This window comes from Pelomonas sp. CA6, assembly GCF_022549225.1.
In the GTDB taxonomy this organism is placed as follows: Bacteria; Pseudomonadota; Gammaproteobacteria; order Burkholderiales; family Burkholderiaceae_C; genus Roseateles.
Window position 1 is genome coordinate 1 of the sequence record NZ_JAKZFD010000011.1, and the last position, 56709, is coordinate 56709.

A 56709-nucleotide genomic window follows, 5' to 3' on the forward strand; every position below is an offset into this window, starting at 1 on the left:
CCCCCCCTTGCGATGCGATCAATCCCTGGCCGCCGTTGACCAGTCCCCCATCGACCTGCGCGCTCAGCGCCTGCGCACCCGAGCCCTGCGCAATCACCTGACCTTCGCTGTTGTCCAGCGATCCCGCATGCAGGGTGAGCGTTGTGCCGGCGGACATTGCGCCGCCGGCGTTGTCTAGAACTTGCGCAGCCTTGACAAGTACGTCTTGAGTAGCCAGCAGCTTCCCGCCTCGGTGACTCAATTGCGCTGCCTGCAGCGTCACGCGCTGGCCCTGAGTCGTTGCGCCGTCCAGCACCAAAGTACCCGACGACGCGAGCGTCAGCTCACCATTGCTGACCACGGTACCCAACTTCGCATTGACACGGTCTGCGCTGATTCGGGCTTGACCGGACCCTACGTGCTCCAGAACCCCTCCTTCATGCAGCCATTGCCCCGCTTGGAGCGTCAAATCTGTGGCCTGTACGGCGAAACGCCCGGCGCGGCTGTCCAGGTTCTGCTTCACCTCCGCGACCCATCTGCCCTTGACATCCGTCTGCTGCAGCGTCGTGCTGGCGAGGTTCCAGTTGTCGGCATGCACTGCCAAGGACCCCACCTGCAAGGTACTGCCCACGGTCGACAGATCGCCCGGGGTGTTCATCGTTAGGCTGGATGGAGTAACGAGTACGGCCCGATCCAAGATCAGCGGCCCCATTCCTGCGTCAAATGCAATCGACTGTGCCTGGGATTGGCTGCCACTCAGATTCAGGCTGGAAGCCTGCAGCTTGGCTTCAGTGGCAACCCGAATCAATCCACTGTGCTGCAGGTCTTGAGAAACATTCATCAGCAGACGGCCACTGGCAGCCAGTCCACCATCCGGCCGGAGTCCCGCCGCCCAGTTTCCGTGGCTCGCCACCTGGCCAGCCTGCACCGAAAGATCGCGCTGAGCGGCGATCACACCTTGATGAGAGAGCTCCCCGCCCACTTGCAGCAGGCCGCTGCCTTGCGCATAGACGCTTCCCGAGTTGTGCAGGTCGAACAGGGTTCGAAGTTGCACGTCACCGCCCGACTGGATGGCACCTGTATTGCGCAGGCTACCTGCGTCTATGTGCAGCGCATCTTGGGCTGCCAATACTCCGGCTCCGCCGTTGATGAATTCATCTGTGACACGCGCCACAAGCCGTTGGCCGGTGATTTGGCCGTCGGAGTTGTCCAGTCTGGCTGCGCTCACGAACGCCGGGCCTGGGCTGCTGAGAACACCTGAGAGATTGTTCAACGAGCCGACGACCTGGAGGCTCAGCGCGTCCTGGCTGAGAAGCCGTCCGCCTTGATGACTTAGCGAGTTCGCCTGAACTTGGACCGTCCGCGCCTGCGTACTCGCACCGTCGAGATCTACGTCGCCCGACGCGGCAAGTTGCAAGAACCCGTTACTCAGAATGCTCCCGCTGCGCCCCTGCAACGCGTTCACGTTGAGATTCAGACGGTCAGAGCCCGCATGGAGCAACTGTCCCCGATTGTTGACGAGGTTCGCGACCTCCAGCACCAGCGTTCGTGCATTGGCGTTGACCATGCCCTCGGAGTTGTCCAGGGTTCCTTGGACCGTCAACTGCGCCAGCCCCTCACCGCGAGTTTGCAGAAGACGCCCCGCCTTGTGGCTCCAGTCCTTGGCCTGCAGGTCCACGGATCCGGCGATCAGCGCCGCGCCGTCTGTCGTCAGCTGCGACGGACTCTCAAGTTTGAGCCCTTGGGATACCGCCAGTTGAGTGTCTTTCAGTCGCAGTTCACCCGAGCGGGCTTGCAGGCGGGCACTTAGGCCTTGCGTCGTGCTACCCGCGAGGTCCACGGCTTCGCCAGACAGTTCGACAGCGCCCGTCGCAACGCTGGTGCCGCTATGCTGCAAGGTCTGAGCCGTTCGCACGGTCAGTGAGCTGGCGGGAGAGGCCTCTCCCGCTACTGATGTGCTCATCGCACCGGCCGCCAGTTGCCCGGTACTGATCAAACGATCAGCCTTGACGCTCAGATTGCCCTGAGCAGCCAGGGCGCCGCTCAGATTCAGTGTTCCACCGACGCTGACGTCAGCACGCCCCTGGGCCAGCAGCGTCCCGCGAAGGTTTGCATTGGCGGCAATAGCTATGCTCACATTCCCGCGCGCTTGCAGTGTCCCCTCGGTGTCCAAGGACCCAGCCTGCAATTGCAGGTTCGACCGTGAAGCGACCAAGCCCTGCCCGCCATTGATCAGACCCTGTGCAATGCGCACAGCCACGTCAGCCCCACTCAGCTGCCCTTCGCTGTTGTCCAGACGACCGGCCCGGACCTTCAGTGCACCTTCGCCAGCGACCGTCCCTAAGCGGTTGCTCAGCGAATCGACATTGAGTTCCAGCCCTCCGCCCCCGGCGCCGACAACGCCTCGGTCATTGAGAAATTTCTGAGCCTGGAGGGAGAAGGTCGCGGCGTTAGAGAGAAGGCGTCCCGCGGTGTTGTCCAAGACACCGGGCAGCGCAACCGACAGCGCCTCGCCACCAGCGACCTGGACCAGTCCGGAGGTATTGCGCCAGTTCTGCGCGCTCACTCGAAGGGTCTGCGTCTGCAGTTGCGCGCCCGAGGTGTTCAGGTCCTGCTCAGCAGCGAGGTGGCTATGGCCGGCCACATTCCATTGGGTACCGCTGAGGTCCAGTCGGCGCCCCTGGGCATCGGCGCTGAGCGCCTGCAGCCGGGCGCCCGCCACACTCAGTTCATGTGCTGCACGCAGCGTGACCGCTTGTGCAGATAGCAGGGTACCTTGCGCCTGTAGAGTCTCACCTGCGTCCAGGCTCAATTGCCCCCGTGCGGACGACGGCGAAACAAGGCGCCCGTCCGCGTTCATTCCGGCCACGACCGAGGCTTCGTCCGTGATGCGAAGCTCCCGCTGACTCGTAAGGCTTACATCACCCAGGCCGGACACCAGTCCTTGCACCGAAAGGTCCCGCCCGGACAGCACCTCCAGGCGCATGGCGGAGTAGGCGGTGCCACCCAGCATCGCATCGCCTTGGCTGAAGAATGAGGCATGCCCGCTCGCATGCAACGCACCCTCCGAACGAAGTGTGCCGGAGCGCACGATCAGCCCTCCAGAGGCTTGAACGCTGGAACGGGACGAGGCCTCCCCCGCATCCTGCGACCAGAGGCCGGTCGTCCGGAACTCGACATCGCGGCCAGAAACTCCCGCGCCTCTAGCCTGATTGAAGGTTCCGGCCTGAACGCTCAGCGATTCCTTCGCGGAAAGCCATCCCGACGAGTTGTCAATAGCGGCACCACTGGCGAGAGCCGCGGCGTCACTGCTGAGGAACAGGGAGCCCTGGGCGGACTGAACGGTACCGCCCATGTTGCTGAACATTGGCGCAGTGCCATAGCGAGTCCCTCGGAAGGCCAGCGTCACACCGGAGTCAGCCTCAAGAAGCCCCGCCTGGTTGTCGAACTCACCCAACTCCAGCCGGGCTGCGCCAGTGGTGCGCATCACGCCAGCTCGATGACTCAGCCGATCCGCCGCGATGTTGATCGCGCTTCCTTGTGTGTTCGCCTGATCGAGCCTCAGCGTTCCAGCACGCAGATCCACGCCTCCTCGGCTCAGCAACTGAGCCTGCCCCAAGTCCACGGCTTGGGCCTGCACGCTCAAGCTGCCGCCACCCAGTTGCCGGATCGCCATGCCCTGCCCACTGAACTCACGAGCCGACAAGCTCAGGCTCTCCCCGTTGGAGCCGATTTCGGCACCGTCCAGGTTGAACCGCCCGGGCACCGTGATGCTCAACGACCTACCGCCCCATTGCGTCCACTGGCTGCGATACGCATCGATATCACCCGCCCTAATCGACATTTGCTGCGCACTGAGATGGGCAGATCTACCCTCGAGCAGCCCCTGGACTTGAACCGACAAAGTGGCTTGAGCCGATAAATTTGCGTTAGCCAGGGCCGCGGACTGCGCACTCAGCAAAGCCTCATTCGCGACCAGGGTTACGCCCTGCAAATCGATGTGAGGCGCCATCGCTCCCGCGCCCCCTGCCAACGGAACGGCCTGGGCATCACCTTGCAGCACCACTCGGTCACTCGCCAGCAGTTGTCCCGCCAACTGCATCGTCTGCGTAGCGCCGATTCGCAGGTCCGCCTCGCCGCCCGCCGCAGCCAACGTGGCGTCACGCTGCAGTCCGGCCGCCATCACGCCATCCGGCGTCTGGCGCACCTGGAGCGCTTGGAGTCGAGCACCGCCGCGAGAGACCATCCAACCCTGGTTGGCGATGCCCTGGCTCATCTGCACATCCAATGCCGGCGCACTACCTACACCGGATGGATCCTGTGCATACAAGGTACCGCTGTTATCCAGCCAGCCCTCGCTGTTCAAGTGCAGCTGCTGGGCCGACCAAGTCCCGGCGTTGCGAACCCCCAAGCCAGCTTCGGTGCCCACTAACGTGATGCGCTGCGCATAAATGCCACCCAGCACGCTGCTGTCCAACGCATACCGCACGGGCGTGGCAGCGCTGGCGTCAGGGCTGAGCATCACCGACCGGGTGAGATCCGCCTGGAAGGTCTGCGTCCCCAGGCCCATGCGCAGGTCCTGGGCCCAGATGCCAGCGTTGATCTCCACGGCCCTCGCCAGGATCGTCGTGTAATCGGTCTGGCGTGCGTCCAGGCCTTGCCCCTCCACGCGGACTCGTCCTCCCTGGACCGCAAAGCCGGTGATCGCACCGTCGGAGCCGAATTGCGTTGTCCCGGTGGTCAAGACAGCGCTACTGGCGTTGATAAATCCAGCGCCATCGACCTGGATGCCCGATGGGTTGGCGATGATCAGCTCCGCTCTCTTCCCAGCCACCTCGACCATGCCCTTGAGTTGACTCGGCTGGCTGCTGTTGACTTCGTTCAAAATGACGCGGGCGCCACCCTTGGCCAGCCACGGGTTGGCCTGCACCCAACCGCCTAACTGGGTACTCGTGTCCGTGCGAGAGTTGTTGAGGATGGCACCTTGTGCGTTGACGTCGAACTGGCTGTAGGTATTGCGGGACACGCCCGCAGCGCTGGGCGTCTGGATGTTGATCAGCGGCGTTCCATTGGCCGAATTCAGAACCGTGGCCTGCTGGTTCTTCGGCGCGTTGGGATCTGCCTTGACCTGTGCATGGACCCAAGGCATGAACGATGGCATATGTGCCAGACCCAAAGCCACGGCCAGTGTCAGAAGTGCGGGCCATCGGCTCGCACGAGAGACTGAGCAAGAGGCTGCGTGCCCACCCAGCGACCCCGGGCACTCGCCAGCGCTCTTGCCTTGGCTACGCGCCGTTTCGGCCACCGCCATGAGCTGCCCACGCTGCTCATTGAAGACGATTCGGTATTGCAGTCGATTCATTGCAGGCTCAATGAGAGTAGCTCAGGGTAAAGCCGGCCGTAGGGCGGGCTTCCGGAAAGAGCGAAGGTTGTCGCAGCGGCATCCCACCAAAGACGTCTAGATAGGCTCCGTGGAAGCGCCAGCGCGTGCCGATCACGACGCCAGCCAGGTGGGTTCCCGCTAGCCGCTCGACACCACTGCCCGAGACCCAGCCGGCATCGACCCCCAAGTACAAGGCCGCGATGGTGTTAAGAGGCAGCTCAGCTTCGTTACGGACGAGCAGGCCGTTGTCAGCGGATAGCGTGCGTCCCCCGTCAAAGCCGCGAACGGTATAGCGTCCGCCAATGGCAAATCGGTCCTGAGGTGTTAGCGGTCTCAAGGCGACCTGCCCCCGCCATTGGGTGCTTATTTGGAGCGGACGGTCGCCCAATGGAAAGGTTCCGGAAATGCTCAAGGCTCCCTGAACGAGAGCCAGGCGCGAGCGCCCCTCCCCAAAAGCCTCTTCAGGGGCCTCCAACGCATGAAACGCGCCGGTTCCACGCTTCAGATTGAGTTCGGCTTCCGCGTTGACGGCACTGGCTATGCGCTTAAGTTGGAGACCAAGTTCCCATCCACCCACGCGACGACGCTGCACTTCGACTTCGGTATCGTCGATGTAATTGCGCGAACTGCGTCCAAACAGCTTAGCCCATCCCGTGAACTTGAACTGTCCATCGCGCCAGAGCACTTGACTCAGTTTGAGTTCGCCGTTGCTGCTAATGCCGCGATAAACATAGTTCTGGGTCGTTCCGACAACCAATTGCTGGTAGCCGTTTCGGCTGAAAGTAACACTGAGCAGCGAATGACCCCAAGGCAACGAGTAGTGCAATGAATGGCCATGGCTGGCGGAGTGGGGAATTGAGCGATCGCGCCACTGCCCGGCAAGCCAGGAGGTATCTCTGTTCAACGTAACGTAGAACAAGTCATTCAATGTGAGCGGGTGGTCGAGCGACAGCGTGGCGGAAAAGGGATAGCGCCCAGTGGCGTCGCTGCCGCTGTCGTCCAGTTGCCACTGCATGCGCCAGGCCCTACCACCTTGATAGCTCACAACCAAGTCGCTTAAACCCGGCTCCATGGCTTCGCGCGAAGGTTGAACCTGGATGTCCGCCTTGGCGCCCGGGACCCGTTGCAGGTTCTCCAGGGCCTGCTCCATGTCACGCAGATCGAGCAGATCTCCAGGGCGCAATGGCAGCGCATTGACCAGCCGCAACTGAGCCGAACTCTCCTCGTGCGCCCGGATCTCCTGCACCAGTCCTGGCACCACCGTGAGCACCAGCGCCCCGGTAGAAAGGTCCTGTGGGCGCACAAGCACTCGCGTGGTGATGTAGCCCTTTTCGATGATCGCATCCTGCAAACGCGTTGCAAGTAGACCTATGCTCACTGCGCCCAAGCAGCGTCCGCGGGGCGAATCATTGCCAGCAGGGCCATCGAGCGCGGAGACCAGACGCTTCAGCCGGGGCCAGCGGTCCAGCCCATCGATGCGAACCTCACCAACGGGGAAGCAGGGCACTTCGTCATCGCGCAAAGGCAGTCGATTCGCCGAGGGAAGCGTTTGCAGTCGAACATCCGGCTCCTGTTCGAGGATTTGACGGCGCTGGACCTCTCGTTGTAGTTCCAAACGCCGCTGCGCGTCCGGGTCCACGGCCCCAGGGGGGAGAACTTGTGCCCATGCCGGGAAAGTGAGCAACAGCAACACCGTCAAAGCAAATCGAGCGATGAGAAAGATGTTGGCGTGGAGAAACCCAGGAAGCAGGCAAGGCTTGAACCGACCGTATCCAGCGTTTGACCAGTTGAGAAGGCTGGTCATGCCTGCCCCCCTTCTCGGCGCCCTCGCCTAGGGTTCCCGGCACACCGAAGGCCGGAAGCATCGAAGCCAAACAAGCCGATCTTGTGAAAGGAAGGGAGAGAGATCCGGCAGGCAATCGGCATCAAGCCCAATAGCCAAGGCGAATGCGCCCTAATCCCATCACCATCAAGTGCGGTCGGCACCAGCGCCCGCACCTGCGTTTCGCATGCGTACTGCAGCATCGTCTTATTCCCGAAGTCTTGGAACTTCAGGTCGAGCGCGTGCAGCGCACAAGCTAGCGTCCCGGCAGTACCGGTCCGACGAGCTCTCGATCTCTGAACATTCCTCCCTTTGTTCGGAACCGCCCTGCCTACGAAGCAACTGCCCCGCGCTACCCGCTCATACCGGCGTTTGTGTAGAAGGCTCTCGGCCTGCCGGCGATATCCAAACGAGGCGGAATGCTAGCTAGCCCATTCCGTCAACCAATGATCAGAGTTATGAAGTTGACCAAAAAAACCACAAATTGCACACAATGCCGACTTAAGTGGGTACAAGTGAGTCACCTTTTTTCAAGATCAACGGACATCTTTGATGTTCATGCTCGAAAGAAAGACTGCTCGCGTCTTCGAGACTTACTTGGCAGTTGCACGGCTCGCCGCCAGCAAGCCCATCAACCTCACCTCCGCCTGACTGAGCCCCCGCCCCCTCGGCCGCTGGGCCCACCAGGGCGAGTGGCGCAGCCGGGCGCGGGCGTCCGGATCGGCCAGGGCCACGGCTAGGTCCAGCACGGCCGGATGCAGGTAGGAGGCGCGGCACACCGCGGGCGTGTTGCCCAGGCGGGCGGCCACTTCGCGGACGATGGCAGGCAGGTCGGGCGGCTGGTCCCGCAGCGCGGCGTCCAGCACCCGGTCCAGCGCGAACACGCTGCCATGCCAGGTGCGAAAGACCTTGGCCGTCATGCCGGGCCCGGCCCGGGCGGTCAGCCAGGCGTTGACGTCGCTGGAATCGACGCGGTGCGGCAAACCGTCGTCGTCCAGGTACTGGAACAGCGGCTGGCCGGGCAGTTCGCGGCAACGGCGCACGATGGCGGCCAGGCGCGGGTCGCTCAATGCCAGGCGGTGCTCCACGCCGGTCTTGCCGATGAACCGCAGCCGCAGCGCATCGCCCTGCAGACGCAGATGCCGGCACAACAGCGTGCTGAGGCCATAGCTGCCGTTCTCGCGCGCATAGCTGCTGTTGCCGATGCGCATCCAGGTGCAGTCCAGCAGCTGCACCAGCGCCGCCAGCACCCGTTCACGCGTGGGCTGGGGATCACCCGCCAGGCAGCGGCGCAGCGTGGAGCGCAAACGCGGCAGCGCGCGGCCGAAGGCCGGCAGTTGAGCGAACTTGTGCTCGCTGCGCTGCTGCCGCCATTGCGGGTGATAGAGGTATTGCTTGCGCCCCGCCGCGTCGCGTCCGGTGGCCTGGAGATGGCCTTGTGCGTCGGCGCAGATCCAGACCTCGCGCCAGCCCGGCGGAATGGCCAGCGCGCGGATGCGCCGCAAGGTCGCGATGTCGCGGGTCGGACGGCCGTCCGCCTGCCGGTAACGGAACCGGCCCGCCGGACCCTCGCGGCGCAGGCCGGGCTCACGGTCGCTGACCCAGCGCAGCGCTTGGCCCGATGGCTTGGACTTTGAAGATGGCGGGTCGGTCCTGTGGGGCAAGCGAGCCATGCGCGCCTGGGGCAGGCTGCATGCCGGGCATCGACCTTGCCGCCACAGGGGCATGAACACCGCGACGGTTCCGCCCCTTGTCCCGCCGCCGGTTGAGCCGCACGGCCCAGCCGCGGTGCCCCCACCTCCCCATCTGCTCGACGCCGCGATGTTTTGGGGCGCGCAGCCCACCGGCGGCGTGCGCCGCGTGCTCATGACCAAGCGCGCCCACCTGCTCGCCGCCGGTTGGCGTCACACGCTGCTGGTGCCCGCGTCGCAAGGCGAGGCTCAGCTTCACTGCGGCGGGGTCCCGCTGCCGGGCAGCGGGGGCTATCGCTTCGCGCTGAACAGGCGCCGCGCCGCCGCGCTGATGGTGCAGGCCGCGCCCGACCTGATCGAAGCGGCCGACCCCTATGTGCTGGGCTGGTCCGCGCTGGATGCGGCGCGCCGGCTGGGCGTGCCCGCCATCGCGTTCTGCCACAGTCATCTGCCGGCACTGGCGGCACGGCTGCTGGGGGGAACACCGCGGGGTCGGCGCGCCGGCCTGGCCTGGCGCGTGGCGCAGCGCTATCTGCTGCGGCTTTACGCGCATTACGACCTGGTGCTGGCCCCCAGCCGCCTGCTGGCCGAACAGTTGCGCGGCTGGGGCCTGGCGCAAGCCCAGGTGCAGCCGCTGGGCGTGGACTGCCAGGTCTTCCGCCCCGAGGCGCGCGATCCGGCCTGGGCCGGGCAGTTGAAGAAGGTGCTGGCGCTGGCGCCCGACACGCGCCTGCTGCTGTACTGCGGCCGCTTTGCCACGGAGAAGCGCCTGCCGCTGCTGGCCCGCGCGCTCGACCTGCTGGGGCCGGGCCATGCCTTGCTGTGCGTGGGTGGCGGCCCCTGCCCGCCGCCACCCGGCCCGCGGCTGCGCCTGCTGCCGCCCGAGCCCGATGCGCGCCGGCTGGCGCGCCTGATGGCCAGTTGCGACGCCTTCGTGCATGCCGGCGACCAGGAGAGCTTCGGCCTGTCCGCGCTCGAAGCCATGGCCTGCGGCACCCCGGTCGTGTTGGCCGCGCAAGGTGGCCTTGGAGAGTTGGGCAGCGGCGTCGCGGGGTTGGTCGCCAGCACCCAGCCGGCCTTCTGGGCCGAAGCCATGCATCGGGCGCTGCACCCGGACGACGCGGACGAGGTCCAGCGCGCGCTGCGGCGCGCCCGGGCGCTGGACTGGACGGCGGTGATGGCGCAGATGATGCGGCGCTACCGCCGCTTGCTCGGGGTGGGCGACGGCGGGGCGACGCCGCGGGATCAGCCCCTGTCGTCCGGCCGATCCGCGTCGGCCGCCGCGTATTCCTTCAGGCGGTTGTAAAGCGTCTTCAGGCTGATCCCCAGCACCGCCGCCGTGCGCTCCTTGTGGTGCTTGTAGTGGTTCAGCGTGGCGAGGATGAAGCTGCGTTCGACGTCGGCCATGGAGCTGCCCAGCGGCAGCACGACCACGTCGCCCGCCTCATCGTTGGCACCGTTGGCGCCATTGGCACCGGTCACACCGTTGGCGACGCCACCCCCGTGGATCGCGGCCGTTGGCGAGGCGGCGGCCGCTGTCGCGCCATCCGGCAGACCCGGCAGCGGTGATGGCGCCCCCGCAGGCCAGGCGGTCACCGCCGTCGCGGGCAGCGCGCCGTCGCCGCCCGCGGCGGCCGGCAGGGGCACGGCGTCGACACGTGGCAGCCATTGAACGTCGATCGTGTCGCCCGCCGCCATCACATAGGCGCGCTGCACCGCATTGCGCAGCTCGCGCACATTGCCCGGCCAGTGGTAGCGGCACAGCCGCTCCAGCGCCTGGGCGTTGAAGCGCTTGGGCTGGCCCTCCTTCGCGGCGATGGCGCGCAGGAAATGGTCGGCCAGCAGCGGCACGTCGCTGAGCCGGTCGCGCAACGGCGGCAGCTCGATAGGAAAGACGTTCAGTCGGTAGAGCAAGTCCTCGCGCAGCTTGCCCGACTCGACCGCCTGGTCCAGCGGCCGGTTGGACGCCGCGATCACGCGCACGTCGGATTCCAGTGTCTGCGTTGAGCCCACGCGCATGAAGCGCCCGGTCTCCAGCACGCGCAGCAGCTTCACCTGCAGCTCCAGCGGCATCTCCGTCAGCTCGTCGAGGAACAGCGTGCCGCCGGTGGCGCGCTCGAAGAAGCCCTGGTGCTGGTGGTCGGCACCGGTGAAGGCTCCCTTCTCGTGGCCGAAGATTTCGCTCTCGATCAGGTTGGGCGAGATCGCACCGCAGTTCACCGCCAGGAAGGGCTTCTTGCGCCGCCGGCTGAGGTCGTGCACGGTCTGCGCCACCAGTTCCTTGCCCGTGCCGCTCTCGCCCTGGATGAAGACCGAGACGCCGGTGCCGGCCACGCGCGAGATCTGCTCGTAGACGCGCAGCATGGTGGGCGCACGCCCCCACAGATGGCCGAAGTGGCCGTCCTGCGCCAGATGCGCCTGCATGTCCGCCACCTCCGCCTGCAGCGCTGCGGGGCGCATCACGCGGGAGAGCACGCCCTGCAGATGGCGCAGGTTGATGGGCTTGACCAGGTAGTCGGCCGCGCCCATGCGCAAGGCCTGGATGGATGTCTCCAGCGTGGCATGGCCGGTGATCAGCACCACCTCCGAGTTCGCCACCAGCTGCGGATCGGCAAAAAGCTCCATGCCGTTGCCATCCGGCAGCTGCAAATCCAGCAGCACCACATCGGGTTGCTGCAACGCGATGTGCCGGCGGGCATCGCGCAGTGTGTGGGCCACCGAGACGGTGAACTTCTCGGCCGCGATCAGGTCCTGTAATGAACCCACTGAATCCATGTCGTCATCGACGATCAGCGCATGAGTCACCAATGCTCCTCGTCCTGTTGCCGCCTCGTGGCCTTGTAAGCCCGAGGCGTATTGGGGTTTGTCAGGGGGGCCATCTTGCCGCCGCTGCGGCTGAAAGCGCCCGTGGCGGTGCATACAGTTGCATCAGCTTGTGACCGCATGTCCGCCGGCTCGGGCACCGTGCTTGCCAGATGAAGGGCATTTCATTGCTGCGGAGAATCGCCATGCACACCTCCTCCTTGCGGTCCCATTCGCAATCCCTCGATTCCGGACCAGGGCGCTGTGGCCTCTGGCTGGGTCTGGCCAGCCTTCTGGGCGCCAGCTGGCTCTGTGTCCGGCGCACGCACAGGCACCGGCGCGAAGCCCGACCGCAGCCCAAGAGCCCGCGCGAACAGGTCTGGGAAGGCGAAGGTGGGCAGAACCAGCAGCCCACCGGCACGCTGCCCGAATGAGCCGTCCGCTGGTCTTCTCCTTTCTTCCATGCGACGGTTCCGGGGCGCCTGCCTAGGGCAAGCGGCGTACCTGTCTCGCGCCTGCGCGCAGGAACGCCCCCTGCCCTTAGGGGCATTCTTACGAGAGAGTGTCAAGCGGTGCTTCAATGCCCCCTTCCAAGCCAAGGGGTAACGCAGGGGACGGGGACGGATGCCCACTGAAAAAAACCTGAACCGATGGCAACGTTACGCAATCGCACTGGCGCTGGCCGCCGTGAGCGTCCTGGTACAGCAGGGGCTGGGCATGCAGGCGCTCGGCCCGCGCGCGCCGCTGTTGTTGGTGTTGCCGGCGGCCGTGCTCGCGGCCGTGTACCTGGGGCGCGGCCCCGGATTGGTCGTCCTGGGTGCGGGCATGGCCGTCGCGCTCAGCGGCCTGGCCCCCGCGCAGGGCCTGCAGCTCGAGCGCCGCGAAGACCAGTGGCTGGCTGCGATCTATGCGCTGGTCGGCGTGGGCATGGTGCAGATCGGCGCCCATGTGCGCCGCGCGATGCGCATGGCGCTGGCCTCCGAGCAGCGCCGTGGCCGCGTGGTCGAGGGGGCGGGGATCGGTTTGTTCGAGGTCGATCTTCGTCATGCGACCGTGCTCTTGTCCGCCACCCTGGCCCGGCTGCTGCAGATGGATGGCTCGCCCGAACCCATGGGGCTGGGCGACTGGCTCGCGCAGCTGCCCCCGGACACCGCGCACCGGCTGCAGGAGATCCTGACGCGGATACGCAGCGACGGCCATCGCAGCTTCCAGCATGAGCTGCGGTTGTGCGGCGCGGACGGCGCGGCGCGCTGGGTGCTGCTCAGCGGCCATGCGGCGACCGATGACCGCGGCCAGGTCTGCCGTGTCTACGGCGCGGGCATCGACATCAGCCCCCGCAAGAGAGCCGAGGACGAGCTGCAGCGCGCCCAGGCGGCCCTGGGCGAGCAGCTGGACGATTTGCGCCGCCTGCACGAGCTGAGCAGCCGCCTGCTCGAACCCGGCCCGCTCGACGAGCAGATGCGCAAGGTGCTGCGCACCGCGCTGGACATCCACCGCAGCGCGCACGGCCTGATCACGCTCAGCGAACAGGGCCGCATCTGGGTCGTTGCACAGGAGGGCTTCTCCGATCTGCCCATGGAGCGCCTGGAAAGCCTGGCGCGTACCGGCGGCATCTGCGAGATCGCGATGCGCGAGCGCACGCGCACCATGATCACCGACCTGGCGGCCGATGCCCGCTGCCGGCCGTTGTTGAGCGTCGCGTCCGCCAAGCGCCTGCGCGCGGCCCATGCGCTGCCCTTGATCAACGAGGCCGGCGAGCTGCTCGGCGCGATGAGCGTCTTTCTCGACGAAGCGCGATCGGCCAGCAGCCGCGAGAAGGCGGCGATGGACATGTGCGCCAACAAGGCCGTGGTCTTCATGGAGCGCGCCCGCTCGCGCGCCGCGCTGGAGGAGTCTCAGCACCGCTTCGAGGCCGTGCTGGAGGCCTCGGCCGTGCCCTTCTTCGTGCTGCGGCCGATACGCCATGCGCAGGGCAAGCTGGAGGACTTCCGGCTGGACTACCTGAACACCGCCGCCGCGCGCGTGCTCGGCCGGCCACGGCTGCAGCTGCAGGGCATGGCGCTGCTGGAGGTCATCCCCGGCTGCTGGCACCTGATCCCGGAGGTTTTCGCGCACTACCAGGCCGCGCTGGACCACGACGAGACGCGCGAGTTCGAAGTCACGATGACCATGCTGCCCGGGCGGCAGAGCTTTCATTGCGTCGCGTCGCCGATGGGGCAGGCGCTGGCGGTCTGGGCCGCCGACGTCACCGAGCGCAAGCGCCACGAGCAGCTGCTGCAGGAGGCCGACCGGCGCAAGGACGAGTTCCTCGCCACGCTGGCCCACGAACTGCGCAACCCGCTGGCGCCGATACGCCAGGCCGCCAACCTCTCCAAGTCGCCCACCGCCAGCGAGGCGCAGAAGCGCTGGAGCCATGAGGTGATCGAGCGTCAGGTCCAGCACATGGCCTTGCTGCTGGACGATCTGCTGGACATCTCGCGCATCACCCGCGGCGCGCTGTCGCTGCGCCTGGACCGCGCCGAGTTGTCCGCCATCGTCGACGCGGCCGTCGAGGCGGCACGGCCGCTGATGGACGCCAAGCGCCACACCCTGGTCGTGGACCTGCCGCCGCAGCCCATACGCTTCGACGCCGATATGCTGCGCATGTCCCAGGTGGTGGCCAACCTGCTCACCAATGCGGCGCGCTACACCGACCCGCAGGGGCGCATACGCCTGCGCGCCTGGGCCGCCGAGGGTCAGGTTTGCATTGAGGTCAGCGACAACGGCATCGGCATCCCGCCCGATTCGCTGGACGCGGTGTTCAACATGTTCACGCAGCTGCGCCAAGGGGGCGAAAGCCGGCTCGGCGGCGGACTGGGCATCGGCCTGGCGCTGACGCGCGGCCTGGTGGAACTGCACGGCGGCAGCATCAGCGCGCACAGCCAGGGCCTGGGCCACGGCAGCACCTTCCGCGTGCGCATCCCCATGGCCCACATCAGCCTGCCGGCGCAGCGCAAGACGCCGGCACCGGCGCCCGAGCCCGCCCAGGTCGTGCCGCGCCACATCCTGGTCGCCGACGACAACCGTGATGCCGCGGAGAGCCTGGCGGTGCTGTTGCAGCTGCAGGGCCACCGCGTGACCTGCGCCTTCGACGGCCTGCAGGCCGTGGCCGCCTTCGAGAAGAGTCCGGCCGAGATCTGCCTGCTGGACATCGGCATGCCGCGCCTGGATGGCAACGAGGTGGCGCGCGCCATCCGCGCCCTGCCCGGCGGCGACAAGCCGGTGCTGGTGGCCATCACGGGCTGGGGCCAGGAGGCCGACCGCCACCAGGCGCTGGCCGCGGGCTTCGACCATCACCTGACCAAGCCGGTCGACCCGGACCGGCTGATGCAGCTGATTGCGGAGGCGGGCGGCCACGCGGAGGCGGCTCATAGATAGGCCGAGCCCAGCCAGGCGATTGCGACGGCCGCGATCAGCCACAGCAGCTCGGCGGACTCGCCGCCACCGCGCGGCGAGCGCACGGCACGCCAGCGGCCCGTACGGCGACGGCGACACCAGCTCTGCCACATCAGCATGCAAATCCACATCGGGGGCCCCATCCGGATCGATGTCCGGCGCACCGCAGATCCAGGCAATCGGCGCACCGGGGTGGGCGCAGAGATTGCCGGTGTGAGTCCTGTAGCCAGGGGACAGTCCCGATGAACACCGACGACGCCTTCACCGACCTGCGCCCGCCCTGGGCCGAGCTGCGCCAGAACGGCCGTGCCGGCGTGCTGACCGGCCTGGCCGTGCTCGCACTGGTGCTGCCCCCGCGCCGGCCCGAAGCCCCCACGCCACCACGCCCCTTGGCGACGGCACAGGCCCATCCTGCCGTCACCGACCGCGCTGCCCGGCTCCGGGCCGCCGATGCGGCCTTGGAAGCCCTGCCCGCGTCGGCACAGGCACGACAGCTGGCGCGCTGGGTGCTGGAGAGCGGCGACCACGGCGGGCGACCCTTCGTGATCCTGGACAAGCGCGAGGCCATGCTGCTGGTGCTGCAGACCGATGGCCGCCTGGCGGGCGCCACGCCGGTGCTGCTGGGGGTCGCGCGCGGCGATGACAACGTGGAGGACATCGGCCTGCGCCCCATGCACGCCATCCGCGATCATGAGAAGACCACGCCGGCCGGGCGCTTCGAGTTGCGCGCCGGCCGCAATGCCACGGGCGAGGACGTGCTGTGGGTGGACTACGACGCGGCCGTTTCCATTCATCGCGTGCGCGAGGTCGAGAAGCGCGAGCGCCGCCTGCAGCGCCTGGCCTCGCCGCGCCCGCAGGACCGGCGCATCTCCTACGGCTGCATCAACGTGCCGCCGCGCTTCTACGAGGAAGTGCTGCTGCCCGTCTACGGCGCCGGCCGCCCGGGCGGGCTGGCCTATGTGCTGCCGGAACAGAAATCCTTGCGGCAGGTCTTTCGCGGCGATCTCCCCGAAACGCCGGCCTGAACACGGCGCCGGCCGCGCCGGCGGGCATGCCGCCTGCCAGTGCGCACCACCGCCATCCAAGGGAACCCGGCATCGTGCAGGACAAATGGGACAGCTCGACGAAATGCGTGGCGCCGGCCGCGCTGCTGGAGATCGCCGCCCGGCTCGCGCGGCCGCTGGTGTTCACCAACGGCGTGTTCGACCTGCTGCATGTGGGCCACGTGAGCTATCTGGAATGGGCCAGCCGCCAGGGCGCCAGCCTGGTGGTCGCGCTGAACGGCGACGCATCGGCCGCGCGCCTGGGCAAGGGCGATGAGCGGCCCCTGACGTCGCTGCGCGAGCGCATGCGCCTGGTCGCGGCCCTGGGCTGCGTGGCCTGGGTCAGCTGGTTCGACGAGGACCGTCCCGAGCGCTTGCTGCAAGGCCTGCGGCCGGACGTCTACGTCAAGGGCGGCGACTACGAACTGCAGCGGCTGCCGGAAGCGGCGCTGGTGGCGAGCTGGGGGGGGCGCACAGAGATCGCGCCCTATCTGCCCGGCCATTCCAGCACCGCGCTGATGCGCCGCATCCAGGCCGGCGCGGACCGGCGCGCCGTGGAGGTGCAGCGATGAGCGCGCCCGAGGTGCTGGTCGTCGGGGACTGCATGCTGGACGTCTACCTCGAAGGCGAGGTGCATCGCATTTCGCCGGAGGCGCCGGTGCCGGTGCTGCGCATGCAGCGGCGCTCGCCGCGTGCCGGTGGGGCGTCCAACGTGGCGCTCAACCTGGCCAGCCTGGGCTGCCCCTGCACGCTGGCCAGCCTGGTCGGCGCCGACGCGGCAGGCCAGTGCCTGGAGCAGCTGCTGGCGCATCCGCAGATCGAGCGCCACTGGGTGCGCTGCCCCCTGCTGCCGACGACCCAGAAGATCCGCATGGTCAGCCAGCGCCAGCAGCTGCTGCGCATCGACATCGAGGAGCGCGCGCCCGCGCCCGCCGTGGAGGCGCTGATGTCGCTGGTGCGCGATCTGCTGCCCACCCACCGCACGCTGCTGCTGTCGGACTACGGCAAGGGCGCGCTGAGCGACAGCGCGGCGCTGCTGGCGGACGCGCGGCGCGCCGGCTGCCGCACGCTGGTGGATCCCAAGAATCCCGACCTCGGCGCCTACCGCGGCGCCTGGCTGCTCAAGCCCAATCTGGCGGAGCTGCGCGCCGCGGTCGGCGACTGGGTCGACGAGGCCCAGCTGTGCCGCAAGCTGCAGACCCTGCAGGCGGCGCTGGACCTGGAGCATCTGCTGGTCACCCGCGGCCCGCAGGGCATGTCGCTCTACTCGCGCGGCGGCCCCTGCCTGCACGTGCCGGCGCAGGCGCGCGAGGTCTACGACGTCAGCGGCGCCGGCGACACGGTGCTGGCCGCCCTCGCCTTCTTCCTGTCGCGCGGCGACAGCCTGGAGGATGCGGTGCGCGCGGCCAACCGCGCGGCCGGCATCGTTGTCGGCAAGTTCGGCACGGCGACGCTGACGCTGGCCGAGCTGGGTGTGATGGAAGGAGCGGTGAAATGAGCTCGCTGGCAAGGCCGGCCGAAGAGGGCCGGGTCGGGGAGTTGGCCCAATTGTTCTCACAGCAGTTGCAAGGCCACCAGGACCTGTTCAAGGGTCTGTATCGGCTGCAGATCGAGGCCAGCCTGGTGGCGCTGCAGCTGATCGCCGCGCTGCGCGCCGGGCGCAAGCTGCTGTTCTTCGGCAATGGCGGTTCGGCGGCGGACTGTCAGCACCTCGCGGCCGAGCTGAGCGGACGCTTCCGCGGCGACCGCCAGCCACTGGCGGCGCTGGCGCTGACCACCGACACCTCGGTGCTGACCTGCGTCGCCAACGACTACGGCTACGACGAGGTCTTCGCGCGCCAGGTCGCCGCCGTCGGCCACGCGGGTGACTGCGCCATCGGGCTGTCGACCTCGGGCAAGTCGCGCAGCGTGCTGCGCGCGCTCGCGGTGGCGCGCGCGGCCGGGCTGTACACCATCGGCCTGACCGGACGCGATGGCGGCCATATGCCCAGCTTCTGCGAACAGTGCATCATCGTGGCGCACGAGGACACGGCGCGCATTCAGGAGGCCCATCTGTTCATCGGCCACACCTGGTGCGCGCAGATCGAGCTGGGCCTGGGGCTGGCGCCATGACGCGCAGGCGCGCATGACGCCGCCGCCCCACGCCCCGCCGCTGCGCTCGTTCTGGATGGGCGGTTACGAAGGCGCGGACCACGTCAACAGCGCCGGCGAGGCGCTGGACATGGTCCGGGCCACCGGCCACCTGGACCGCCTGGACGAGGACTACCGCCGCGCGCGCCGCCTGGGCTTGCTGACGGTGCGCGAAAGCATCGGCTGGCGGCTCTGCGAGGGCGCCGGTGGGGCCCAGGACCTGGGGCGCGTGCGACGCATCGCGCAGGCCGCACGCGCGGCCGGCATGCAGCCGCTGTGGACGCTGATGCACTACGGCCTGCCGCCCGACCTGACGCTGCTGGACGATGCGCTGATCCCGCGCTTCGCGCGCTTCGCCGCGCAGGTGGCGCGCACGCTGCGGCGCCTGTGCCCCGAGCCGCGCGTCTACACGCCCATCAACGAGATCAGCTTCCTCGCCTGGGCCGCGTCGGCCAGCGAACTGATGGGGCCGGCCGGGCGTCGGCCGCCCGCCCACCCCGGCGACTCGGCCGAGGACAGCCGCATCAGCGGCTATCTGATCAAGCGCCGCCTGGTGCGCGCCGCGCTGGCCGGCATCGCGGCGATCCGCGAGGTCGACCCCGGCGCGCGCTTCCTGCATGTGGAGCCGGTGGTGCATGTGGCGGCGCCGCCGGGACGGCCCGAGCTGGAGGCGCTCGCGCGCCAGATCCGCGACTACCAGTGGCAGACCCTGGACCTGCTGGGAGGCCGCCTCGAACCCGAGCTGGGCGGCCATCCCGCGGCGCTGGACTGGCTGGGGCTGAACCACTATCACAGCAGCCAGTGGGAAGCGGGCACGGAGCAGCGGCTCAGCTGGCACCGCCGCGACGCGCGCCGCCAGCCGCTGTCCGGCCTGCTGCAGGAGGTCTGGCTGCGCTACCGCCGCCCGCTGCTGCTGGCCGAGACCAGCCATGTGGGCATGGGCCGCGACGCCTGGCTGCATGAGGTGGCCGGCGAGGCGCTGCGCGCCCTCGCGCTGGGCGTGCCGCTGCAGGGCGTCTGCCTCTACCCGCTGCTGGACCGCCCGGACTGGCAGCCGCCCGGACGCTGGCACCGCAGCGGGCTGTGGCATGTGCCCGGCGGGCCGTCCGCCACCGACCGGCCCGCCCCCCAGGCAAGGTCGCGTCTGCTGGTCGCGCCGTATGCGGCGGCGCTGCGCGAATGGCGCCACCTGCCCCAAGCGCCCGCGCCGCGCCCCAGCCGCGCGCTGGTGCTGCTGCCCACGCGCTGGGAGGCGCTGGACGCCAGCCTGCAGCAGCTGCTGCGCGCGCTGTCGCGCCATGTGGCACTGCAGCTGCTGCAGGCCCCCGTCGACGCGAGCGGCTCCAACGACGCCGCGCCACCCGCGCTGACCCGCCACACGCTGGGCGCGGCAATGGAGCTGCTGCAGCTGCACGGCCCGGCACCGAGCGGACCGCCCTGGTCCGCCCCGCCCTGCGCGGACACACTGAGGCTGCTGCGACAGGCCCTGGCGCCGCCAACGGGCGGTGGACGGCTGCTGTGGCTGATGCGCTGGTCGCTTCACGACGGCGCGCCCGGCTGGTGGCGGGGCCTGGCGGCGGAGGCGCTGGTGCTGCAGCCGGGACCGCGGCGTTGCGATTTCAGCGGCGCCTCCGGCAGCACACCCGGCCACACCCAGGCCGCCGCGCTGGCCGATGCGGCCGACCTGGTGCTGTGCGAGGCACCGCGCCAGCAGGCCGACTGGGCCGCGCGGCACCCTGGCGCGCGCCGGCTGTGCGCGGGCCTAGCCGCCCCCTGGCGTCGCGCCCCGGTGCGCGGCAGCTACGAGTGCGACGAGGTGGCGGCCCTGCTGGGGCCGCGGCTGGGGCCGCGCCTGCTGGTGCTGGCGCGCCCCGACGCGCCACCGGACCTGACGCTGATCGACGGCCTGCTGGCGCTGCGCCCGCACTGGCGCTTCGTGATCGTGGGCCAGGCCGCACCGGCCGAGCGCAGCGCGGCCCTCGCCGGGCGCTGCCTGTGGCTGGAAGAACTGGCGCCGTCGCTGCTGCCCGCCCTGCTGGCGGCCTGCGACGCCGGGCTGGTGGCGCAACGCGCCTGCGCCGCGACCGAGCATCTGTGGCCCGAATTGCTGCCATTGGCGGAAGCCACCGGGCTGCCGGTGCTGGCGACGCCGCTGGCCGAATTGCGGGCCCTGCCCGCGCGCGGCGGGCTCTACCTCGCCGACCAGGCCGTGGCGCTGGCCCTGGGCGGCGATGCGCTGCTGGAGCGGCCCCGCGCCGCCCACCCATGCCCGTCCGACCTCGCCCCGACCGAGACGCAGGCCGCCGCCCTGGCCGAGGAACTCGCGCGCCTGCTGCAGCGGAGGCAGCGAGCGCCGGTGCCGCCCTAGGTCGGCCCCGAGGGCGAACGCAGCGCCCCGGCCCGCGCGCGGAATTCCGCCACCGTGCGCGCCAGGCCCTCGTCCAGACCGATCTCGGGACGCCAGCCCAGCCATTGCGCGGCGCGCGCGATGTCAGGCCGGCGCCGGCGCGGGTCGTCCTGCGGCAGCGGCCGGTGGACCAGGCGCGAGCGGCTGCCGGTGATCGCCAGCACGCGCTCGGCCAGTTCGCGCATGCTGCATTCGACCGGGTTGCCCAGGTTCACCGGCCCTTCATGGCCGGACTCCATCAGCAGCCACAGCCCGCGCACCGTGTCGTCCACATAGCAGAAGCTGCGCGTCTGATGGCCATCGCCATAGAGCGTCAGGTCCTCGCCCTGCAGTGCCTGGCGGATGAAGTTGCTCACCACCCGGCCGTCGCCGGGCTGCAGCCGCGGGCCATAGGTGTTGAAGAGGCGCGCGATGCGCACCGTCGTGCCGTATTGGCGCGCATAGGCCAGCAGCATGGCCTCGGCGCAGCGCTTGCCTTCGTCGTAGCAGGCGCGCGGCCCCAGCGGGTTGACATGGCCCCAGTCCTCTTCGCGCTGCGGATGCTGCAGCGCGTCGCCATAGACCTCGCTGGTGGAGGCCTGCAGCAGGCGTGCGCCGCTGCGCTGCGCCAGCTCCAGCATCTGCCAGACACCCAGGGCGCTGGTCAGCACCGTCTGCACCGGCATGCGCTGGTACTGCGCCGGGCTCGCCGGGCAGGCCAGGTTGAAGATGCGCTGCACGCCCTCGGCCTGCGGCGGTGGCGACGCGCAGACGTCGGCCCGCATGAAGCGGAAGCGCGGATGGCTCAGCAGAGGGGCCAGGTTTTGCGTGTGGCCGCTGCTCAGGTTGTCCAGCGCCAGCACCTCGCAGCCCTGCGCCAGCAGGCATTCACACAGATGGCTGCCGATGAAGCCGGCCCCGCCGGTGACGAGCACCCGCTCGCCGGCGGCGATCGGGGATCGCCCCGCGGCCGTGCCGATCGGGCTCATGTCGTCGCCTCCCGGAACACCGCCATCCAATCGGCGACAAAGCGCTCAATCGCGAAGCGCTCGCGCGCGAGCACCTGGCCCGCCCCGCCCCACTGCGCGGCCAGCCCGGGGTCCGCCAGCAAGGCGGACATGGCCTCGGCCAGGCGCTCCGGGCGGGTGTCGATGAAGCCGTTCTCGCCGCTGCGGATCACCGTCGCCAGTTCGGTGGTCGCGAGACCGACGACGGGCAGGCCCAGCAGCATGGCCTCGATCAGTGCCAGCCCCAGGCTGGTGTAGCGCACCGGATGGAAGAAGAAGCGATGCGCCGCCATGCGCTCGGGCAGCTGCAGCTGCCCGATCTCGCCGCAGCCGCCAGGCAGCGACTCGCTGTCCATGCCCACCAGGCTCAACGGCAGGCGCTGCTGCATCTGCAGGTACAGGTCGGCGCCCAGGCGCCGGCCACGCCGCGCCAGGTGGTTGACCACCACCAGCCCGCTGGCCAGCTCGCCCCGCCAGCGCGGCTCGGCCAGCAGCTTCACGCCATGCTCGACCACGCGCACCGGGCAGCGGCCCGGGTTCCACATCAGCGCATTGAAGGGCGTGACGTGGACCAGCAGCGTGGCCGGGTCGTCGGCCCAGTGCAGCGTGTCGGTGGGATGCTGCTGCGGCGGATCGTGTTCCAGCACGATGCTGGGCAGGCGCTGCTGTTCCGCGCTCAGCAGCACCGGCCGGTCCTGCAGCCAGGCCTCGCGCGACTGGTAGAGCACCAGGTCGAAGCGCTGCGACTGCAGGGTCTCGATGGGGGCCTCGTGGACGTTGTCGCCCCAGGGCAGGCTGCCGCAGCGACCGCTGCGCTGCGGGCTGCGCTGCGCGTCGCGGACCAGGTGGAACTCATGCGGAACCTGGGTCAGGTTGTAGAGATAGTTGCCGTGGACGTGCCAGGTCAGGATGCGCAGGCGTCGGGCCATGAAGAATGTCCTCGCGAACAGGGGGATGGGGAGCGGTGATGGACGGCAGGTCCAGCAAGTCCTGCAGGGTCTGCAGCACCTCGACCACGCTGAGCGCATGGGCGCAGCCATGGCCGGTGGGGCAGTCGTCGTGCGCGCAGGGGCGACATGGCGCGGGCTTGCTCAGCACGCGGTGCAGCTGTCGATTGGCGGGCGCCCAGCGCTGCGCGTCGCCGCCGCTGGACACGATCAGGCTGGGCACCGCCAGCGCCGCGGCGATGTGCGATACGCCGGTGTCGTTGCTGATCAGGCAGCGAGCACCGGCGATCAACGCCCCCAGCGGCCACAGCCCCGTCAGGCCGACCAGGTTCACGCAGCGCGTCTGCATGGCCGACGCGATCAGCGCGCCCAGCGCCTGCTCCTGCGGACTGCCGGTCAGCACCACGGTGTAGCCGGCGTCGGCCAGCGCGTCCGCCACCGCCGCGAAGCGCAGCGCCGGCCAGCGCCGCGACGCCAGCTGCGCGCCCGCATGCAGGCAGACATAGGGCTGGCCGCGCTCGCGGTCCGGCCAGATCTCCAGCAAGGCCTCGTGGTCCTGCGGCCGCAGCGGGAATTCCAGCCGCTCGTCCGCCGTGGGCAGGCCCAGGTGGCGGCACAGCGACAGCAGCCGCTCGCTCTCGTGGCCCTGCTCGGGCCAGGGGCGGAAACGGGCCTCCTGCCCCGGCGGCACCCAGCCGCCCGGGGCATGGAAGCCGGCGCAGCGCTGCGCCCCCAGCAGCGCCACGAGGCCGTTGCTGGTCGATCCATTGCCATGCAGCTGGACCGCCAGGTCGACATGGCGAGCCTGCATCTCGGCCAGGAAACCCGGCACGCGCGCCACATCCAGCGCCTGCTCGGGCATGCCGGGCCAGCCCGGAAAGCCCAGCCATTCGTCCACCGCCGCGCAGCGGCTCAGGAACTCGCGCGCACGCGGCAGCCCCAGCAGGCTGATCCTCGCGTGAGGAAAGGCGGCGCGCAGCGCGCGCAGCGCGGGGACGGCGCAGATCATGTCGCCCAGCCCCAGCGCGCGCAGCACGACGACGCGTCGCACCGGTTCTTGCAGGTCGATCAGGGAGTTCATAGGAAGAGAGCCCGGAAATGGAAGGCGCCGCGCAGGCGCCAGTACACCGACAGAAAGGGGATGGCGGCGGAGGTCGCCAGCATCTCCAGCACATGCGCGGGATCGCGCGCGGTGTGCTGCAGGCGGGTGAGCGCGAAGCCCAGCACCAGCCCCAGCAGAGCGCCCAGGGCCACCAGCGCCGCGTCGCGGCGGCCCGTCAGCGCCAGCAGCGGCGTGGCCACGGCCAGCAGCACGGTGAGGTAGTAGTTCCAGGGCGGCCGCCGGCGCACGCGCTCGCGGTACTGGCGCGGATGCTTGCGATACAGCAGCGCATCGAAGAAGACGTTGCGCTGCTGGCGCAGCGACACGCCCCAGGGCTCGGGCCGCACTGGATGCCAGACCAACGCGGCCGGGCAGCGTCCGACCCGCCCCAGCGCTTCCAGGCGGAACTGCAAGTCGGCGTCCTCGCGCCAGGCGCGCCGGAAGCGCTCGTCGAAGCCCTCGATGCATTCCAGCGCCTCGCGGCGCACGAAGGCGTTGGCAGTGACGAACTCGGCGCGCTCCAGGCCGCGCGTCATCAGCTCATGGTCGGTGGGGCGCTGGTCGCCGCTGACCGAGCGCGGCACGCGCACCTGCCCGGCCAGCGCCACCCAGCCGCCGCGCATCGCCACCACGCCTTGCAGCAGCCAGTCGTGGTCGGCCAGCGTGTCGTCGTCCGTGAACGCGATCAGGGCCGCGCGCGCCGCGCGCCAGCCGCCGTTGCGCGCCGCGGCCGGCCCGGCGCCGGGCTGCGGCGAACGCAGACAGCGAATCCGCGGCGCCCCGGCATCCTCGGCCAGTTGCGCGCACAGCTGCGCCACCTCCTCCTGGTGTCCGTCGTCGACGACGATGATCTCGTAGCGGCTGGCATGCAGGCTTTGCCGCACCAGCGACTGCAGGCAGCGTTCCAGCAGCCGCGGGCGGGCGCGGGTGGGGATCACGACCGAGATCAACAGGGTTGGGGTGGGGTCGAGGTCGAGGGACATGGGGAAGGGTTGTGCTAGGAGTGCCGGCCAAGGTAGGCCTTGAACAAGGGGCTCACCGGACCATCTCCAACACCGCCCTCGCCACCCGCTCCGGCGCCACGCCGGTCAGGCAGCGCTGGTGGCCCTGGGGGCAGATGCTCTTCAGGCAGTTGCGGCAGGGCACGTCCTGGCTGAGCACGCGCGCCGGCACCTGCCAGGGGGTGTGCTGCGGGTTGGTCAGCGCGTAGAGGTCCACCACCGGCGTGCCCAGCGCCGCGGCCAGGTGGACCGGGCCGCTGTTGTTGGCCACCAGCAGGCGCGCGCCGGCAATGAGCTGAGCGAGTTCGCCCAGGCTCAGTTCGCCGTCCAGCCGGTGCGGCGGCTGCGGCATCGCCTGGCAAAGCTGCTGCAGCAACGCCTCCTCGCCCGGGCCGGCGCAGGCGACCAGCGCCGGCGCACCCGCGCGGGCCAGCCGCGTCGCCGCATCCGCCAGCAGCGCGACCGGGTAGCGGCGCGACGGCGCGCTGGCGCCGGGATGCAGCAGCACATAGTCCTGCCCCGGAGCCAGCCCCGCGGCAGCCAGCCGGCGCGCCAGCGGCGCCGCATCGGCCGGATCGAGCCGGAAGCGCAGCCGCTCGTCCGCCGTCCGCAGGCCAACGGCGGCCACCAGGTCCAGCTGCCGGCGCACCTCATGGCGCATGTCCGGCGCGATCTGATCGCTGTCCGGCACCCAGTGGCTCAGCAGCCCATACGGGTTCTCGCGCGCATGCGCCAGTCGCAAGGGAATGCCCGCCATGCGGCACAGCAGCGCCGCGGGCAGCGCACTCTGCGTGCAGACGGTGAAGACGATGGCGGCGTCGAAATGCGCCCGGCCCAGGCGGCGCAGCAGCGCGCGCTCGGCGCCGCCCAACGCGTCGCGCGCCCGCGGCAGCGCCGCGTCACCCGCTTTGACCCAGGGCGCGTCGAAGGCGATGACCTGGTCCAGCCACGGTCCCAGATGCGGCGCCAGCGCCAATGCAGCGGGCGCGGCCAGCAGCGTCAGCGAGGCTTGAGGCAGGCTCTCGCGGACCGCGGCAAAGGCCGGCGTGCTCATCAGCACGTCGCCCAGGTTGTCCAGGCGCACCAGCAGCACGCGCCGGGCCCGGCCCCATTCGGGCGAGAGCGCGGACTCATCCATGTCCCGGTTGCCTCCGGCGCGGCAACCGGCCGTCGCGGCGCAGAATGCGCACCGCCGCCGACAAGGGATCGGCCGCCGGCCCCGGGCGCCAGCCCATCACGCGGCAACCGACCCGGCGCGCGGCATGGCCGGCCTCGCCCTCGTTGGCCAGCAGCCAGGAGCGCTCCAGGGCCAGGCCGTGGCGCTGCGCCACTGCCGGCAACAACTGCTGCAAGGCCGCGCCCCCGCAGCAGGCCCACAGGCCGGTGAGCCGCAGCTCGCCTTCCCGCTCCAGCCGCGCCGGCAGCGCCTGATGAAAGCGTGCGAAATCCGCGGCCCGCCAGCAGCGCAGGCGCTCGCCCAGGCTGGTGCACAGCAGCACCAGCGCGTAACCATGCGCCTGCAGGGCATACAGCGCCGCCAGCGCGTTCGGGCGCCAGCGGACGGACTCGGGCTCGGGCCTCGAAGGCAGACGGTCCATCAGCGCGCCCTCCTCGGCGACGAACACGGCGGCGCGGGGGGCTTGTTGTGGCGGGTTCATTGCGGCAGTGGGCGCGCGCGTCATGCCGGCCCTCCCGTGGCCGCCCGGCAGCCCTCCGCGGCCGCCACCGCCACGCCGGCAACCGGCGCCAGCGGCCGCTGCAGCGCCGGCCCGGCGGCGCTGGTCGGCGAGACCAGGGTCATCGCGGGCCGGGCCGGCGCTCCCGCCCATGCACGGGCGGCAATGGCGCGCTGGTAGACGGCCTCCAGGCGCAGCGCCACTTCGTCCCAGGTGAACAGGCGCTGCACCCGCGCCAGGCCGGCCCGGCCCAGCGCCCTCGCCTGTTCGGGATTGGCGCGCAGCATCTCCAGGCGTTCGGCCAATGCGACGGGATCGCGCGGCGGCACCAGATAACCGGTGACCCCGTCCACCACCGTGTGCTGGATGCCACCGACCGCACTGCCCACCACCGGCGTGGCGCAGGCCATGCTTTCCAGCGGCGTGATGCCAAAGGGCTCGTACCAGGGCGTGGTCACGAAGACATCGGCGGCGCGGTAATAGTCGGCCAGCTGCGCCCGGTGGCGACGTCCGACGAAGCACACGCGTGCCGCCACGCCCAGCGCCTCGGCCAAGCGGCGCAGCCGGCCGATTTCGGGCGTCAGCGCCTCGTCGGGCAGCTCCGATTCGCCGCCGACCACCAGCAGACGCACCGGCCGGTGGACGCCGCCCGCGGCGCGCAGCCTGGCCAGCGCATGGATCACGTTGTCGATGCCCTTGCGCGGCACCAGGCGGCCCAGCTGCAGCACGACGAACTCGCCCGCGTCCAGCCCCAGACGCTGGCGCGCCGCGCCGGCATCGCCGGGCTGGAACTCCGCCAGATCGACCCCGCAGGGCACTTGCGCGATGCGCGCCTGCGGCAGCTCGTACAGCTGCATCAGGTCGCGCGCGTCCTGCGGGCATTCGGCCACCACGCAATCGGACAGGTGGGCCACGCGCCGCTCAATGGCCACGCGCTCGGGCGGGAAGCCGTCCGCCTCGGCCTGGTGCTGGCGACGCACCGCGCCCAGCGCATGAAAGGTGGTGACCAGCGGCAACCCCAGGCTGCGCTGCAGCCGCAGGCCGACCAGGCCGGACATGAAGAAGTTGGCATGCACCAGGTCATAGGGCAGGCTTTTGCGCAGCAGCGACAGCGCCTGGGTGCCGAAGGCCTTCATGTGCGGCAGCAGGCGCTCCTTGGGCACGAAGCAGGGCGGACCGGCCTCCAGGTGCAGCACGCGCACGCCGGGGCGCATGTCCACCGCGGTGGCCAGCTGGCGCTGATCGCGCCGGGTCAGCACGTCCACATGGTGGCCCAGGCGCGCCATGCCAGCCGCGACATGGGCGACGTAGACGTTCTGCCCACCCGCGTCCACGCCGCCCGCCAGCGCCAGCGGCGACGCGTGTTCACTGATCAGCGCGATTCTCAAAGGGGGGGATGCCATGGCCGCTCCGCTGTCTTGGGTGGCCTGGCAAGGCAATCGGGATGCCCGCCGCAGCGGCTCGACGCACGAAAAAAAGCGGCGCCAGGGGCGCCGCCAAACTCACCGGGGAACAAGGTGAGAGAGGGAGATCGATCGGCCGTCAGTTGCGGTCCGCGCGGGCCGGCAGGCTGTCCGAACCACTGCTGCCGCTGCGGTAGGGGTCGCCCGCGCTGGCGTTGTTGCCGGGCGTGGTGTTGCGGTCGGATTCGGAGCTGCGGCGCTCATCCATGCCGCCCGTCTGTCCGTAGCCGCGCGTGTTGTCGCCCTGGCTGCCGGACGTGCCCGAGGTGCCCGACTTCTGGGAACCGGATTGCGCCCCGGACTGCGTGTTGCCGGATTGCGTGTTGCCGGATTGCTGCGAGCCGGACTGCTGCGAGCCGGTGCCGCCTTGCTGCATGGTGCCCGTGCCGCTCTGGTCCTGGGCCTGGTCTTGCTGCTGCAGCAGGTCGGCGGGGCTGGGATCGTCGCTCTGCGCATGCAGAAAACCGACACCACCGACCAGGCCGGCGGCCACCATCAGCGAGGCCATCTTGGAACGTGTGCTCATCAGTGACTCCTGTGAAGTTGCGGATAGGAGCGCCGAATGGACTCCATGACCGCAATGGGCAACAGGCGTTCCCGCGCGGCGGCACATGCGGCCGGCGGCCTGCCGCGCGCGAGCAGGGAACGGAGCTTGCCCAGGCGGATCGTTCGCCGCGCCGCGGGCTTGCCGCGTCGCGTCGGCGTTCTTCTTCAATCCACCCGTTCCACGCAAAGGAAGTCACGATGCATGCACGACACGCCCCCTCCTCCGCTCCTCGCCGTGCCCACGCGGGTCGCTGGCGCCTGGCCTTGTGCCTGGGCGCCGCGGCGACGCTGGGCGCCCCCGCCCTGGCCCAGACCAGCACGCCGGGGAGTTCGCCCTCGACGCCCTCCAGCACGCCCATCGAGACCCTGCCGCCCACCAGCGCGGGGCAGGCCGCGGGCACCGATCCGTCGCTGGCCCGGCGCGACCAGCACCTGAATGGCGGCGTCGGCGCCGGCAGTGCCGCCTATGAAGGCAGCGACTATTCCTGGATTCCCTACACGCGGCGCGGCTACGTCGGGCTCAGCGTGGGCCGCGCGAAGTACGACACGCCCTGCGGCCCCGCGCCGCTGAGCTGCGAGAAGAACGCGACCTATGCGGCGGCCTACACCGGGGGCCTGTTCAACGATTTCCTGGGTCTGGAGATCGGCGGCAAATACATCGGCAAGGCCGACCGCGCAGGCGGCAACGTGCGCGCCTATGGGGGCACCATCAGCCTGGTGGCCATGATCAACATGGAGAGCGTCAGCCTCTATGCCAAGGGCGGCGCGCTGTACGGCCGCACCAAGGTCAGCGCCGATCCGGCGTCGGGCGTGGCCACCGGCACCAAGACCGGCTGGGGGCCGACGCTGGCGGTCGGCCTGGGTTTCAACTTCAACCGCAATTTCAGCATCGCGGTGGAGCGCACCCGCGACCGCTTCCACTTCGCGGGCAACACCCGCTCGTATGTGGACAGCACCAACGTTGCGCTGAAGTACCGCTTCTGAACGTCGCCGGGGCCGGCCGCCGGGGCAACGACGCCCGGCAGGCCGACCCCGGCTTTTTTTCCGCGTCAGCGGTAGTTCAGGCGGCCCTGTTCATCCGAGAACAGCACCTCGACGCGACGGTTCTGCTGCCGGCCCGCGGCCGTGCCGTTGTCGGCGGCCGGGAAGTCCTCGCCGAAGGCCCGCACCTCGATGCGCTGCGGCGCCACGCCCTCGCGCACCAGGGCGCGACGCACGGCGTCGGCGCGACGCTGGGACAGACGCAGGTTCATCTGACGTCCGCCGGTGCTGTCGGCAAAGCCCTCCAGCAGCACGCGCCGCTCGGGGTGTTGCTGCAGCACCTGGGCCAGGCGTTGCAGCGAGCGCTGCGCGCCCGACTGCAGCTCGGCGCGGCCGGTGGCGAACAGCACATCCTGCAGGGTCACGATGAGGCCGCGCTGGGTGGCCTGCGCGTTCAGCGCCGCGAGGTCGCGCTGCAGCGCGTCCGCCGTGCGGCGGGCCGCGTCCTCGCCGGACTGGGCGCGTCGCAGTTCGGCGTCGCGCGCCTCCAGGCGCACGCGGTCGCGTTCGGCGGAGGCCTGGCTCATCTGCGCCTCGGCCTCGCGCTGCGCCGCATGCACGCGCAGCGTCTCGAGCTGGCGGGTGGCGAGGTAGGCGAGATGGCGGGTCTGCGCCTCGTCGCGCTCATCTTCCCAGTAGCGCTTGGCACGCGTCAGCATGCTGCGCACGCGCTCCAGTTCGCCGGCGGCGTGGCGTTGCACCTGCGGATCGGCGGCGGTGCTGGTGTAAGCCTGCTCGGCCGCGTCCAGCGTGGGGTTTCGGGAAGGCAGGCTCTGGCAACCGGCGAGTACGCACAGCGCAGCCGCCGTGAGAGAGGTCTTCAGCTTGTTCATGGAGACTCCTGGATGGGGGCGGTGAATGGCGCTGCGCATCAGCGCGGCGTGGGCGTGCTGCCGGTGGAGCCCGGCGTTCCCGGGCTGCCGGAAGGCTGGCTGCGCGGCGGCTGCATGCTGCTGCGGCGCAGTTCGTCGCGCAGCTGCTGCAGGCCGGTGTTCACCTCATCCAGCGCGCGTTGTGAGCGCTGCTGCATCGCACGCGCGCGCGCCAGCTCGGCATCGGCCTGGGCCTCCTCGGCCAGGCGGTGCGCCGCCAGCCGGTCGTCGGCGGCCAGGCGCTTGGCACGCTCCAGTTTGCCGCGCGCCTCGGTCAGTTCGGCGGATGACACCTCGGCCGCGCCATCGGTGGACGCGGCGTTGATGGCCGTCTGCGCACTGGCGATCGCGGCGATGGGTTCGGAGGTGGTGGCACAGCCGGCGAACAGCAGCAGGCTGGCACACAGGGTGGCGGCGCCGGGGCGCCCGGGTTGGTGATTCTTCATGGCGTTCCTTTGCTGGGATGACAAGGTCGGGATGCATGGATGGACCTGCGTCGACCCGTGGCAGCTTTCGTGCCCGGGGCAGAGCCAACGCGGCCTCAGCCGGCCGCGGCGCCCAGGCGGCGCGGCTCGCTGGCGGGCCGTGCCAGGGCCTGCATCAGCGCCTCCACGCGGGCCAGGCTTTGCGCCAGGTCCATGCGCTGCACCATGTCTTCGCGCGCCGCGGCGCCCATGCGGCGACGCAGCCCGGCGTCCGTCATCATCAGACGCAGCCGGCCGGCGATGTCCTCGGGATCGCGCGCCGCGACCAGCCAGCCGGTACGGCCATGCTGGACGATCTCCGGCACGCCGCCGACGCGCGTGGCGATCACCGGCACGCCGCTGGCCATGGCTTCCATCAGGGCCAGCGGCATGGCCTCGGAGTGCGAACTGGACACCACCAGGTCCAGCTCCCGGTAGAGCGCCGGCATGTCCTCCCAATGGCCCACCATCGCGAGACGCTGCTGCAGGCCCAGGCGCTGGACCTCCTCGGCCAGCGGCGCGCGCAGGGGCCCGTCGCCCACCATCGCGAAGCGGACCTCGGGCAGGCGTTCATGGGCCAGCATCACGGCGCGCAGGAACTGCTCCGGCCCCTTCTCCGGCGACAGCCGGCCGACGAAGCCGACCAGCGGTGTCTGCGCGGTCAGGCCCAGCCGGGCGCGCAGGCCCGCGCCAGGCCCCGCCGCCACGGCTTCGGCCCCCGGCTCGGCGGGCATGAAGCGCCGGGTGTCCACGCCGTTGGGCTCGCAGCTCAGACGCCGGGCATCCACGCCCAGGCCCAGCGCGTGGTAGTAGCTCTGGCGGCAGACCACGCTCAGGTGGCTGTTCACCGCGCGCTGCACCTCCAGGTCCAGCAAGGTGATCTGCCGGCCATGGATGGTGCTCAGCAGCGGCACGCCGGTCAGCCGGGACACCAGCCCGGCCAGCACATGGGCGTTGGGCAGATGCGCATGCAGCAGGTCCACGCCCGAGCTGCGCACCAGCGACTGCACCATCTGCACCGCGCTCCAGGGCGGATCGTCAGGCATGGGCACGGACAGGACCTCGGCCCCCAGCGCACGCAGGCGTTCGCTGAACTCGCCTTCGTAGGGACACAACAGGGTGACGCGGAAGCGCGCGGCGGGCAGATGCTCCACCAGGCGCTCCACCCAGCGCTCCATGCCGCCGACGATGGCATTGCCGACGATCTCCATCACATGGATGCGCCGGCCGACCGCCGTCGTGGCGCTCTGGCGGGTGGCGGGAGGCTTCTCCATCTCAGCAGCAGCGCGGGCGCCAGAGCCGCGCGGCCGTGGCCGCCAGGAAGCCGGCATGGCCGGTGGCCTGGGCGCCGTCCGCCGTCAGGCGCGATGGCGTGGCGGGAGGAACGGCCTCAGCGTCCCCGGCGGACTCCGCCACCGGGCCGGCCGGGGCGGGCTGGCCTCCAGCCTCGGCGGACGGCGCGCGCGCGGGCGCCGCCTCCAGCCCCAGCCAGGCAGCCGCCGTTCCCCACCAGATCTGCTCGCGCGTCGCGGCGCTCAGCTCCAGCTCGTCCATCAACCGGCGCACCCAGTCGCAGCGTTCGCGCAGATGGGCGCCGTCGCAGGGCAGGAAGCAGTCGCTGCCGAACTGCAGCGAACCGGCGCCCAGCACGTCCAGCATGCGCGCCAGCAGCTCGCGCCGGTACGGCGGCGGCGCGCCGAAGGAGATGTCCAGCCGGAACTGAGCGCGCTCATGTGGCACGCCGTGGATGCGATCGATCAGCGCCACCGCGAGCGCCTCGTCGGTCCAGGGCCAGCCCATGTGCGCCAGCGCGACGCGGGCCCCTGGGTGATCGCGCAGCGCCTCGAAATAGACCGGCCGGCAATAGCGGCCGGAGCGGCCGTCGATGAAGATGCCGCTGTGGAACAGCACCGGCAGGCGCAGCCGGGAGGCCTGCGCGAACACGCCCTGCACCCGCTCTTCATAGGGATACCAGCCGGTGGGCACCATCTTGACGCCGCGCAGCCCCAGGGTCTCGACGGCGTGGCACAGGTCCTCGGGGGCGCGCTCGTCGCGCGGATCGACCACGGCCAGGCCGACCAGGCGATCGCCATGGCCGCGCACCAGCCGCGCCAGGTGCGCGTTGGCGCGGCGCAGCGACGCGGGGTCGCCCAGCGTGTAGCCGGGGCTCAGGAACGGCGCCAGCAGCACCGCGATCTCGATGCCGGCCTCGTCCATCGCGCGCAACACCGTCGCGCTGTCTTCCTGGCCGGTGCAGTGCACATGGGCGTCGATGATCTTCATCGTCGGCTTCCCGGTCCTCGCTCAACTGGCCCGCAGCCGCGGTGCGGGCAGGCCCAGCGCGGCGGCGCCCTCCACCACCGGCGCCGACCGGCCCTCGTCCGGCACGGCCGACGGCGCGGGCAGGCGCGTGGCGGCCGGGCGGCGCGCCGGCATCGACTGCAGCAATTCATGCACGGTCTGCGCGCTGCGGTGCCAGGAGTAGGACGCGACGACGTCCATGGTCTGCAGCAGCCGCAGCTTGCGCTGCGCCGGCGTTTCGGCGAGTTGCTGCTCGCAGGCCGCGACGAAGGCGTCCACGCCCGCGGCGATGCGCACGACGGCGCCATACAGCAGCACCACGTCAGGCACCGGCGTGCTGACCACGGGCTTCTCGCCGGCCAGGTATTCCAGTGTCTTGGTGGGGCTGATGAAGCGCGTCGACTCATTCAGCGCGAAGGGCATCAGGCAGATGTCCCAGCCCGCCATCAGCGCCGGCAGGTCGCGGTAGGCGCACATGCCCAGCCAGTGGATGTTGGGGCGCCGCGGCAGCGTGCCGGGGTCGATCTTCACCACCGGTCCCACCATCACGATCTGCCAGTCGGGCCGCGCGTCGGCCACGCCGGCGAGCAGCGCGATGTCCAGGCGTTCGTCGATCACCCCGAAGAAGCCCAGGCGCGGGCGCGGCATGCCGCCCTGCAGGCGCTCGGCCAGCGCCAGCGCCTCGCTCTGCTCCATCAGCGCGGGCGGCGAGAAATGCTCGGCGTCGACCGCGCTGGGCATGCAATGCACCCGCGGATGCAGGCGCCGCTTGGCCTCGTACAACGCGGGGCCCCCGGTCAGCACCAGGTCAGCGCAGGCCAGCAGCTCGCGCTCGCGCTCGGGCAGTTCTGGCGGCGCGCCCTTGAAGGCGGACAGCTCGTCCATGCAGTCATAGACCCAGCGCGACGGCGCCAGCGACTGCGCCAGCGGCAGCGCCATGGGCGTGTAGAGCCAGACGATCGGATCGCGCAGACCGCGCTGGCGCAGCGCCTGCTGCAGAAGCGGCCGCAGCAACGCCGCCTGTTCGGCATCAAAGCCGCGCGCCGGCAGCGGCGTGCGGGGGGTCAGTACCTCCAGGTGGCGCCCCTGCCAGCTGCTCTCGAGCCGGGCCGGACCGGGCTGCGAAACCGGCTCCTCGACGAAGAGCACCTGGTAGTGGCGCGCCAGGCGCGACATGAGGTGTTGGGGACGCTGGTAGACAAAGGACCAGCGCAGATGGCTGAAGACGACAAGAGGAGGCATGGAGTTTCCACCGCCTGCGGGCCCGGCCCCCGCACCGCGGACGGTGCCGGGGCCGGCAGCCGCCGGCCTGTTGTTGTGGCGGATGAAGGAAGCCAGGCCCCCTCGGGGCATCGACACGCGACAGCCCGCGGCGCGCCCGTCACCGGGGCGGAGGAGGCCTGGCAAGACAGCATCCGGACGGCGTTTACTTGGAGGTCTTGCTGCTCGAGGACCCCGAGCTGCTGCTACTGCTACCGCTGCCGGTGGAACCCGTCGAGCTGCCCGAACCCGTGCCCGCGCCCAGCGTGTCACCGCCGTCCTCGCCCTGGCCCTGGCCCTGGCCTTGGCGTTGGGTGCGTTGGCTGCGCCATTGGTTGAACTCGTCGGAGAACTTCTTGTAGCGGTCCTGGCGCCACGACTGATAGTCGTCATCCAGATTGCGCATCTGTTCGCTGCGCCACTGGTGGTAGTCCGGATCGAAATGGGAATGGCCGCCGTGCTCGCTGCCATGGCTGCTGCTGCCCATGCCGCCCTGGTCGCCGTAGCTGCCTTGGCTGCCGTAGCGACCGCCCTGCATGCCCTGGCCGCCATAGCCGCCATAGCCACCGCCCATGCCGCCCTGGCTGCCGTAGCCGCCCTGGCCGCCGCTCATGCCGCTTTGGCCGCCGTAGCTGCCCTGGGAGCCGTAGCCACCGCCCTGCAGGCCCTGGCCGCCATAGCCGCCATAGCCCCCACCCATACCGCCTTGGCGGCCATAGCCGCCCTGGCGGCCGCTCATGCCGCCTTGGCCACCATAACCGCCGTAGCCGCCGTAGCCGCCATAGCCACCCTGGCCGCCGTAGCTGCCCCCCTGCAGACCCTGGCCGCCGTAGCCGCCACGGCCCTCGTCATAGCCGCCGCCAAACTCTCCGGAGCGACCGGACTGTCCCCAGCCCTGCCCGCCGCCCTGGTAGCCACCCCCCTGATGGCCGCCCTGGTAGGAGCCGCCTTGGTATGGACCGCCCTGCTGGCTGCCTTGATAGCCGCCCGGGTGCTGGTGCTGCGCGCCGCCCTGGTAGCCCTGGTGTCCCTCGCCGCCGCCCTGGGCGTGCGACTGGTTCGGCGACCAATCCCCATAGTTGCTGCCGCCCTGGCTGCGTTGGCCGTGCTCGTCGCGGCGCTCCTGGTGTCGACCCTGCTGGTTCATGTTGCGTCCTTTCGTTCAGTGGAAAGACCGGCGCCCGGGCGCCGCGTCTGTGGCCCAGTTGGCAATCGCCGTACCCGCCGCGAGCGCCGCGATCCGGCACTTCTTGCGCACGCCTGGGCCGGCGGCGGTGTGCGCGGGAGCCGGCCTTGCCCGCGCTGTCACTCGTCAACGAGTTCAACCCCAGGAGTGCATCGATGAAGGCTCTCGTCTACCACGGCACCCGCGACGTCCGCGTCGACGAGGTGCCCGATCCCCAGCTGCAGGCCGACACGGATGTCATCCTGCGCGTCACCGCCACCGCGATCTGTGGTTCGGACCTGCATCTCTACCGTGGCCGCATTCCCATGCTCAAGCCCGGCGACATCCTGGGGCACGAGTTCATGGGCGTGGTCGAGGCCTGCGGCAAGCAGGTCACGCGGCTGCAGCGCGGCGATCGCGTCGTCGTGCCGTTCACCATCTCCTGCGGCGAGTGCTTCTTCTGCCGCCTGTCGCTGTTCTCCGCCTGCGAGACCAGCAATCCCGACCACGGCGCCATCATGAACAAGAAGTCGCTGCGGCCGGGCGCCGGCATGTTCGGCTACTCGCATCTGTACGGCGGCTACGCTGGCGGGCAGGCGGAGTATGTGCGCGTGCCCTATGCCGACGTGGGGCCGCTGCTGATCCCGCCGGGGCTGGACGACGAGCAGGTGCTCTTTCTTTCCGACATCCTGCCCACCGGCTACCAGGCGGTGCGCAACGCCCATGTGGGACCGGGTGGCTCGCTGGCCATCTTCGGTGCCGGCCCGGTGGGCTGCATGGCCGCGGCCTGCGCGCGCCTGCTGGGCGTCGAGCGCATCTTCATGGTGGACCACCACAACGACCGCCTGGACCATGCCGAAGCGGCCTACGGCGTGGAGACGATCAACTTCGACGAGATCGACGATCCGGCCGCGGTGATCATTGATCTGACCGACCGCCGCGGCGTCGACGCCTCCATCGACGCGGTGGGCTTCGAGGCCAAGGGCAGCCGGCTGGAAACGGCTCTGCTGAACCTCAAGCTCGAAGGCTCCAGCGGCCATGCGCTGCGCCAGGCCATTGCCGCGACGCGCCGCGGCGGCACGATCAGCGTTCCGGGGGTGTATGCCGGATTCATCCATGGCTTCCTGTTTGGCGACGCCTTCGAGAAGGGGCTGCAGTTCGCGATGGGCCAGACCCATGTGCAGCAACACATGCCCGCCTTGCTGCGCTTCATCCAGGACGGCCGGCTGGACGTGCGCGAGCTGATCACGCACCGGCTGCCGCTCAGCGAGGCGGCGCAGGGCTACCAGCGCTTCGCCGAGAAGCAGGAAGGCTGCCGCAAGGTGGTGCTGCGCCCAGGCGCATGAATTGCCCGCTGCCGGCCGGCGGCCCTTCCGCCGCAAGGAGCATCAGATGAGCGAATCCCCCCAAGTCACCGGCCTGTTCCGCGACCGCGACAGCGCCGAGCGCGCCTACCGCGAACTCACCGATCGCGGCTACGGGCGCGAGGACATCAATGTGCTGATGTCCGAGGACACCCGCCGCCTGCATTTCCCTGACGGCGCGGACACCGAGCTGGGCACCAAGGCGGCCGAAGGCGCCGGCGTGGGCGGCGCGATCGGTGGCGCGCTGGGCGCGATCGCGGCCGCGCTGGCGGCGGCCGGCAGCACGCTGGCCATCCCCGGGCTGGGGCTGGCGGTCGCCGGGCCGCTGGCCGCCGCGCTGGCCGGGGCCGGGGCCGGCGGCGTCACCGGCGGCCTGGTGGGCGCGCTGATCGGCTGGGGCATTCCCGAGGAGCGCATCAAGGACTATGAGAGCGGCCTGCGCGAAGGCGGCATCCTGATGAGCCTGCGCCCCCGCAGCGGCGAGGATGCGCGCTACTTCGAGAGTGCCTGGCGCCAACCCGACAACCCCGCGACCACACCGCGCTGAGCGGACCTCGGCCGCCCGGGCGGCCGGGGCGTCAACGCCCAGGGGACGGGCCGGCCGGCCCGTCGTGGCGGCGCGCATAGGCCCAGCTCAGCTCCGCGCCGAACAGAAAGACCTGGGCCGAGTAGTAGACCCACAGCATCAGCACCGCCAGCGAAGCCGCCGCGCCATAGGCCGACGCCAGCCCGCTGCGGCCCAGGTAGAGTCCGATCAGGCTTTTGCCCAGCGTGAACAGCGCCGCGGTGATCAACGCTCCCACGCCGACATCGCGCCAGCGCAACGCCACGCGCGGCACCCACTTGTACAGCGCGGCGAACATCGCCGTCATCAGCGCAAAGCTGAGCAGCACGTTCAAGCCCTCCGCCAGCCACAGCCAACCCTCGAACAGCGGCGACCACCAGCGTCCCAGCGCGGCCAGCAGCGCGCTGAAGACCATGGACACCATGGACAGAAAGCCCAGCCCCAGGATCAGCCCCAGCGACAGCAGGCGCCGGCGCAGCCAGTCCCACAGGCTGTCGGCGGCGGTGGCCTCGGGGTGCGGCCCGGCGTCCCAGATGCGATCCAGCGCGTTTTGCAGTTCGGCAAACACGCTGGTGGCCCCGACCAGCAGCACCGCCAGCCCCAGCAAGGCCGCCCAGCCGCTGTCCTCGGGCCGGCGCACGCGCTGCAGCAGGGCTTCAACCGCCTGCGCGCCGTCCGCGCCGATCAGGCCGGTCAGCTGGCCCATGATCTCGCCCCGCGCCGCCTGCTCGCCAAAGACCAGGCCGGCCACCGAGATCACGATCAGCAGCAGCGGCGCGATGGAAAACAGCGTGTAGTAGGCCAGCGCTGCGCCCAGCGTGGGCACCTGGTCTTCGCTCCAGGCGCGCGCGGCCCGCAGCAGCACATCGCGTGCGCGCCGCAGGCGCCGGGCCCAGCCCTGCCGACGGACAGGTGGCATGCGAGCGCCAACAGGCGCGCCAGCGTTGGGCCGATCCGGCCGGGGCGGACGGGGCATGGGGTGGTGCATGGTGTGGGTCCACCCCACGCGGCAATCCCCATGCCGCCGCGCCGCGCGCTGGCCTCAGGCGTAGCGCGAGGCCAGCGCGTCCCAGTCGGGCTTGCCGACCAGGCGCTGACGCTCGGCGAAGGGGGCCACCAGCGCCGGATCCTCGTCCAGCCTTCCTTGTTCGCGCAGCCGGCCCAGCGCCTTCTGCATGCCGGCCAGCGCGCCCTGCAGCCCGGCGTTGGCGTACAGCACCAGGCCGTAGCCCAGCCGGCCCAGTTCGTCCGCGTCGAGGATGGGGGTCTTGCCGCCGACCACCATGTTCATCAGCTGCGGCGTCGCCAGGCGCGCGGGCAGCGCGCGCAGCTGGTCCAGCTCGGTGACCGCCTCGACGAAGAGCAGGTCCGCGCCCGCCTCGGCGAAGCGCTGCGCGCGCTCCACCGCCGCCTCGAAGCCCTGCGTGGCGCAGGCATCGGTGCGCGCCATGATGAGCAGTTGATCGTCGCGGCGCGCGTCCACCGCGGCCTTGATCTTGTCGACCGCCTCGGCGGTGGAGATCACCTGCTTGCCGGCGAAATGCCCGCAGCGCTTGGGCGCCACCTGGTCTTCGAGCTGGATGCAATCGGCCCCGGCGCGCTCCAGCGTGCGCACCGTGTGGCGCACGTTCAGCGCGTTGCCGAAGCCGGTGTCGGCGTCGACGATCAGCGGCAGATCCACCGCGTCGCGGATGCGCGCGGTGTGGTCCGCGAGCTCGGCCAGGCCCATGAAGCCCTGGTCCGGCAGGCCCAGGTGCATGTTGGTCAGGCCGGCGCCGCTCAGGTAGACGGCCTCGAAGCCCAGGTCCTGCACCAGCCGGGCGGACAGGGCGTTGAAGGCGCCGGGCACGAGCACGCCGCGGCGGGCCTGGGCCAACGCGCGAAGCGTTTGTCGGGTCGTGGGTGCGGACATGGACAGGACGGATTCAGAAGGGCTCATGGAGGGACTCATCGTCATCGAAGGGCACGCGCACCTGGCCCTCCATCAGGATGCGGGCGCTGCGGCTCATCACCACCTCGGCGATGCGCCAGCGCCCGCCGTCGCCTTGCGCACGGGCGCCCACGCGCAGGCAGCCGGACGGATGGCCGAAGCGGACCTGGGCACGCGGCAGGCCGCCCGCGGCCTCGCAGACCAGGGTGCCGGGGATGGCCGCCGCCGCGCCGATCGCGACCGCCGCCGTGCCCATCATCGCGTGGTGCAGTCGGCCGATGGAGAGCGCGCGCACCAGCAGGTCGACCTCGTCCGCCGCCACCCAGCGGCCACTGGCGACGCGATGCGCGACCGGCGGCGCCACCAGCGCCAGCTTGGGCGTGTGCGGGCGTTGCGCCGCCTGCTCCAGCCGCTCGACCAGCCCCATGCGCAGCGCCGCATGGGCGCGTATCGCCTCCAGGCGTTGCAGCGCCGCCGCGTCGCCGTTGATCTGCGGCTGCAGCTCGCTGCCCTGGTAGCCCAGGTCGCGGGCGCGCACGAAGGCGGTCGGGATGCCGGCGTTGATCAGCGTGGCCTGCAGCCGCCCGCCCGGCACCAGGGCGTCGGGCAGGCACAGCTCGTCGACGACCTGGCCGGTGGGGAACAGCGCCCCACCCTGCCCGCCTGGGGCATCGGCCTGCCCGTCTTCACCGGGGTCCATGAAGCGCAGCTCGATTTCCGCGGCCGGAAAGGCCACGCCGTCGAGCTCGAAGTCGCCCAGCTCCTGGACCTGCCCGCCCCGCATGGGCACGCTCGCGACGATGGTCTTGCCGATGTTGGCCTGCCAGAGGCGCAGCGTGACCGGCCCGTCGGCGGGCAGGCCGGCAGGGTCGACCAGCCCGGCCTGGATCGCGAACGGTCCGACCGCAGCTGTCAGATTGCCGCAGTTGCCCGACCAGTCGATCAGCGGCCGGTCGATCGCGACCTGGCCGAACAGATAGTCCAGCTCATGGCCGGCGCGCCGGCTGCGCGAGACGATCACGACCTTGCTGGTGCTGGAGCTGGCGCCGCCCATGCCGTCGATCTGCTGGCCATAGGGGTCGGGGCTGCCCAGCAGACGCAGCAGCAGGCGGTCGCGCGCGGCGCCCGGCTCGCGGCAGGACGGTGGCAGATCGTCCAGGCGCAGGAAGACGCCCTTGCTGGTGCCGCCGCGCATGTACACGGCGGGAAGGCGCAATGGGCTGAGGGGCCGGTTCATCGGGAGTTCTCCAGGAAATCTCGGGCAAAACGCTGCAGCACGCCGCCCGCTTCGTAGATGCTCGCATCTTCGGCGCTGTCCAGCCGGCAGCGCACCGGCTGCTGGCGCCAGCGCCCGTCGGGACGACGGATCACCAGGGTCAGCCAGGCGCCGGGACGGCGCTCGCCGATCACGTCGTAGGTCTCGCGGCCATCGAGCGCCAGGCTCAGGCGGCTGACGCCCGGCGGAAACTGCAGCGGCAGCACGCCCATGCCAATGAGGTTGCTGCGGTGGATGCGCTCGAAGCCCTCGGCCAGCACGGCCTGCACGCCGGCCAGGCGCACGCCCTTGGCCGCCCAGTCGCGCGAGGAGCCCTGGCCGTAGTCCGCGCCGGCGATGACGATCAGCGGCTGGCGGCGCGCCATGTAGGTTTCGATGGCCTCCCACATGCGCAAGACCTGGCCCTCGGGTTCCAGCCGCGCGAGCGAACCGGTCAAGACCTGGCCCTGGGCGTCGCGCACCATCTCGTTGCGCAGCATGGGGTTGGCGAAGGTGGCGCGCTGTGCGGTCAGGTGGTCGCCGCGGTGCGTGGCATAGGCATTGAAGTCTTCGGGCGCCAGCCCCATGCGCGCCAGGTACTCGCCCGCGGCCGAGTCCGGCAGGATGGCGTTGGACGGCGACAGGTGGTCGGTGGTGATGTGGTCGGGCAGCAGCGCCAGCGGCCGCATGCCGCGCAGCAGGCGCTCGTCCATGCCGGGCTCCTCGCCGGGCTCCACGGCGGGCAGTTCGTCCCAGTACGGCGGGCGGCGGATGTAGGTGCTGCGCGGCCGCCAGTCGTACAGCGGCGAGACCTGGGTCTGCGCCGGACGAGGCGCGAACAAGGTCTCGTAGACCTGACGGAACTGGTGCGGCTGCACGCAGCGCCGCACCAGCGCGTCGATCTCCGCGTCGTCGGGCCACAGGTCGCGCAGCCGGATCTCGCGCCCCTGCGCCACGCCCAGCACGTCGCGCTCGATGTCGAAGCGCAGCGTGCCGGCGATCGCATAGGCCACGACCAGCGGCGGCGACGCCAGGAAGGCCTGGCGCGCGCGCGGGTGGATACGGCCGTCGAAGTTGCGGTTGCCCGACAGCACCGCGGTGGCGTACAGGTCGCGCTCGACGATCTCGCGTTCGATCGCCGGGTCCAGCGCGCCGGACATGCCGTTGCAGGAGGTGCAGGCATAGCCGACCACGCCAAAGCCCAGGGCCTGCAGCGGCTCCAGCAGCCCGGCCTCCTGCAGATAGAGGGTGACCGCCCGCGAGCCGGGCGCCAGCGAGCTCTTCACCCAGGGCTTGCGCGCCAGCCCCAGGCGCTGTGCGTTGCGTGCCAGCAGCCCGGCCGCGATCATGTTGCGCGGGTTGCTGGTGTTGGTGCAGCTGGTGATCGCGGCGATGATCACCGCGCCGTCGGGCAGCCGTCCCGGCTCGTCGCGCCAGGGCGCGGCGATGCCGCGCAGCGCCAGCTGCGCGGTGGGCAGCCGGCGCTGCGGCTGCGAGGGCCCCGCCAGGCAGCGCTCCACCGTCGCGAGGTCGAAGCGCAGGCTGCGCTCGTAGCGCACGCCATGCAGCTGGTCGGCCCACAGCCCGGCGGCGCGGGCGTAGCACTCGACGCGCCGCAGGCAGGCCTCGTCGCGGCCGGTCAGGCGCAGGTAGTCCAGCGTCTGCGCGTCGATGGGGAACAGCGCCGCGGTGGCGCCGTACTCGGGCGCCATGTTGGCGATGGTGGCGCGGTCGCCCAGGGTCAGGCCGGCCACGCCCTCGCCATGGAACTCCAGATAAGCGCCGACCACGCGCTGCGCGCGCAGGAACTCGGTCAGCGTCAGCACCAGGTCGGTGGCGGTGATGCCCGGCGCCAGCCGGCCGTCCAGCCGCACGCCGACGATCTCCGGCAGGCGCATCCAGCAGGCGCGGCCCAGCATCACGCTTTCCGCCTCCAGCCCGCCCACGCCGACCGCGATCACGCCCAGCGCGTCCACATGCGGCGTGTGGCTGTCGGTGCCCACGCAGGTGTCCGGGTAGGCCAGGCCCTGCTGCTCGTGCACCACCGGCGACATCCGCTCCAGGTTGATCTGGTGCATGATGCCCTGCCCCGGCGGCACCACATCGACATTGGCAAAGGCTTCGCGGCACCAGTCGATGAAGTGGAAGCGGTCCTCGTTACGCCGGTCCTCGATCGCGCGGTTCTTCGCCAGCGCCTGCGGATCGTCGCCGCCGCACTCCACCGCCAGCGAATGGTCGACGACCAGCTGCACCGGCACGACCGGGTTGACCCGCGTCGGATCGCCGCCCTGCGCGGCGATGGCGTCGCGCAGCCCGGCCAGGTCGACCAGCGCGGTCTGGCCGAGGATGTCGTGGCAGACCACGCGCGCCGGGTACCAGGGGAAGTCGCGGTCGCGGCGGCGTTCGATCAGCTGCAGCAGGCAGTCGTCGAGGATGTCCAGATCGCAGCGGCGCAGCAGGTTCTCGGCATGCACGCGCGCGGTGTAGGGCAGCCCGTCCCAGCAGCCGGGGCGCAGGGCCTCGACGGCGGCGCGCGCGTCGTGAAAGTCGAGCGCGGTACCGGGCAGCGGTCTGCGGTGGCGGCGCGGGTGCGAGGACGAGGACGAGGACGGGGGCATGGCGGGCGGCAGGAGCTCGGGCTTCATGGACGCGCCTCCAGCGACACGAAGGCCTGGTCCTCGGGGCCGGTGTAGAGGGCGCTGGGGCGGATGATCTTGTTGTCCTGGCGCTGCTCCACCACATGGGCGGCCCAGCCGCTGGTGCGCGCCATCACGAACAGCGGCGTGAACATGGCGGTCGGGATGCCCATCATGTGGTAGCTGACGGCGCTGAACCAGTCCAGGTTGGGAAACATGCGCTTGCTGTCCCACATCACCTGTTCGACGCGCTCGGCGATGTCGTACAGGCGCGTCGTGCCGGCCTCGACGGACAGGCGCCGCGCGACGCGCTTGATGATCTCGTTGCGCGGATCGCTGACGGTGTAGACCGGGTGGCCGAAGCCGATCACCACCTCGCGCGCGTCGATGCGGCGGCGGATGTCGGCCTCGGCCTCGTCGGGGCTCGCATAGCGTTTCTGTACCTCGAGCGCGACCTCGTTGGCGCCACCGTGCTTGGGCCCGCGCAGCGCGCCAATCGCGCCGGCCACGCAGGAATAGAGATCACTGCCGGTGCCGGCGATCACGCGCGCGGCGAAGGTGGACGCGTTGAACTCGTGCTCGGCATAGAGGATCAGCGAGCTGTGCATCGCCCGGGTCCAGCTGGCCGGCGCACGGCGGCCATGCAGCAGGTGCAGGAAGTGGGCGCCGATGGAGTCGTCGTCGGTCTCGACCTCGATGCGCCGCCCCTGTGCCGACCAATGGTGCCAATACAGCAGCATGGAGCCCAGCGACGCGAGCAGGCGGTCGGCGATGTCGCGCGCGCCCGGCAGGTTGTGGTCATCCTTCTCCGGCAACACGCAGCCCAGCGCCGAGACCCCGGTGCGCATCACATCCATCGGATGGGCGCCCGCGGGCAGGCGTTCCAGCGCCTCCTTGACGCTGGCCGGCAGTCCGCGCAGCGCGAGCAGCCTGGCCTTGTAGGCGCGCAGCTCGGCGGCGTTGGGCAGCCGGCCATGCACCAGCAGATGGGCGACCTCCTCGAACTCGCAGGCCTCGGCCAGGTCCAGGATGTCGTAGCCGCGGTAATGCAGCTCCTTGCCGCTGCGCCCCACGGTGCACAGCGCGGTGCTGCCAGCGGCGACGCCGGACAGGGCCACGGACTTCTTGGGACGCAAGCCGGCGGCGGCGGCGGGGGCGGTCTCGCTCATGGGGGTTCTCCTCCTGCGGGTGTGGGGTCGACGGGCCGGCGGCGGCGGGCCGGCCGGCGGATGGATGCCCGCCGGGCGCCTCTTGCCGATGGCGCTGGCGGCATGGGATAGTCCGCGTTCTGTTCGCAATCTTTGCAGCGTGGGTGATGGCACTCAATGGCTAAATTGGCAATGAATTGCGAAGCCCAAAACCCGTGTTTGCAATGTTTGCGAAGATCCTCTGACGATGCGCAAGACCTTTCTGGGCGTGAAGCTCAAAACCCTGCGCGAGCAGCGCGGCCTGACCCAGGCGGCGCTGGCGCAGGCGCTCCAGCTGTCGCCCAGCTACGTCAACCAGCTGGAGAACAACGAGCGCCCGCTGAGCGTCGCGGTGCTGCTGCGCCTGCAGTCCGCGCTGGGCGTGGACCTGCAGTTCTTCTCCGAGGACGACGAGGCGCGGCTGTTCGCGCAGCTGCACGAGGTGGTGGCCGAGGCCGCGCCGTCCGGCGGCGTGCCCGAGGCCGAGCTGCGCACCGTGGTGCAGCAGATGCCGGCCATGGCCCAGCTGCTGCTGCGTCTGCACGGCCGCGCGCGCGCCGCGGAGCAGCGCCTGGCCACGCTGGCGCCGGGCGACCGCGATGGCCCGCCCTCGCCCATCGGTCCCGGGCCGCATGAGGAGGTGCGCGACTTCTTCTACGCCCATCACAACCACATGGACGGGCTGGACCGCGCCGCCGAGGCGCTGTCGGCCCAGCTGCAGGTCGGTGATGGCGCGCAAGACCTGGCCCCGCGGCTGCAGGCCCATCTGCTGCAGGCGCATGGCGTGCAGCTGCGCGGCGTGGCCGGCACGCCGCTGCGGCGCTTCGAACCGGCGCAGCGCCTGCTGCTGCTGTCCGACGCGCTGAACCCCGGTCAGCGCGCCTTCCAGCTCGCCACGCAACTGGCCTATCTGGAAGCCGGCGCCGAGATGGACCGGCTGGTCGCCAGCGCCTCCTTCAGTGCCGAGGCGGCCGCGCTGGCGCGCATCGGGCTGGCGAGCTATTTCGCCGGGGCCCTGGTTCTGCCCTATGGCCGCTTCCTGGCCGCGGCGCGCGAGCTGCGCCACGACATCGAGCGGCTCGCGCGGCGCTTCGGCGTCAGCCTGGAAACCGTGTGCCACCGGCTCTCCACGCTGCAGCGCCGCGAGGCACGCGGCCTGCCCTTCTTCTTCGTACGCGTCGACCGTGCCGGCAATATTTCCAAGCGCCAGTCGGCCACCGACTTCCACTTCTCGCGCAGCGGCGGCACCTGCCCGCTATGGACGGTCTATGAAGCCTTCGCCCAGCCCGGCCGGGTGCTGCGCCAGCTGGCGCGCATGCCCGATGGGCGCCGCTATCTGTGGATCGCTCATTGCGAACGGCGCCCCGGCGGCGGCTATGGCGAGGCCGCGCCCGAGTTCGCCATCGGCCTGGGCTGCGATCTGCGCCACGCCGCCCAGCTGGTCTATGCCCAGGGGCTGGATCTGGGCGATCCCGACAGCGCCACGCCCATCGGCCCGGGCTGCAAGCTGTGCGAGCGCCAGGGCTGCGCGCAGCGCGCCTTCCCGGCGCTGGGCCGCCGCCTGCACATCGACGAGAACGAGCGCGGCGGCGAGCCCTACGCGGCGCGCTGAGGGGCGGCGCGGCCACCGCGCCATCTGCTCCGGTACTTTCTTTGCCCCTCTGCGTCTTGTCGGCGATCAAGCCGCCCGGCACAGTCGACCCAGATTCGAACAGACAAGCCATGAGCAGTATCAGCAGTAAATGGAGGCCGCCATGTGGGGCCTGACGGCGCTGGAGTTGGCGCGCATCCAATTCGGGTTCACGGTGTCCTTCCACATCGTCTTCCCCGCCATCACGATCGGCCTGGCCAGCTACCTGGCCGTGCTTGAGGGGCTGTGGCTGTACCGACGCGAAGCGGTCTGGCGCGAGCTCTACCAGTTCTGGTCCAAGATCTTCGCGGTGAACTTCGCGATGGGCGTGGTCTCGGGGCTGGTGATGGCCTACCAGTTCGGCACCAACTGGAGCCATTTCTCCGCCTTCGCCGGCAGCGTCACCGGCCCGCTGCTGGCCTACGAGGTGCTCACCGCCTTCTTCCTGGAGGCCGGCTTCCTGGGCGTGATGCTGTTCGGATGGTCGCGCGTGGGGCCGGGGCTGCACTTCTTCGCGACGCTGATGGTGGCGCTGGGCACGCTGGTTTCGGCGACCTGGATCCTCGCGTCCAACAGCTGGATGCAGACGCCGCAGGGCTTCGAGATCGTCGACGGCCGCGTGGTGCCGGTGGACTGGTTCGCGGTGATCTTCAACCCCTCCTTCCCGTACCGGCTGGTGCACATGACGCTGGCCGCCTACCTGGCGACCGCACTCTTCGTCGGCGCCTCTGGCGCCTGGCATCTGCTGAAGGGCCGCGACAGCCCGGCGGTGCGCAAGATGCTGTCGATGGCGATGTGGATGGTGTTGCTGGTCGCGCCGCTGCAGGTGCTGGTGGGCGATCTGCACGGGCTCAACACGCTCAAGCACCAGCCCGCCAAGATCGCCGCGATGGAGGGCCACTGGGAGAACCGCCCCGGCGAGGGCGTGCCGCTGATCCTGTTCGGCTGGCCCGACATGGCGGCCGAAACCACGCGCTATGCGCTGGAAGTGCCACGTCTGGCCAGCCTCATCCTCACCCACGACCCGAACGGCCAGTTCCCCGGCCTGAAGGACTTCGCGCCCGAGGACCGGCCCAACGCCAGCGTCGTGTTCTGGAGCTTTCGCGTGATGGTGGGCCTGGGGCTGCTGATGCTGGCGCTGGCGCTGTGGGCGCTGTGGGCCCGCCGGCGCGACCGGCTCTACCGGTCGCGCGCGCTGCTGCGCTTCGCGCTGCTGATGGGGCCCAGCGGCGTGCTCGCGATCCTGGCCGGCTGGTTCACCACCGAAGTGGGCCGCCAGCCCTGGGTGGTCTACGGCGTGATGCGCACCCGGGACGCGGTCTCGGGGCATTCGGTGCTGGCGCTGTCGGCGACGCTGCTGGTCTTCGTCGTCATGTACCTCATCGTCTTCGGCGTCGGCGTGCGCTACATGCTCAAGCTGGTCGACCACGGCCCGCAGGCCCTGCCCGACGAGACGGGCCACCGGCCCGACGCGACGCCCGCCAACCAGCGCCCGGCCCGCCCGCTGTCGGCCGCGCCGGACCCGTTGGACGCAACGCGCCCGGCCGCCGGGCCCTCCACCGGACTCGGGGGCTGAACCATGGGCATCGACCTTCCCATCCTCTGGATGCTGATCATCGGCTTCGGGCTGATGATGTACGTGATCATGGACGGCTTCGACCTGGGCATCGGGCTGCTCTTCCCCTTCGTGCGCGACCGCGCGCAGCGCGACGTGATGGTCAACACCGTCGCCCCGGTCTGGGACGGCAACGAGACCTGGCTGGTGCTGGGTGGCGCCGGGCTGATGGCGGCCTTCCCGCTCGCTTACGCGGTGATCCTCAGCGCGCTCTATCTGCCGCTGATGCTGATGCTGGCCGGGCTGATCTGGCGCGGCGTGGCCTTCGAGTTCCGCTTCAAGGCCGACGAGGCGCACAAGCCCTTCTGGGACCAGGCCTTCACCTGGGGCTCCTACATCGCCACCTACTTCCAGGGCGTCGCGCTGGGCGCCTTCATCGGTGGCTTCGAGGTCCGTGGCCAGGCTTATGCGGGCGGGGCGATGGACTGGCTCACACCCTTCAGCCTGTTCACCGGGCTCGGGCTGCTGGCCGCCTATGCGCTGCTGGGCAGCACCTGGCTGATCATGAAGACCGAGGGGGCGCTGCAGCAGCGCATGGTGGCGCTGGCGCGGCCGGCGCTGATGGTGCTGCTGCTCGCGATCGCCGTCGTCAGCGCCTGGACGCCGCTGCGCCATGCCGAGGTGGCCCAGCGCTGGTTCAGCCTGCCCAACCTCTTCTTCTTCGCGCCGGTGCCGCTGCTGGTGCTGGCCGCGGCCTGGGCGCTGCTGCGCGCGCTGCGCCGCCAGCCGCAGGCCGGGCCCTTCCTGCTCGCGCTGGCCCTGCTCTTCCTCGGCTACAGCGGCCTGCTGATCAGCCTCTGGCCCAACATCATCCCGCCGCACGTGAGCCTGCGCGCCGCTGCGGCGCCGGCGCAGAGCCTGGGCTTCGCGCTGGTCGGTGCGCTGCTGATCATCCCCGTCATCCTGGCCTACACGGCCTGGTCCTACTACGTGTTCCGCGGCAAGGTGCGCACCGGTGAGGGATACCACTGACCCCCCGCGCGCCTGGTGGCGCCGCCTGGCCTGGCTGGTGGCGATCTGGGCCGCCAGCGTGCTGGCGCTGGGCCTGTTCGCGCGGGTGTTTCGCTGGGTGATGCAGGCGGCGGGGTTGACGGGCTGAGCCGCCGTCGGGCGCCGTGCTCGCCTAGCCGCCCAGGCTGGCGTCGAACACGCGCAGCAGGCGGCGGAACTCCACCGGCTTGGTCAGGTAGTCCTCGAAGCCCAGCGCCAGCGCGCGGTCGATCTGCTCGGGCTGGGCGTCGGCCGACAGCGCCACCAGCGGGATGCCCGCGGTCACCGGGTCGGCGCGCAGCGCCGTCGCCAGCTCCAGGCCGCTCATGTCGCCCAGGTGCATGTCCACCAGCATCAGGTCGGGCGGGTCGCGGCGCGCCATGTCCAGCGCGGCGCCACCGCTGGAGGCCACGCTGAGCTCCACCGCCGGGCGGAAGGAGGCCACCTGGCGCAGCAGCTCCACGTTGACCTCGTTGTCCTCGGCGTAGAGCACCTTGAGCATGCCGTCCAGCGCGCTGTGCCGGCTGGGCGTGGTCGGTTCCGGCAGCGGGTCGGGTTCCAAGTCGGAGCCCTCCAGCGTCACCGTGGCCACCGTGCCCACGCCGACGCGGCTGTCGATGCGCAGCTCCCCTCCCATCAGCTCGATCAGCCGGCGCGACAGCACCAGCCCGATGCCCGTGCCCTCGACCTTGGAGGCCTCGGCGCCAAGCCGGTTGAAGGGCTCGAACAAATGCTCCAGCGCCTGCGCGGACATGCCCGGCCCGGTATCGGCAATGCGCAGCCGGCAGGTCTTGCCGCGCAGGTCCCAGTCCACCATCACCGTGCCCTGCGGTCGGTTGTACTTGATCGCGTTGCTGAGCAGATTGACCAGCACCTGCTTGAGCCGCACCCGGTCGGCCAGCACGCGTGCCGTCGCGGCACGGCCGCCGGCCTCGCCCGGCTGGAGGCTTTCCATCGTGATGCCCGCGGCGGCGGCCATGCGCGACACCAGGGCCAGCGACTCCTCGACCACCGGCCCCACGGCCACCGTCGACAGCGCCAGCGACATATGGCCGGCCTCGGCGCGCGACAGGTCCAGCACGTCGTTCACCAGCGCCAGCAGGTGGTTGCCGGCCTCTTCCACATGGCCCACCCAGGCGCGTTGGCGCTGGCCCAGCGGTTCCTCGGTGTCCATGCGCAGCAGCTGCGAAAAGCCCAGCACCGCGTTCAGCGGCGTGCGCAGCTCATGGCTGATGCGCGACAGGAAATCGGTCTTCGCGCGATGGCTCAGCTCCAGCGCCTCGCGCGCCTGGCGTTCCAGCCGCACCGCGTAGCGCTCGGTCACGTCGCGCAGCACCAGCGTGGTCAGCACGCCCTGCCCCATGCTCAGGCGCGACACCGTGGCCTCGATCGGGAAGAGCGTGCCATCGGCGCGCCGCCCCTGCAGCTCGTGCAGCCCCACGCCATGCGACAGCGCGGTCGCCACATGCTGTTCGTAGTGGTCGTCCTTGGGAATGAAGCGCGCCAGCGGCGTGCCCACCGCGTCGACCGCGTTGACGCCGAAGAGCCGCTCGGCGGCGGGGTTGAAGAGCACGATGCTTTCGCGGTCGTCGGTGCAGACCACGCCATCCATCACCGCCTCCACCAGCTTGGCCAGGCGCGACTCGCCCTGGCGCAGCTCGGCCTGCAGATGCAGGCGTTCGGTGATGTCCGTGAAGCCGACGATGGCGCCCTGCGGCTGGCCGCCGCGCAGCAGGGGGTGCACTTGCGCATCGACCGCGAACAGGCTGCCGTCCGCGCGCTGCAGCACCTCGCCGCCGCCGCGCCAGCCCCGGGCGCCGCGGCCGGCGCGCGCCAGCGGCGCGTCGTCCGGCGCACCAGGCTGGATCTGCGCGGCCAGCGGCTGCCCGATCAGCGCCGCCTCGTCCGTCAGGCCCAGCATCGCCAGCGCCGCCCGGTTCGCGAACACGCAGCGCCCCTGCAGGTCCACGCCGCACAGGCCTTCGCTGGTCGCGTCCAGCAGTTGTCGGCGCGCGGCCTCCTGCTGCTTCAGCCGCGCGTCGGCCTGCATGCGCGCGGCGTGCTCGCGCCGTCTCCACGCGAGCCCGCAGCCCAGCAGCAGCAGGGCGACCGCAGCATGGAGCACCAGCCGCCAGACCAGGGGCCAGGCGGCGGGCACCGCCAGTGCCAGAGCCAGCTGCAAGCCGACGAGGCCGACAAAGACCGCAAAGAAAACGCCGCCGTCGCGGTCCGCGGAAAAACGTCCTCTTGCTTGCATCGCGCTGATGTGATCCGTCGGCGGCGGGCGCATCGCGCACGCCGGCTCAACCCGTCCCTGGTCGCAGCTGGTGGTGGTGTGGTGAGCAGCGCCGGCTCCGGCGTGCCGGCTTCAGTAGACCGAGTTTTACCCCGCTTGGCAAGGCAAGTACGGGTGTGGAGTCCCCCTGTAGATGTATCAATTGCAACCGACTCAACAAGGCTCCACCTCGACCTCGCGCCGCTCACGGGCGGAGCGCAAGGCGGCCTCCACGCAGGCGACGGCATGCAGCCCGTCGTCGCCGCTCACCGCCGGAGGACTGCGCTCGCGGACCGACCGCACGAAGGCTCGCCATTCGCGTTCCAGCGCGCGCTCCGGCCAGTCGGGCTCGATGCCCGGGGCCAGGTCTTGCCAGCGGTCGCCTCGGCCCAGCCTGACGCCATGGAAATAGTCCACGCGCAACACGCCGTGCTCGCAGACCAGGTCGTCGTCCGCGATGAAGGCGCCCTCGGCGAAGCCGATGCTGCTGACCTGCCCCACGGCCTCCTCGCCAAAGCGCAGCAGGATGACACCGCAGTCGTCGGCCGGCTGAACATGAAAGCGCGTGCCCAGCCAGGCGCTGACGTGGGTCGCACGCTGCCCGGCATAAGCCAGCAGGCGGTCCAGCGGATGGATACCCGCGGTCATCAGCATGCCGCCCCCTTCGCTGCTCTGCAGATGCCAGGGCTGCCGGTTCGGTTCCATCCAGCGCTTGATCATGCGCGCCTGACCCAACCTCAGCCGCCCCATACCCTGCTCGGCCATGGCCCGAGACGCGGTGATGAACGGCAGGCTGAAGCGCATGGTGTGGCCCAACATCAGCGTCACGCCCGCGGCCCGCACCGCGGCCAGGATGCGCCGGCATGCGGCCACGGTCGGGGCCATGGGCTTTTCCAGCAGCAGATGCTTGCCCGCCCGCGCGGCGGCCACCGCCATCTCTTCGTGCAGCGCATGCGGCGTGGCGATGACCACGGCGTGCACGTCCCGATCGTCCAGCAGCGCCCGGTAGTCCCGATAGGGCCGTCCGCCATGCAGGGCGCAGAAGTCCTCGATCTGGCGGGCCTCCTGCCGACAGGCGGCGACCAGCCGCGCGCCCCGCACCTGGCGCAGCGCGCGCGCGTGGGCCGCGCCGAAGTGCCCGGCCCCGATGATGCCGACGCCCAGTGCGTCGTCCTGCGCTAGAGCCATTCCATTCCTCCTCGCTGCGGGTCCGCCGGGGGCTCTCCGCCGCCGGGGTCTGACAGGACGTAGGCGCGGTCGATCAGCGCCATCGCGCGCTGCAGGTCGCCCAGGCTGGCAATGGGCGGCGAGTCCTGGGCCATGGCCTTCAGGCTGTGCGCGAAAAAATCCTCGTAGCGCCGCGCCGGCCGCGTCAGGCGGCGCCACTCGTCCCGCGCGCGGTCCAGCAGACTCAGGCGCAAGACGGCGCCATCGTCCTCCCAGGTGGCCCCGCGCGCGGCCACGCGCCAGCGATAGAGGCCCGTGTTCAGGCTGGCATGGGTGTAGCCGACCTGCACCGTGCCCACGCAGCCGTTGTCGGCCTGCAACTGGACCACGGCATAGTCCTCCACTTCGGTGCCGAACAGGCGTGGCCCCAGGCTCGCGTGCACAAGACGCACACGATGCCCGGCATTGAGGGCCAGGAAAGCATGCAGGCCGTGAATGCCGAGATTGCGCAAGGCCCCGCCACCGCTGAGCGCGCGCTGCAACACCCAGGGCACGCCGTCGTCGATGTAGCGCTGTGGCGGCCCGTTGATCAGCTCGAAGTGCATGTGCGACAGGCCCAGTCGGCCCACGCCCTGGCGGTGTGCATCCAGCGCCGCCAGCATGCCGATGCCATGCGGCAAGGCCACGGCGACGAAACCCTGCCCGCGGTCGCGCGCTTCCGCCTGGGCCTGGAGCAGCGGCGCCATGTCCCCGGCGCAGACGCCGACGGGCTTCTCGATGATCAGCGGCGCGCCCTGGCGGATCACGCACAGCCCGCGCTCGGCGATCTGCGCTGGCCGCCCCATCACCACAAAGCATGGCGGGCGCGGCCGGTCGGCCAGCGCCAGCGCCTCGTCCAGGCTGCCCATGGCCGGGCAACGCAGCCGCCGGGCCATGGCGCGGCGGCGTGTGGGATCTTCACCCCAGACGCCGAGCAGGGGCAGCCCCTGCGCCCGTGCCGCCCGTGCATGCATCTCGGCGTGCCAGTGGTCCACCCCCAGCAACACGACGCCGGGGACGGGCAGTCCTGCGAGCCGGCTGAACTCAAACATCGTGATCCACGCCCAGGCGGGCCGGCGCTGGCGCGGCGCCCTCGTCGAGCAGGCAGGCGCTGAAATGCCCCGGCGCCATCTCCGTCAGCGCCGGCACCTGCCGCGCGCAGACCGCCTGGGCACGTGGGCAGCGGGTGCGGAACACGCAGCCGCTGGGCGGGGCCGACAGACTGGGAATCTCGCCCTGAAGCAGCACCGGCGCCCCGCCCTCGCTGGGCTCCGGCGACGGCACCGAAGCCAGCAAGGCGCGGGTATAGGGATGGCGCGGATGGGCATAGAGCCTCTCCACCGGCGCCATCTCGACGATGCGCCCCAGATAGAGCACTGCGACGCGGTCGCAGATGTACTCGACGACCGCCAGGTCATGAGAGATGAACAGCATCGACAGCCCGAGGCGCTGCTGCAGGCCACGCAGCAGGTTGACGACCTGGGCCTGGATGGAGACGTCCAGCGCCGACACCGGTTCATCGGCCACCAGCAGCTCGGGCCCCAGTGTCAGCGCTCGCGCGATACCGATGCGCTGGCGCTGCCCGCCCGAAAACTCGAAGGCGTAGCGCTGCAGCGCGTCCTCGGGCAGCTCCACCTGCGCCAGCGCCTCGCGGGCGCGGGCGCGGCGCTGCTCGGCCGTTCCCCAGCGCTGGATGCGCAGCCCCTCGGTGAGGATCTGCTCCACGGTCATGCGCGGCGACAGGCTGGCGAAGGGATCCTGGAAGATGTACTGCATGCGGCCACGCAGCGGTCGCAGCTCGGCCTGGCTCAACGCCCCGATGTCGCGGCCGTCGAAGACGATGTCGCCACAGCTCGGTTCGATCAGGCGCAGCAGGCAGCGCCCTATCGTCGTCTTGCCGCTGCCCGATTCGCCCACCAGCCCCAGCACCTCGCCACGCCTCAGCGTGAAGCTGATCTCGCGCAGCACCTCGATGGCCCGCGGCCCCGCGCCGAAGCGCTTGCCCAGCCCGCGGACCTGCAGCAGGGGCGAGGGGGAGAAAGGCGCGGGGCGCTGTGTCGTGACGTCCAGGCTCATGCGGCAACTTCCGGTGCAAAGGGGTTGGCGTCGGCGGCCGGCGCGTCTTCGGGCAGCTCCCGCCAGCGCAGGCAGCGGCTCCAGTGCAGCGGCCGCTCGCCGTCCGAAACGGGCAGCAGCCCGGGCCGCGCCTCAGTGCAGGCCGGGCGTGCCCAGGCACAGCGCGGCGCGAAGGCGCAGCCGGTGGGCCGCTCCGTCAGGCCAGGCACCATGCCGTCGATGGTGTGCAGCGGCTGTCCCGCCCGCCTCATGCGCGTGGCCTGGCCCAGACGGGGCAAGGATTTCAGCAGGCCACGCGTGTAGGGGTGGCGCGGCCGTCCGAAGACCTCGCGCACCGGGCCCTGCTCGACAATGGCGCCGGCATACATCACCGCCACCTGCTGGGCCACCTGGGCGACCACGCCCAGGTTGTGGGTGACGAAGAGCATGCCCATGCCGCGCTCGCGCTGCAGTTCACGCAACAGGTGCAGGATCTGCGCCTGGATGGTGACGTCCAGCGCCGTGGTGGGCTCGTCGGCGATCAGCAGCGCCGGATCGCAGGCCAGGGCCATCGCGATGGTGACGCGCTGGCGCATGCCACCCGACAGCTCGTGGGGATACTGGCACACGCGGCGCTGCGGATCGGGAATCCCGACCCGCTGCAGCAGTTCGGTCGCCCGCGCCCAGGCCTGGCGGCGGCCATGCCCCAGATGGATGCGCAGGGGCTCGGCGATCTGCTCGCCCACGGTGTAGACCGGATTGAGGCTGGTCATGGGCTCCTGGAACACCATGGCCAGGTCATGGCCACGCAGGCGGCGCATCCCCTCCTCGTCCAGCCGGGTGAGATCGCGCGTTTGCCCGTCCTTGCAGCGCAGCTGGATGCGGCCGCGCTGCACGCCGCCGAGGCGGGGCGACAGCAGGCGCATGAGGGACAGGCTGGTGACCGACTTGCCCGAACCGGACTCGCCCACCAGCGCCAGGGTCTGGCCCAGCCAGACCTGCAAACCGACGCCGTGGACGGCGGGGAAGGCCCCGCCGCGCACGCGCAGCACCGTGTGCAGGTCCTCGACATCGAGCACCGGAGAAGGCATGTGCGGAGTCATCGCCAGCTCGCCCGTCAGAGCAGGCCCACGTCGCGCAGGATGGCCTGCACCCGTCGGGTTTCGGCCTCGTCCAGATGGCCGCGCGGCGAGGCCATCTGGTTGGTCCCGATGAGGCCCAGGCAGCGCATCGCGGTCTTGAACCCGCCGACGCCGGCCGCGCCCGCGCTCAGGCGGGACGACGCCACCCAGACGATCTCAAACAGCCGGCACAGGCGCTCCTGCTCGCGGCGGGCCGCCGCCAGATCGCCTTGCTGAACGGCGTTCCACAGCCGCACGTAGCCCGCCGGGTCCACGTTGGCCAGCCCCGGTACCACGCCATGGGCGCCCATGAACAAGGCGGTGTCCACCATGATCTCGGAGCCGGTCATCACGAAGAAATCGGCCAGGTCGCGCGTGTCCAGCGCCACGTAGCGCAGGTTGGCATCATCGCCGCTGGAATCCTTCAGGCCGCAGATCACGCCTTCGCGTGCCAGCGTCGCCACGGTATGGCGCCCCAGCTTGGTGTGGACGCAGACCGGAATGTCGTAGGCGACGATGGGGAGGTCCACCGCGTCGCGGATGCGTCGGAAGTGGGTCAGCGTCTCCTGCTGGTCGGTCAGGGTATAGAACGGCGCCGTGACCACCACCGCGTCCGCCCCGGCCGCCTTGGCGGCCCTCGCGTGGGCGATGACGCGGTCGGTGGTGGGGTCGATCACGCCGGCAATCACCGGAACGCGCCCCGCGGCCACCGCCACCGAATGCTCGATCAGGCGGGCGCGCTGCGCCTCGCCATAGAACACCACCTCACTGGTGGACCCCAGCACGAACAGGCCGTGACAGCCCTGGGCCACCAGGTGGTCCAGCACGCGGCCATAGGCGGGCATGTCGGGCCGCCCCTGGGCGTCCAGCGGGACCACCACGGGCGGCACCACACCATGAAACTTGGGCATAACAGGTCTCTCGTCCTTTCAGTTAAAAAGTGAAATCACAGTTCGGCGCGCGGATCGAAGGCGTCGCGCAGGCCGTCGCCGACGAAGTTGATGGCCAGCACCACCACCACCAGCGCCGCGCCGGGGAACATCCATTGCCAGGGGTATTGCTCCAGCACCACCGTGGAGCGGGCGGCGTTGAGCATGTTTCCCCAGCTGGCGGTCGGCGGCGCGATGCCCAGCCCCAGGAAGGACAGACCCGCCTCCAGCAGCACCGCGTTGGCCACCTGCAAGGTGGCGTACACCACCAGGATGTCCATGCTGTTGGGCAGCGCGTGCCGCCACAGCAGATGGCCCAGCCCGGCGCCCATGCCGCGGGCCGCGAGCACGAAGTCGCGCTCGCGCAACTCCAGCAAACGCGCCCGCACCATGCGTGCCAGCACAGGCCAGGACAACAAGGCGATCACCAGCACC

The 56709-nt window shown here is 70.6% G+C and carries 45 protein-coding genes and 1 pseudogene (1 of these 46 only partly in view); 14 read left to right on the forward strand and 32 right to left on the reverse strand.

The annotated features are described in order from the left end of the window. The 4 genes and pseudogenes from LZ017_RS17590 to LZ017_RS17600 form a co-directional block, all read right to left on the reverse strand. Positions 1-5161: filamentous hemagglutinin N-terminal domain-containing protein (locus LZ017_RS17590; RefSeq protein ID WP_241398211.1), on the reverse strand; the 5161-nt coding region annotated here is incomplete at its 3' end. A 63-nt stretch (positions 5162-5224) separates the two neighbouring features. After that, positions 5225-5341, reverse strand: a pseudogene (locus tag LZ017_RS22345) (ESPR domain-containing protein); the annotation flags it as partial. A 7-nt stretch (positions 5342-5348) separates the two neighbouring features. Further along, on the reverse strand, positions 5349-7166 hold the full coding sequence (locus LZ017_RS17595; protein ID WP_241398212.1) for a ShlB/FhaC/HecB family hemolysin secretion/activation protein: 1818 nt from the start codon (positions 7164-7166) through the stop codon (positions 5349-5351). Positions 7167-7777: 611 nt separating this feature from the next. Continuing rightward, positions 7778-8857 (reverse strand): DNA topoisomerase IB, encoded by a 1080-nt coding sequence (locus tag LZ017_RS17600; protein WP_241398213.1) that lies wholly within the window; start codon positions 8855-8857, stop codon positions 7778-7780. Between the two features lie 148 nt (positions 8858-9005). On the opposite strand from LZ017_RS17600, the gene LZ017_RS17605 reads away from it, so the two are divergent. After that, positions 9006-10181 carry a glycosyltransferase gene (locus LZ017_RS17605; protein ID WP_241398214.1) on the forward strand — a complete coding sequence of 392 codons (1176 nt, stop codon included), beginning with the start codon at positions 9006-9008 and terminating at the stop codon, positions 10179-10181. Here the strand turns inward: LZ017_RS17605 and LZ017_RS17610 are convergent. Then, on the reverse strand, positions 10121-11680 hold the full coding sequence (locus LZ017_RS17610; RefSeq protein WP_241398215.1) for a sigma-54 dependent transcriptional regulator: 1560 nt from the start codon (positions 11678-11680) through the stop codon (positions 10121-10123). The genes LZ017_RS17605 and LZ017_RS17610 overlap by 61 nt on opposite strands. A gap of 684 nt (positions 11681-12364) precedes the next feature. On the opposite strand from LZ017_RS17610, the gene LZ017_RS17615 reads away from it, so the two are divergent. Then, positions 12365-15094, forward strand: a complete 2730-nt coding sequence (locus LZ017_RS17615) for an ATP-binding protein (protein ID WP_241398216.1) — start codon at positions 12365-12367, stop codon at positions 15092-15094. On the opposite strand, the gene LZ017_RS17620 is transcribed toward LZ017_RS17615, so the two are convergent. Further along, a complete protein-coding gene (locus LZ017_RS17620) occupies positions 15085-15231 on the reverse strand; it encodes a hypothetical protein (protein ID WP_241398217.1) in 147 nt (48 codons plus the stop codon). The genes LZ017_RS17615 and LZ017_RS17620 overlap by 10 nt on opposite strands. Before the next feature lie 123 nt (positions 15232-15354). On the opposite strand from LZ017_RS17620, the gene LZ017_RS17625 reads away from it, so the two are divergent. The 5 genes from LZ017_RS17625 (at position 15355) to LZ017_RS17645 (ending at position 20653) form a co-directional block, all read left to right on the forward strand. Beyond that, on the forward strand, positions 15355-16137 hold the full coding sequence (locus LZ017_RS17625; RefSeq protein WP_241398218.1) for a hypothetical protein: 783 nt from the start codon (positions 15355-15357) through the stop codon (positions 16135-16137). Positions 16138-16208: 71 nt separating this feature from the next. Further along, positions 16209-16727 (forward strand): adenylyltransferase/cytidyltransferase family protein, encoded by a 519-nt coding sequence (locus LZ017_RS17630; RefSeq protein WP_374109949.1) that lies wholly within the window; start codon positions 16209-16211, stop codon positions 16725-16727. Then, complete coding sequence (rfaE1, locus tag LZ017_RS17635) at positions 16724-17653, forward strand: D-glycero-beta-D-manno-heptose-7-phosphate kinase (RefSeq protein WP_241398220.1); 930 nt, start codon at positions 16724-16726, stop codon at positions 17651-17653. Before LZ017_RS17630 ends, rfaE1 begins: the two co-directional genes overlap by 4 nt. Continuing rightward, positions 17650-18267, forward strand: a complete 618-nt coding sequence (locus LZ017_RS17640) for an SIS domain-containing protein (RefSeq protein WP_241398221.1) — start codon at positions 17650-17652, stop codon at positions 18265-18267. Before rfaE1 ends, LZ017_RS17640 begins: the two co-directional genes overlap by 4 nt. Before the next feature lie 13 nt (positions 18268-18280). Continuing rightward, entirely contained in the window at positions 18281-20653 is a 2373-nt protein-coding gene (locus LZ017_RS17645) for a hypothetical protein (RefSeq protein WP_241398222.1), read from the forward strand. Here the strand turns inward: LZ017_RS17645 and LZ017_RS17650 are convergent. From LZ017_RS17650 to LZ017_RS17685, 8 genes are all read right to left on the reverse strand, one after another. Next, on the reverse strand, positions 20650-21660 hold the full coding sequence (locus LZ017_RS17650; RefSeq protein ID WP_241398223.1) for a UDP-glucuronic acid decarboxylase family protein: 1011 nt from the start codon (positions 21658-21660) through the stop codon (positions 20650-20652). The two genes, LZ017_RS17645 and LZ017_RS17650, sit on opposite strands and share 4 nt — an antisense overlap. After that, the gene (locus LZ017_RS17655; protein ID WP_241398224.1) at positions 21657-22607 is read right to left on the reverse strand and encodes a glycosyltransferase family 4 protein; all 951 of its coding nucleotides are present in this window, start codon (positions 22605-22607) and stop codon (positions 21657-21659) included. Before LZ017_RS17655 ends, LZ017_RS17650 begins: the two co-directional genes overlap by 4 nt. After that, entirely contained in the window at positions 22531-23706 is a 1176-nt protein-coding gene (locus tag LZ017_RS17660; protein ID WP_241398225.1) for a glycosyltransferase family 9 protein, read from the reverse strand. The genes LZ017_RS17655 and LZ017_RS17660 overlap by 77 nt, the downstream gene beginning before the upstream one ends. After that, positions 23703-24710 carry a glycosyltransferase family 2 protein gene (locus tag LZ017_RS17665; protein WP_241398226.1) on the reverse strand — a complete coding sequence of 336 codons (1008 nt, stop codon included), beginning with the start codon at positions 24708-24710 and terminating at the stop codon, positions 23703-23705. The genes LZ017_RS17660 and LZ017_RS17665 overlap by 4 nt, the downstream gene beginning before the upstream one ends. 52 nt (positions 24711-24762) lie before the next feature. Next, positions 24763-25866, reverse strand: coding sequence for a glycosyltransferase family 9 protein (locus LZ017_RS17670; protein ID WP_308194084.1), 1104 nt, complete (start codon positions 25864-25866; stop codon positions 24763-24765). After that, positions 25859-26386: a hypothetical protein gene (locus tag LZ017_RS17675; protein ID WP_241398227.1), complete on the reverse strand. Its 528-nt coding sequence runs from the start codon at positions 26384-26386 to the stop codon at positions 25859-25861. Before LZ017_RS17675 ends, LZ017_RS17670 begins: the two co-directional genes overlap by 8 nt. Before the next feature lie 20 nt (positions 26387-26406). Continuing rightward, on the reverse strand, positions 26407-27807 hold the full coding sequence (locus LZ017_RS17680; RefSeq protein WP_241398228.1) for a glycosyltransferase: 1401 nt from the start codon (positions 27805-27807) through the stop codon (positions 26407-26409). 139 nt (positions 27808-27946) lie between these two features. After that, complete coding sequence (locus LZ017_RS17685) at positions 27947-28393, reverse strand: hypothetical protein (protein ID WP_241398229.1); 447 nt, start codon at positions 28391-28393, stop codon at positions 27947-27949. A gap of 218 nt (positions 28394-28611) precedes the next feature. On the opposite strand from LZ017_RS17685, the gene LZ017_RS17690 reads away from it, so the two are divergent. After that, a complete protein-coding gene (locus tag LZ017_RS17690) occupies positions 28612-29397 on the forward strand; it encodes an outer membrane beta-barrel protein (RefSeq protein WP_241398230.1) in 786 nt (261 codons plus the stop codon). Between the two features lie 65 nt (positions 29398-29462). Here LZ017_RS17690 and LZ017_RS17695 read toward each other — a convergent pair whose 3' ends face one another. From LZ017_RS17695 to LZ017_RS17720, 6 genes are all read right to left on the reverse strand, one after another. Next, a complete protein-coding gene (locus tag LZ017_RS17695) occupies positions 29463-30287 on the reverse strand; it encodes an OmpA family protein (RefSeq protein WP_241398231.1) in 825 nt (274 codons plus the stop codon). Positions 30288-30325: 38 nt separating this feature from the next. Beyond that, on the reverse strand, positions 30326-30772 hold the full coding sequence (locus LZ017_RS17700; RefSeq protein WP_241398232.1) for a DUF4398 domain-containing protein: 447 nt from the start codon (positions 30770-30772) through the stop codon (positions 30326-30328). Between the two features lie 95 nt (positions 30773-30867). Further along, on the reverse strand, positions 30868-32064 hold the full coding sequence (locus tag LZ017_RS17705) for a glycosyltransferase family 4 protein (RefSeq protein ID WP_241398233.1): 1197 nt from the start codon (positions 32062-32064) through the stop codon (positions 30868-30870). 1 nt (position 32065) lies between these two features. Next, positions 32066-33073, reverse strand: a complete 1008-nt coding sequence (locus LZ017_RS17710) for an amidohydrolase family protein (RefSeq protein WP_241398234.1) — start codon at positions 33071-33073, stop codon at positions 32066-32068. Positions 33074-33094: 21 nt separating this feature from the next. Further along, the gene (locus LZ017_RS17715; protein ID WP_241398235.1) at positions 33095-34333 is read right to left on the reverse strand and encodes a glycosyltransferase; all 1239 of its coding nucleotides are present in this window, start codon (positions 34331-34333) and stop codon (positions 33095-33097) included. A gap of 184 nt (positions 34334-34517) precedes the next feature. Further along, positions 34518-35498, reverse strand: coding sequence for a hypothetical protein (locus LZ017_RS17720; RefSeq protein WP_241398236.1), 981 nt, complete (start codon positions 35496-35498; stop codon positions 34518-34520). A 194-nt stretch (positions 35499-35692) separates the two neighbouring features. On the opposite strand from LZ017_RS17720, the gene LZ017_RS17725 reads away from it, so the two are divergent. Continuing rightward, positions 35693-36862: a zinc-dependent alcohol dehydrogenase gene (locus LZ017_RS17725; RefSeq protein WP_241398237.1), complete on the forward strand. Its 1170-nt coding sequence runs from the start codon at positions 35693-35695 to the stop codon at positions 36860-36862. A 46-nt stretch (positions 36863-36908) separates the two neighbouring features. Next, on the forward strand, positions 36909-37427 hold the full coding sequence (locus tag LZ017_RS17730) for a hypothetical protein (protein WP_241398238.1): 519 nt from the start codon (positions 36909-36911) through the stop codon (positions 37425-37427). 31 nt (positions 37428-37458) lie between these two features. Here LZ017_RS17730 and LZ017_RS17735 read toward each other — a convergent pair whose 3' ends face one another. The 5 genes from LZ017_RS17735 to prpC all read right to left on the reverse strand — a co-directional run bounded on the left by LZ017_RS17735 (position 37459) and on the right by prpC (position 44435). Then, the gene (locus tag LZ017_RS17735) at positions 37459-38364 is read right to left on the reverse strand and encodes a YihY/virulence factor BrkB family protein (protein ID WP_241398239.1); all 906 of its coding nucleotides are present in this window, start codon (positions 38362-38364) and stop codon (positions 37459-37461) included. Between the two features lie 123 nt (positions 38365-38487). Then, complete coding sequence (locus LZ017_RS17740) at positions 38488-39384, reverse strand: oxaloacetate decarboxylase (protein WP_241398240.1); 897 nt, start codon at positions 39382-39384, stop codon at positions 38488-38490. After that, the gene (prpF, locus tag LZ017_RS17745) at positions 39371-40612 is read right to left on the reverse strand and encodes a 2-methylaconitate cis-trans isomerase PrpF (protein ID WP_241398241.1); all 1242 of its coding nucleotides are present in this window, start codon (positions 40610-40612) and stop codon (positions 39371-39373) included. The genes LZ017_RS17740 and prpF overlap by 14 nt, the downstream gene beginning before the upstream one ends. Continuing rightward, the gene (acnD, locus tag LZ017_RS17750; protein ID WP_241398390.1) at positions 40609-43248 is read right to left on the reverse strand and encodes a Fe/S-dependent 2-methylisocitrate dehydratase AcnD; all 2640 of its coding nucleotides are present in this window, start codon (positions 43246-43248) and stop codon (positions 40609-40611) included. Before acnD ends, prpF begins: the two co-directional genes overlap by 4 nt. A gap of 23 nt (positions 43249-43271) precedes the next feature. Next, on the reverse strand, positions 43272-44435 hold the full coding sequence (prpC, locus tag LZ017_RS17755; protein ID WP_241398242.1) for a 2-methylcitrate synthase: 1164 nt from the start codon (positions 44433-44435) through the stop codon (positions 43272-43274). A gap of 226 nt (positions 44436-44661) precedes the next feature. On the opposite strand from prpC, the gene LZ017_RS17760 reads away from it, so the two are divergent. From LZ017_RS17760 to LZ017_RS17775, 4 genes are all read left to right on the forward strand, one after another. Further along, the gene (locus LZ017_RS17760) at positions 44662-46065 is read left to right on the forward strand and encodes a short-chain fatty acyl-CoA regulator family protein (protein WP_241398243.1); all 1404 of its coding nucleotides are present in this window, start codon (positions 44662-44664) and stop codon (positions 46063-46065) included. A gap of 142 nt (positions 46066-46207) precedes the next feature. Then, on the forward strand, positions 46208-47659 hold the full coding sequence (locus LZ017_RS17765) for a cytochrome ubiquinol oxidase subunit I (protein ID WP_241398244.1): 1452 nt from the start codon (positions 46208-46210) through the stop codon (positions 47657-47659). A gap of 3 nt (positions 47660-47662) precedes the next feature. Further along, positions 47663-48670: a cytochrome d ubiquinol oxidase subunit II gene (gene cydB / locus LZ017_RS17770; protein WP_241398245.1), complete on the forward strand. Its 1008-nt coding sequence runs from the start codon at positions 47663-47665 to the stop codon at positions 48668-48670. Beyond that, a complete protein-coding gene (locus tag LZ017_RS17775) occupies positions 48654-48797 on the forward strand; it encodes a DUF2474 domain-containing protein (RefSeq protein WP_241398246.1) in 144 nt (47 codons plus the stop codon). Before cydB ends, LZ017_RS17775 begins: the two co-directional genes overlap by 17 nt. Positions 48798-48821: 24 nt before the next feature. Here LZ017_RS17775 and LZ017_RS17780 read toward each other — a convergent pair whose 3' ends face one another. The 7 genes from LZ017_RS17780 to LZ017_RS17810 form a co-directional block, all read right to left on the reverse strand. Beyond that, positions 48822-50945 (reverse strand): PAS domain S-box protein, encoded by a 2124-nt coding sequence (locus LZ017_RS17780; RefSeq protein ID WP_241398247.1) that lies wholly within the window; start codon positions 50943-50945, stop codon positions 48822-48824. A gap of 192 nt (positions 50946-51137) precedes the next feature. Next, positions 51138-52151 (reverse strand): Gfo/Idh/MocA family protein, encoded by a 1014-nt coding sequence (locus LZ017_RS17785; protein WP_241398248.1) that lies wholly within the window; start codon positions 52149-52151, stop codon positions 51138-51140. Further along, entirely contained in the window at positions 52142-53221 is a 1080-nt protein-coding gene (locus tag LZ017_RS17790; RefSeq protein WP_241398249.1) for a hypothetical protein, read from the reverse strand. The genes LZ017_RS17785 and LZ017_RS17790 overlap by 10 nt, the downstream gene beginning before the upstream one ends. After that, positions 53214-54245, reverse strand: a complete 1032-nt coding sequence (locus LZ017_RS17795; protein WP_241398250.1) for an ABC transporter ATP-binding protein — start codon at positions 54243-54245, stop codon at positions 53214-53216. Before LZ017_RS17795 ends, LZ017_RS17790 begins: the two co-directional genes overlap by 8 nt. Next, complete coding sequence (locus tag LZ017_RS17800; protein ID WP_241398251.1) at positions 54242-55315, reverse strand: ABC transporter ATP-binding protein; 1074 nt, start codon at positions 55313-55315, stop codon at positions 54242-54244. Before LZ017_RS17800 ends, LZ017_RS17795 begins: the two co-directional genes overlap by 4 nt. A 26-nt stretch (positions 55316-55341) precedes the next feature. After that, positions 55342-56256, reverse strand: coding sequence for a dihydrodipicolinate synthase family protein (locus tag LZ017_RS17805; RefSeq protein ID WP_241398252.1), 915 nt, complete (start codon positions 56254-56256; stop codon positions 55342-55344). A gap of 35 nt (positions 56257-56291) precedes the next feature. Then, positions 56292-56709: the end of an ABC transporter permease gene (locus LZ017_RS17810; RefSeq protein WP_241398253.1), read on the reverse strand. The gene runs 485 nt beyond the window's last position; the window shows 418 of its 903 coding nt (coding positions 486-903); its start codon lies beyond the right edge, outside the window — the gene reads right to left on this strand; its stop codon occupies positions 56292-56294.

What these genes read in the sequence shown, in the direction of transcription:
- cydB (WP_241398245.1), top strand. Translation starts at nt 47,663, where the DNA reads ATGGGCATCGACCTTCCCATCCTCTGGATGCTGATCATCGGCTTCGGG.
- LZ017_RS17700 (WP_241398232.1), bottom strand. Translation starts at nt 30,772, where the DNA reads ATGAAGAATCACCAACCCGGGCGCCCCGGCGCCGCCACCCTGTGTGCC.
- LZ017_RS17785 (WP_241398248.1), bottom strand. Translation starts at nt 52,151, where the DNA reads ATGGCTCTAGCGCAGGACGACGCACTGGGCGTCGGCATCATCGGGGCC.
- LZ017_RS17660 (WP_241398225.1), bottom strand. Translation starts at nt 23,706, where the DNA reads ATGAACTCCCTGATCGACCTGCAAGAACCGGTGCGACGCGTCGTCGTG.
- LZ017_RS17670 (WP_308194084.1), bottom strand. Translation starts at nt 25,866, where the DNA reads ATGGATGAGTCCGCGCTCTCGCCCGAATGGGGCCGGGCCCGGCGCGTG.
- LZ017_RS17640 (WP_241398221.1), top strand. Translation starts at nt 17,650, where the DNA reads ATGAGCTCGCTGGCAAGGCCGGCCGAAGAGGGCCGGGTCGGGGAGTTG.
- LZ017_RS17695 (WP_241398231.1), bottom strand. Translation starts at nt 30,287, where the DNA reads ATGAACAAGCTGAAGACCTCTCTCACGGCGGCTGCGCTGTGCGTACTC.
- prpF (WP_241398241.1), bottom strand. Translation starts at nt 40,612, where the DNA reads ATGAACCGGCCCCTCAGCCCATTGCGCCTTCCCGCCGTGTACATGCGC.
- prpC (WP_241398242.1), bottom strand. Translation starts at nt 44,435, where the DNA reads ATGAGCGAGACCGCCCCCGCCGCCGCCGCCGGCTTGCGTCCCAAGAAG.
- LZ017_RS17645 (WP_241398222.1), top strand. Translation starts at nt 18,281, where the DNA reads ATGACGCCGCCGCCCCACGCCCCGCCGCTGCGCTCGTTCTGGATGGGC.
- LZ017_RS17760 (WP_241398243.1), top strand. Translation starts at nt 44,662, where the DNA reads ATGCGCAAGACCTTTCTGGGCGTGAAGCTCAAAACCCTGCGCGAGCAG.
- LZ017_RS17740 (WP_241398240.1), bottom strand. Translation starts at nt 39,384, where the DNA reads ATGAGCCCTTCTGAATCCGTCCTGTCCATGTCCGCACCCACGACCCGA.
- LZ017_RS17665 (WP_241398226.1), bottom strand. Translation starts at nt 24,710, where the DNA reads ATGTCCCTCGACCTCGACCCCACCCCAACCCTGTTGATCTCGGTCGTG.
- rfaE1 (WP_241398220.1), top strand. Translation starts at nt 16,724, where the DNA reads ATGAGCGCGCCCGAGGTGCTGGTCGTCGGGGACTGCATGCTGGACGTC.
- LZ017_RS17805 (WP_241398252.1), bottom strand. Translation starts at nt 56,256, where the DNA reads ATGCCCAAGTTTCATGGTGTGGTGCCGCCCGTGGTGGTCCCGCTGGAC.
- LZ017_RS17650 (WP_241398223.1), bottom strand. Translation starts at nt 21,660, where the DNA reads ATGAGCCCGATCGGCACGGCCGCGGGGCGATCCCCGATCGCCGCCGGC.
- acnD (WP_241398390.1), bottom strand. Translation starts at nt 43,248, where the DNA reads ATGCCCCCGTCCTCGTCCTCGTCCTCGCACCCGCGCCGCCACCGCAGA.
- LZ017_RS17720 (WP_241398236.1), bottom strand. Translation starts at nt 35,498, where the DNA reads ATGAACCAGCAGGGTCGACACCAGGAGCGCCGCGACGAGCACGGCCAA.
- LZ017_RS17620 (WP_241398217.1), bottom strand. Translation starts at nt 15,231, where the DNA reads ATGCTGATGTGGCAGAGCTGGTGTCGCCGTCGCCGTACGGGCCGCTGG.
- LZ017_RS17675 (WP_241398227.1), bottom strand. Translation starts at nt 26,386, where the DNA reads ATGAACCCGCCACAACAAGCCCCCCGCGCCGCCGTGTTCGTCGCCGAG.
- LZ017_RS17680 (WP_241398228.1), bottom strand. Translation starts at nt 27,807, where the DNA reads ATGGCATCCCCCCCTTTGAGAATCGCGCTGATCAGTGAACACGCGTCG.
- LZ017_RS17795 (WP_241398250.1), bottom strand. Translation starts at nt 54,245, where the DNA reads ATGAGCCTGGACGTCACGACACAGCGCCCCGCGCCTTTCTCCCCCTCG.
- LZ017_RS17710 (WP_241398234.1), bottom strand. Translation starts at nt 33,073, where the DNA reads ATGAAGATCATCGACGCCCATGTGCACTGCACCGGCCAGGAAGACAGC.
- LZ017_RS17790 (WP_241398249.1), bottom strand. Translation starts at nt 53,221, where the DNA reads ATGTTTGAGTTCAGCCGGCTCGCAGGACTGCCCGTCCCCGGCGTCGTG.
- LZ017_RS17765 (WP_241398244.1), top strand. Translation starts at nt 46,208, where the DNA reads ATGTGGGGCCTGACGGCGCTGGAGTTGGCGCGCATCCAATTCGGGTTC.
- LZ017_RS17600 (WP_241398213.1), bottom strand. Translation starts at nt 8,857, where the DNA reads ATGGCTCGCTTGCCCCACAGGACCGACCCGCCATCTTCAAAGTCCAAG.
- LZ017_RS17735 (WP_241398239.1), bottom strand. Translation starts at nt 38,364, where the DNA reads ATGCCACCTGTCCGTCGGCAGGGCTGGGCCCGGCGCCTGCGGCGCGCA.
- LZ017_RS17655 (WP_241398224.1), bottom strand. Translation starts at nt 22,607, where the DNA reads ATGGCCCGACGCCTGCGCATCCTGACCTGGCACGTCCACGGCAACTAT.
- LZ017_RS17800 (WP_241398251.1), bottom strand. Translation starts at nt 55,315, where the DNA reads ATGCCTTCTCCGGTGCTCGATGTCGAGGACCTGCACACGGTGCTGCGC.
- LZ017_RS17725 (WP_241398237.1), top strand. Translation starts at nt 35,693, where the DNA reads ATGAAGGCTCTCGTCTACCACGGCACCCGCGACGTCCGCGTCGACGAG.
- LZ017_RS17595 (WP_241398212.1), bottom strand. Translation starts at nt 7,166, where the DNA reads ATGACCAGCCTTCTCAACTGGTCAAACGCTGGATACGGTCGGTTCAAG.
- LZ017_RS17730 (WP_241398238.1), top strand. Translation starts at nt 36,909, where the DNA reads ATGAGCGAATCCCCCCAAGTCACCGGCCTGTTCCGCGACCGCGACAGC.
- LZ017_RS17685 (WP_241398229.1), bottom strand. Translation starts at nt 28,393, where the DNA reads ATGAGCACACGTTCCAAGATGGCCTCGCTGATGGTGGCCGCCGGCCTG.
- LZ017_RS17715 (WP_241398235.1), bottom strand. Translation starts at nt 34,333, where the DNA reads ATGCCTCCTCTTGTCGTCTTCAGCCATCTGCGCTGGTCCTTTGTCTAC.
- LZ017_RS17780 (WP_241398247.1), bottom strand. Translation starts at nt 50,945, where the DNA reads ATGCAAGCAAGAGGACGTTTTTCCGCGGACCGCGACGGCGGCGTTTTC.
- LZ017_RS17605 (WP_241398214.1), top strand. Translation starts at nt 9,006, where the DNA reads ATGTTTTGGGGCGCGCAGCCCACCGGCGGCGTGCGCCGCGTGCTCATG.
- LZ017_RS17690 (WP_241398230.1), top strand. Translation starts at nt 28,612, where the DNA reads ATGCATGCACGACACGCCCCCTCCTCCGCTCCTCGCCGTGCCCACGCG.
- LZ017_RS17625 (WP_241398218.1), top strand. Translation starts at nt 15,355, where the DNA reads ATGAACACCGACGACGCCTTCACCGACCTGCGCCCGCCCTGGGCCGAG.
- LZ017_RS17705 (WP_241398233.1), bottom strand. Translation starts at nt 32,064, where the DNA reads ATGGAGAAGCCTCCCGCCACCCGCCAGAGCGCCACGACGGCGGTCGGC.